Annotated in this window: 52 protein-coding genes and 1 tRNA gene (2 of these 53 only partly in view); 24 read left to right on the top strand and 29 right to left on the bottom strand. The window is 61.8% G+C overall.

Features of this window, described 5'->3' with window-relative positions:
* The 4 genes in view from asnB (X751_RS156175) to nadE are tightly spaced (at most 23 nt apart) and all read left to right on the top strand, a layout consistent with a single transcriptional unit that may run on beyond the window.
* A protein-coding gene (asnB, locus tag X751_RS156175) for an asparagine synthase (glutamine-hydrolyzing) (RefSeq protein ID WP_023744244.1) crosses the window boundary here: on the top strand, nt 1-1,799 show its 3' portion. The gene continues 139 nt to the left of window position 1, outside the view; only the last 1,799 of its 1,938 coding nucleotides appear in the window; its start codon lies beyond the left edge, outside the window; it ends in the stop codon at nt 1,797-1,799.
* Between the two features lie 22 nt (nt 1,800-1,821).
* Nucleotides 1,822-2,085, top strand: coding sequence for an acyl carrier protein (locus X751_RS156170; RefSeq protein WP_023671787.1), 264 nt, complete (start codon nt 1,822-1,824; stop codon nt 2,083-2,085).
* A gap of 23 nt (nt 2,086-2,108) precedes the next feature.
* Nucleotides 2,109-3,656: an AMP-binding protein gene (locus tag X751_RS156165; protein ID WP_023744245.1), complete on the top strand. Its 1,548-nt coding sequence runs from the start codon at nt 2,109-2,111 to the stop codon at nt 3,654-3,656.
* Nucleotides 3,653-4,657: an NAD(+) synthase gene (nadE, locus tag X751_RS156160; protein ID WP_023691696.1), complete on the top strand. Its 1,005-nt coding sequence runs from the start codon at nt 3,653-3,655 to the stop codon at nt 4,655-4,657. Before X751_RS156165 ends, nadE begins: the two co-directional genes overlap by 4 nt.
* Nucleotides 4,658-4,726: 69 nt before the next feature.
* Here nadE and X751_RS156155 read toward each other — a convergent pair whose 3' ends face one another.
* The 5 genes from X751_RS156155 to X751_RS156135 all read right to left on the bottom strand — a co-directional run bounded on the left by X751_RS156155 (nt 4,727) and on the right by X751_RS156135 (nt 10,940).
* Entirely contained in the window at nt 4,727-5,842 is a 1,116-nt protein-coding gene (locus tag X751_RS156155; protein ID WP_023683445.1) for a hypothetical protein, read from the bottom strand.
* A complete protein-coding gene (locus tag X751_RS156150) occupies nt 5,839-6,498 on the bottom strand; it encodes a HemK/PrmC family methyltransferase (RefSeq protein ID WP_081726034.1) in 660 nt (219 codons plus the stop codon). The genes X751_RS156155 and X751_RS156150 overlap by 4 nt, the downstream gene beginning before the upstream one ends.
* Nucleotides 6,499-6,736: 238 nt before the next feature.
* Nucleotides 6,737-7,843: a glycosyltransferase gene (locus X751_RS156145; RefSeq protein ID WP_023744246.1), complete on the bottom strand. Its 1,107-nt coding sequence runs from the start codon at nt 7,841-7,843 to the stop codon at nt 6,737-6,739.
* A 1-nt stretch (nt 7,844) separates the two neighbouring features.
* On the bottom strand, nt 7,845-9,224 hold the full coding sequence (locus X751_RS156140; RefSeq protein ID WP_245261702.1) for a GumC family protein: 1,380 nt from the start codon (nt 9,222-9,224) through the stop codon (nt 7,845-7,847).
* A gap of 453 nt (nt 9,225-9,677) precedes the next feature.
* On the bottom strand, nt 9,678-10,940 hold the full coding sequence (locus X751_RS156135) for a VpsF family polysaccharide biosynthesis protein (protein ID WP_023744247.1): 1,263 nt from the start codon (nt 10,938-10,940) through the stop codon (nt 9,678-9,680).
* Between the two features lie 381 nt (nt 10,941-11,321).
* Here X751_RS156135 and X751_RS21395 point away from each other — a divergent pair, with 381 nt between their 5' ends.
* Entirely contained in the window at nt 11,322-12,425 is a 1,104-nt protein-coding gene (locus X751_RS21395; RefSeq protein ID WP_196814969.1) for an acyltransferase, read from the top strand.
* A 42-nt stretch (nt 12,426-12,467) separates the two neighbouring features.
* Here X751_RS21395 and X751_RS0132890 read toward each other — a convergent pair whose 3' ends face one another.
* A complete protein-coding gene (locus X751_RS0132890) occupies nt 12,468-13,382 on the bottom strand; it encodes a hypothetical protein (protein WP_245261280.1) in 915 nt (304 codons plus the stop codon).
* 735 nt (nt 13,383-14,117) lie between these two features.
* On the opposite strand from X751_RS0132890, the gene wecB reads away from it, so the two are divergent.
* From wecB to X751_RS156120, 3 genes are all read left to right on the top strand, one after another.
* On the top strand, nt 14,118-15,272 hold the full coding sequence (gene wecB / locus X751_RS156130; RefSeq protein ID WP_023686302.1) for a UDP-N-acetylglucosamine 2-epimerase (non-hydrolyzing): 1,155 nt from the start codon (nt 14,118-14,120) through the stop codon (nt 15,270-15,272).
* Nucleotides 15,265-16,602 (top strand): UDP-N-acetyl-D-mannosamine dehydrogenase, encoded by a 1,338-nt coding sequence (gene wecC, locus X751_RS156125; protein ID WP_023686301.1) that lies wholly within the window; start codon nt 15,265-15,267, stop codon nt 16,600-16,602. Before wecB ends, wecC begins: the two co-directional genes overlap by 8 nt.
* A gap of 86 nt (nt 16,603-16,688) precedes the next feature.
* Entirely contained in the window at nt 16,689-17,402 is a 714-nt protein-coding gene (locus X751_RS156120; protein WP_245265743.1) for a WecB/TagA/CpsF family glycosyltransferase, read from the top strand.
* Between the two features lie 40 nt (nt 17,403-17,442).
* On the opposite strand, the gene X751_RS156115 is transcribed toward X751_RS156120, so the two are convergent.
* A complete protein-coding gene (locus tag X751_RS156115; RefSeq protein WP_023728345.1) occupies nt 17,443-18,882 on the bottom strand; it encodes a polysaccharide biosynthesis C-terminal domain-containing protein in 1,440 nt (479 codons plus the stop codon).
* Nucleotides 18,883-19,049: 167 nt separating this feature from the next.
* Between X751_RS156115 and X751_RS156110 the strand changes: the two genes are divergently transcribed.
* Nucleotides 19,050-20,168, top strand: coding sequence for a glycosyltransferase family 4 protein (locus X751_RS156110; protein WP_031246990.1), 1,119 nt, complete (start codon nt 19,050-19,052; stop codon nt 20,166-20,168).
* Nucleotides 20,169-20,186: 18 nt separating this feature from the next.
* Here X751_RS156110 and asnB (X751_RS156105) read toward each other — a convergent pair whose 3' ends face one another.
* Nucleotides 20,187-22,076, bottom strand: coding sequence for an asparagine synthase (glutamine-hydrolyzing) (gene asnB / locus X751_RS156105; protein WP_023744251.1), 1,890 nt, complete (start codon nt 22,074-22,076; stop codon nt 20,187-20,189).
* Nucleotides 22,077-22,298: 222 nt separating this feature from the next.
* Nucleotides 22,299-23,540: a cellulase family glycosylhydrolase gene (locus X751_RS156100; RefSeq protein ID WP_023744252.1), complete on the bottom strand. Its 1,242-nt coding sequence runs from the start codon at nt 23,538-23,540 to the stop codon at nt 22,299-22,301.
* A gap of 16 nt (nt 23,541-23,556) precedes the next feature.
* Between X751_RS156100 and X751_RS156095 the strand changes: the two genes are divergently transcribed.
* The 3 genes from X751_RS156095 to X751_RS156085 all read left to right on the top strand — a co-directional run bounded on the left by X751_RS156095 (nt 23,557) and on the right by X751_RS156085 (nt 27,910).
* A complete protein-coding gene (locus X751_RS156095; protein ID WP_023744253.1) occupies nt 23,557-25,563 on the top strand; it encodes a heparinase II/III-family protein in 2,007 nt (668 codons plus the stop codon).
* Between the two features lie 203 nt (nt 25,564-25,766).
* A complete protein-coding gene (locus X751_RS156090) occupies nt 25,767-26,759 on the top strand; it encodes a sterol desaturase family protein (protein WP_023728340.1) in 993 nt (330 codons plus the stop codon).
* Nucleotides 26,756-27,910 carry a GNAT family N-acetyltransferase gene (locus tag X751_RS156085; protein ID WP_023744254.1) on the top strand — a complete coding sequence of 385 codons (1,155 nt, stop codon included), beginning with the start codon at nt 26,756-26,758 and terminating at the stop codon, nt 27,908-27,910. The genes X751_RS156090 and X751_RS156085 overlap by 4 nt, the downstream gene beginning before the upstream one ends.
* Nucleotides 27,911-28,222: 312 nt before the next feature.
* Here the strand turns inward: X751_RS156085 and X751_RS156080 are convergent.
* A tRNA-Met gene (locus tag X751_RS156080) sits at nt 28,223-28,299 on the bottom strand.
* A gap of 235 nt (nt 28,300-28,534) precedes the next feature.
* On the opposite strand from X751_RS156080, the gene X751_RS156075 reads away from it, so the two are divergent.
* Nucleotides 28,535-29,494: a Gfo/Idh/MocA family oxidoreductase gene (locus X751_RS156075; RefSeq protein ID WP_023683623.1), complete on the top strand. Its 960-nt coding sequence runs from the start codon at nt 28,535-28,537 to the stop codon at nt 29,492-29,494.
* A 64-nt stretch (nt 29,495-29,558) separates the two neighbouring features.
* On the opposite strand, the gene mnmA is transcribed toward X751_RS156075, so the two are convergent.
* Entirely contained in the window at nt 29,559-30,749 is a 1,191-nt protein-coding gene (gene mnmA, locus X751_RS156070) for a tRNA 2-thiouridine(34) synthase MnmA (protein WP_023683624.1), read from the bottom strand.
* A gap of 257 nt (nt 30,750-31,006) precedes the next feature.
* On the opposite strand from mnmA, the gene X751_RS156065 reads away from it, so the two are divergent.
* Nucleotides 31,007-31,282 (top strand): DUF1153 domain-containing protein, encoded by a 276-nt coding sequence (locus X751_RS156065; protein ID WP_013529904.1) that lies wholly within the window; start codon nt 31,007-31,009, stop codon nt 31,280-31,282.
* A 67-nt stretch (nt 31,283-31,349) separates the two neighbouring features.
* On the opposite strand, the gene X751_RS156060 is transcribed toward X751_RS156065, so the two are convergent.
* Nucleotides 31,350-32,279 (bottom strand): NADP-dependent oxidoreductase, encoded by a 930-nt coding sequence (locus tag X751_RS156060; protein WP_023744255.1) that lies wholly within the window; start codon nt 32,277-32,279, stop codon nt 31,350-31,352.
* A gap of 92 nt (nt 32,280-32,371) precedes the next feature.
* Here X751_RS156060 and X751_RS156055 point away from each other — a divergent pair, with 92 nt between their 5' ends.
* The gene (locus X751_RS156055; protein ID WP_023725005.1) at nt 32,372-32,773 is read left to right on the top strand and encodes a helix-turn-helix domain-containing protein; all 402 of its coding nucleotides are present in this window, start codon (nt 32,372-32,374) and stop codon (nt 32,771-32,773) included.
* Between the two features lie 101 nt (nt 32,774-32,874).
* Here X751_RS156055 and X751_RS156050 read toward each other — a convergent pair whose 3' ends face one another.
* Nucleotides 32,875-33,252, bottom strand: a complete 378-nt coding sequence (locus X751_RS156050; protein ID WP_023669945.1) for a flagellar export protein FliJ — start codon at nt 33,250-33,252, stop codon at nt 32,875-32,877.
* Nucleotides 33,253-33,701: 449 nt separating this feature from the next.
* Between X751_RS156050 and ctrA the strand changes: the two genes are divergently transcribed.
* Nucleotides 33,702-34,397 (top strand): cell cycle two-component system response regulator CtrA, encoded by a 696-nt coding sequence (gene ctrA, locus X751_RS156045; RefSeq protein ID WP_006203583.1) that lies wholly within the window; start codon nt 33,702-33,704, stop codon nt 34,395-34,397.
* An 85-nt stretch (nt 34,398-34,482) separates the two neighbouring features.
* Here the strand turns inward: ctrA and X751_RS156040 are convergent, their stop codons facing one another.
* Together X751_RS156040 and X751_RS156035 are read right to left on the bottom strand one after the other, a co-directional pair.
* On the bottom strand, nt 34,483-34,851 hold the full coding sequence (locus tag X751_RS156040) for a response regulator (protein WP_023669946.1): 369 nt from the start codon (nt 34,849-34,851) through the stop codon (nt 34,483-34,485).
* Nucleotides 34,852-35,094: 243 nt separating this feature from the next.
* On the bottom strand, nt 35,095-35,724 hold the full coding sequence (locus tag X751_RS156035) for a histidine phosphotransferase family protein (RefSeq protein WP_023669947.1): 630 nt from the start codon (nt 35,722-35,724) through the stop codon (nt 35,095-35,097).
* Nucleotides 35,725-36,114: 390 nt separating this feature from the next.
* Between X751_RS156035 and X751_RS156030 the strand changes: the two genes are divergently transcribed.
* A complete protein-coding gene (locus X751_RS156030) occupies nt 36,115-36,651 on the top strand; it encodes an EipA family protein (protein WP_245259859.1) in 537 nt (178 codons plus the stop codon).
* A gap of 155 nt (nt 36,652-36,806) precedes the next feature.
* Nucleotides 36,807-37,967 carry a hypothetical protein gene (locus X751_RS156025; protein ID WP_023744256.1) on the top strand — a complete coding sequence of 387 codons (1,161 nt, stop codon included), beginning with the start codon at nt 36,807-36,809 and terminating at the stop codon, nt 37,965-37,967.
* Nucleotides 37,968-38,005: 38 nt separating this feature from the next.
* Here X751_RS156025 and X751_RS156020 read toward each other — a convergent pair whose 3' ends face one another.
* The 6 genes from X751_RS156020 to X751_RS155995 form a co-directional block, all read right to left on the bottom strand.
* Nucleotides 38,006-38,800: an RNA methyltransferase gene (locus tag X751_RS156020; RefSeq protein ID WP_023683629.1), complete on the bottom strand. Its 795-nt coding sequence runs from the start codon at nt 38,798-38,800 to the stop codon at nt 38,006-38,008.
* Nucleotides 38,801-38,871: 71 nt separating this feature from the next.
* The gene (locus X751_RS156015) at nt 38,872-39,210 is read right to left on the bottom strand and encodes a metalloregulator ArsR/SmtB family transcription factor (protein WP_023669951.1); all 339 of its coding nucleotides are present in this window, start codon (nt 39,208-39,210) and stop codon (nt 38,872-38,874) included.
* Between the two features lie 153 nt (nt 39,211-39,363).
* Complete coding sequence (locus tag X751_RS156010; protein ID WP_023744257.1) at nt 39,364-40,134, bottom strand: HugZ family protein; 771 nt, start codon at nt 40,132-40,134, stop codon at nt 39,364-39,366.
* A 35-nt stretch (nt 40,135-40,169) separates the two neighbouring features.
* Nucleotides 40,170-41,336: a CaiB/BaiF CoA-transferase family protein gene (locus tag X751_RS156005; RefSeq protein ID WP_023744258.1), complete on the bottom strand. Its 1,167-nt coding sequence runs from the start codon at nt 41,334-41,336 to the stop codon at nt 40,170-40,172.
* A gap of 6 nt (nt 41,337-41,342) precedes the next feature.
* On the bottom strand, nt 41,343-42,104 hold the full coding sequence (locus X751_RS156000) for a 3-hydroxyacyl-CoA dehydrogenase (RefSeq protein ID WP_023691639.1): 762 nt from the start codon (nt 42,102-42,104) through the stop codon (nt 41,343-41,345).
* A gap of 106 nt (nt 42,105-42,210) precedes the next feature.
* Nucleotides 42,211-42,747, bottom strand: coding sequence for an N-acetyltransferase (locus X751_RS155995; protein ID WP_023686191.1), 537 nt, complete (start codon nt 42,745-42,747; stop codon nt 42,211-42,213).
* Between the two features lie 271 nt (nt 42,748-43,018).
* Between X751_RS155995 and X751_RS155990 the strand changes: the two genes are divergently transcribed.
* Nucleotides 43,019-44,005, top strand: coding sequence for a glutathione S-transferase family protein (locus X751_RS155990; protein WP_023744259.1), 987 nt, complete (start codon nt 43,019-43,021; stop codon nt 44,003-44,005).
* Between the two features lie 16 nt (nt 44,006-44,021).
* Here X751_RS155990 and X751_RS155985 read toward each other — a convergent pair whose 3' ends face one another.
* Complete coding sequence (locus tag X751_RS155985) at nt 44,022-44,522, bottom strand: NUDIX domain-containing protein (protein ID WP_031197573.1); 501 nt, start codon at nt 44,520-44,522, stop codon at nt 44,022-44,024.
* Between the two features lie 71 nt (nt 44,523-44,593).
* Between X751_RS155985 and X751_RS155980 the strand changes: the two genes are divergently transcribed.
* Nucleotides 44,594-45,520 carry a metallophosphoesterase gene (locus tag X751_RS155980; protein WP_023744260.1) on the top strand — a complete coding sequence of 309 codons (927 nt, stop codon included), beginning with the start codon at nt 44,594-44,596 and terminating at the stop codon, nt 45,518-45,520.
* Here the strand turns inward: X751_RS155980 and X751_RS155975 are convergent, their stop codons facing one another.
* The 4 genes from X751_RS155975 to leuA form a co-directional block, all read right to left on the bottom strand.
* Nucleotides 45,521-46,138 carry a hypothetical protein gene (locus X751_RS155975; RefSeq protein ID WP_023683637.1) on the bottom strand — a complete coding sequence of 206 codons (618 nt, stop codon included), beginning with the start codon at nt 46,136-46,138 and terminating at the stop codon, nt 45,521-45,523.
* Between the two features lie 84 nt (nt 46,139-46,222).
* A complete protein-coding gene (locus tag X751_RS155970; RefSeq protein WP_023744261.1) occupies nt 46,223-47,026 on the bottom strand; it encodes an alpha/beta fold hydrolase in 804 nt (267 codons plus the stop codon).
* Nucleotides 47,027-47,129: 103 nt separating this feature from the next.
* Entirely contained in the window at nt 47,130-48,899 is a 1,770-nt protein-coding gene (locus tag X751_RS155965) for a hypothetical protein (RefSeq protein ID WP_023669961.1), read from the bottom strand.
* A gap of 193 nt (nt 48,900-49,092) precedes the next feature.
* Nucleotides 49,093-50,769 (bottom strand): 2-isopropylmalate synthase, encoded by a 1,677-nt coding sequence (gene leuA, locus X751_RS155960; RefSeq protein WP_023744262.1) that lies wholly within the window; start codon nt 50,767-50,769, stop codon nt 49,093-49,095.
* A 482-nt stretch (nt 50,770-51,251) separates the two neighbouring features.
* Here leuA and X751_RS155955 point away from each other — a divergent pair, with 482 nt between their 5' ends.
* From X751_RS155955 to X751_RS155945, 3 genes are all read left to right on the top strand, one after another.
* Nucleotides 51,252-52,418 carry an ATP-grasp domain-containing protein gene (locus tag X751_RS155955; RefSeq protein WP_023711108.1) on the top strand — a complete coding sequence of 389 codons (1,167 nt, stop codon included), beginning with the start codon at nt 51,252-51,254 and terminating at the stop codon, nt 52,416-52,418.
* A gap of 5 nt (nt 52,419-52,423) precedes the next feature.
* Complete coding sequence (locus tag X751_RS155950) at nt 52,424-53,209, top strand: esterase family protein (RefSeq protein WP_023744263.1); 786 nt, start codon at nt 52,424-52,426, stop codon at nt 53,207-53,209.
* A complete protein-coding gene (locus tag X751_RS155945) occupies nt 53,209-53,523 on the top strand; it encodes a nuclear transport factor 2 family protein (RefSeq protein ID WP_031192978.1) in 315 nt (104 codons plus the stop codon). Before X751_RS155950 ends, X751_RS155945 begins: the two co-directional genes overlap by 1 nt.
* Before the next feature lie 10 nt (nt 53,524-53,533).
* On the opposite strand, the gene X751_RS155940 is transcribed toward X751_RS155945, so the two are convergent.
* Nucleotides 53,534-55,069 carry an MFS transporter gene (locus X751_RS155940; protein WP_023744264.1) on the bottom strand — a complete coding sequence of 512 codons (1,536 nt, stop codon included), beginning with the start codon at nt 55,067-55,069 and terminating at the stop codon, nt 53,534-53,536.
* Between the two features lie 146 nt (nt 55,070-55,215).
* On the opposite strand from X751_RS155940, the gene X751_RS155935 reads away from it, so the two are divergent.
* Nucleotides 55,216-56,112, top strand: coding sequence for a LysR family transcriptional regulator (locus X751_RS155935; RefSeq protein WP_023744265.1), 897 nt, complete (start codon nt 55,216-55,218; stop codon nt 56,110-56,112).
* 56 nt (nt 56,113-56,168) lie between these two features.
* Here X751_RS155935 and X751_RS155930 read toward each other — a convergent pair whose 3' ends face one another.
* A complete protein-coding gene (locus tag X751_RS155930; protein WP_023669968.1) occupies nt 56,169-56,921 on the bottom strand; it encodes an SDR family NAD(P)-dependent oxidoreductase in 753 nt (250 codons plus the stop codon).
* A gap of 45 nt (nt 56,922-56,966) precedes the next feature.
* Nucleotides 56,967-57,671, bottom strand: partial view of an AbrB family transcriptional regulator gene (locus tag X751_RS155925; protein ID WP_023744266.1) — the 3' portion only. It continues 384 nt past the right edge of the window; the window shows 705 of its 1,089 coding nt (coding positions 385-1,089); its start codon lies off the right edge, out of view — the gene reads right to left on this strand; the stop codon is at nt 56,967-56,969.

The following is a 57,671-nucleotide window of genomic DNA, read 5'->3' on the forward strand; positions in this document are numbered from 1 at the left end:
GGCTGTCGGTGATCGGCATCGGCGATGGCCAGCAACCGATGTCCGACGAGGCCGGCAATTTGACGATTGCGTTCAACGGCGAGATTTTCAACTACATAGAACTGCGTGAAGGGCTGATCGCCAAGGGCCGGCACTTTCGGACGTCGAGCGACACAGAGGTCATCCTTCAGCTCTATGAGGAGATGGGCGAAGACTGCTTGTCTCTCCTGAACGGTGATTTCGCCTTGGCGATATGGGACAATCGGCAGCGACGAATGGTGCTTGCACGAGACCGGATGGGTGTCCGGCCGCTCTTCTACACAAGTAAGGACGGGGTGCTTTACTTTGCCTCGGAGATCAAAGCTCTGTTGAAGGTCCCGGGCGTCTCCGCTGAAATTGATCCGATTGCGCTGGATCAGATCTTTACGCTGTGGGCGCCGATCGCTCCGCGCACGGCGTTCCGCAATATCCACGAGTTGGAACCGGCAAGTGTGATGATCGCGACGCAGGGGCAGGTCACGGTCAGACGGTACTGGCACCTGGACTATCCGCATCGTGATGAGCCGTCGAAGATCACGAACGAGGACCACGCGGCAGAGGAATTGCAAGCCCTTCTGACCGATGCGGTGAGGCTTCGCATGCGGGCCGACGTGCCGGTCGGTTCCTATCTTTCCGGAGGGCTCGATTCGTCGCTCGTTTCGGCGCTTGCCGCCGGCATGACTCCTCGGAGACTGGAGACATTTTCCGTAACCTTCGACAGCGCCGAGCATGACGAAAGCGCCTTTCAGACCGAAATGGCCTCGGCGCTCGGCACGCGCCACCACGCCATAGAATGCGGCGCCCGCGATATCGCCAGCGTCTTTCCTGACGTCATCCGCTTTGCCGAGCGGCCGATCATCCGCACGGCGCCAGCGCCACTCTACAAATTGTCCGCCCTGGTTCGCCAGGCCGGCCTGAAGGTGGTGCTGACGGGTGAAGGCGCCGACGAGGTCTTCGCCGGTTACGACGTCTTCAAGGAGGCGCGTGTCCGCCGGTTCTGCGGGCGGCAGCCCACATCGCGCATAAGGCCGCAGCTGTTCCGCCGGCTTTACCCGTATCTGCCGGGCCTGCAACAGCAATCGGTGGAGTATCTGGCTGCCTTCTTCGGCACCAGCAACGCTGCCCTCGACGATCCGCTGTTCTCGCATCGGCCACGCTTCAAGACCACGGCGGCGGCGAAAATCTTCTTTTCCGGCGACCTGCGCGCGACGTTGAAGGGTTATGACGCAGCTGAAGAGCTGACCAGCCGCCTACCCGAGGCGTTTTCCCTATGGCATCCGCTGCATCAGGCGCAATATCTCGAAACCCGCTTCCTCCTGCCCGGCTACATCCTCTCCAGTCAAGGCGATCGGATGGCCATGGCGCACGGCATCGAAGGGCGGTTTCCTTTCCTGGATCATCGCGTGGTAGAGTTCGCGGCAAGACTTCCGCCGGAGATGAAACTGAAAGGCTTGATGGAGAAGCACATATTGCGCAAGGTGGCCAGGCACCACCTTCCGGCGGCGATCGGTAAACGCACCAAGCAACCTTACCGCGCCCCGGAGGCCCGCTCCTTCGTCGGGGCGGAGGAACTAGACTATGTTCGTGACTGCCTGGGCGAGGCGAGCATTACCGCCGGCGGCCTGTTCAACGCCAAGGCGGTGGCCAAGCTCCACGAGAAATGCCGCATTGAGACCGCGACCGGATTTCGCGACAACGCCGCCTTCGTCGGCATTCTGTCGACGCAGCTGTGGCAGAAGAATTTCGCCGGCCAAGCGGCCGGCGCGGCAAGAGCGGCCTGAGACGGCGAGGAAAAGGAAAGACATGATGACGGCAATCAAGGACAGGGTCAGAAGCTTTATCGTCGACAACTTCCTGTTCGGCGACACCTCCTACAAACTGTCGGATTCAGCCTCGCTGATCGAGAACGACATTATCGACTCGACTGCGGTACTTGAGCTGGTGGCCTTCATCGAGGACAATTTCGGCATCGCGATGGTGGATGCCGACATCGTTCCGGCCAACCTGGACTCGCTTGACCGCATCTCGTCCTTCATCGAGGCGAGAGCACAAACGCTGGCAGCGTAAGCGCCAACGGCGAGGAACGTCCCGTGCGGATCGAGCATTTTCTGGTGGCGAAGGCTGCTGCCCACCCGGCCAAGACGGCATTGGTCACCAAGGGCAAAAGGCTGAGCTACGAAGAACTCGACGACCTTTCGAGCCGGCTGGCCACCGCTCTCTTCATGAATGGGATCAGGCGCGACGACCGCGTTCTGATCTTCATGGACAATTGCTGGGAGGCCGCCGTATCGATCTTTGCCGCACTCAAGGCAGGTGCGACCTTCAGTCCGATCAACCCCTCCACAAAGGCCGACAAGCTCGGTTACGTCATCGCCGATTGCGACGCCAGGGCGGTCCTGACGCAGGCGAAGCTGATGCCCGTGGTCACCGAAGCCTGCGCATCGCAAGGCAAGCCCGGCATCTTCGTGGCTTCCACCCCTGGGGCCGACGGGCAATGCCCGGCAGGGGCCGCGTCCCTGACTGACTGCCTGACGTTCGATGGCGCGGAGGTAAACCATCGCGGCATCGACGTCGACCTTGCGATGCTGATCTACACGTCAGGTTCGACCGGCCGGCCCAAGGGTGTGATGATGACGCATCGCAATTGCGACGCCGCCGCGGGGTCGATCGCCACCTATCTGCGCAACGCGCCGGACGACATCATCCTGAACGTCCTCCCGCTTGCCTTCGACTATGGCCTCTACCAGTTGCTGATGGCAGTCAGGCTCGGGGCCACGCTGTTGCTCGAGAAGTCCTTCGCCTTCCCGCACGAGATCTTCGAACGCATCCGCAAAGAGGGCGTCACCGGCCTTCCGCTGGTGCCTACCATGGCGGCGATGATCCTGCAGATGCGTGATCTGGCGCCGGGTTTCCTGCCCAGCCTCCGCTATATTTCCAACACCGCGGCCGCCTTGCCGCCAGCCCACATAGAACGCCTGCGCTCGCTGCTGCCCGGCGTCCGGATCTATTCGATGTATGGGCTGACCGAATGCAAGCGCTGCACCTATTTGCCACCCGAGGAACTTGACCGCCGGCCAGGGTCGGTCGGCATAGCCATCCCCAACACGGAAGCCTTTGTCGTCGACGACCTTGGACAACGCGTGCCGGCGGGCGTGGCAGGTGAGCTAGTCATCCGCGGTCCGCACGTGATGCAGGGCTATTGGCGCAACAAGGCCGCGACGGAACGAGCGCTCCGGCCGGGGCCTAACCCTTGGGAAAAGGTGCTCTATACGGGCGACCTGTTCCAGACCGACGAGGACGGCTTTCTCTATTTTGTCGGGCGTAAGGACGACATCATCAAGACGCGTGGCGAGAAGGTCGCCCCCAAGGAAGTGGAGGCCGTGCTCCACGCCCATCCAGGTATCGCGGAAGCGGTGGTCGTCGGCGTGCCGGATCCGGTGCTGGGGCATGCGATTGGCGCGCTCGTCGTGCGGTCCGATCCGGCGCTTGGCGGAAAGGACATCATTCGTCACTGCGCGCGCCACCTGGAGGATTTCATGGTCCCCAAAATCATAGAGTTCCGGAGCGAATTACCGAAGACTGAGTCGGGCAAGGTCAGCCGCCGGCTCGCGGCTGAGATGATGGAGGCCGAGCAATGAACATCGGCTCAACCCAGGATGCGCCGGCCTTCACGCAAGCCCTGGCCATCGATCCCGCCGCCGAAACGGACAGGATCGTGGCGGCGCTGCGCGAGCAGTTGCGCGGCATTCGCAAGCGCGGCCTCGTGCTTGGTCTTTCGGGCGGTATAGATTCCAGCGTTTCGGCTGCATTGGCCGCGCGGGCCGTCGGCCACCAGAATGTGCTGTGCGTCCTCATGCCGGAAAGCGATTCCGACCCCGAAAGCCTGCGGCTCGGCCATCTGGTCGCCGACACTTTCGGCGTCGAGGCCGTTGTGGAGGATATCGGGCCGACCCTGCGGGCAATGGGCTGCTATGAACGCCGCGACGCCTTCATCCGCGAATTGGTCCCGGACTATGGCAAGGGCTGGGCCTCGAAGATCGTGATCGCGAACGTGCTCGAAGGCGAGGGCTACAACATCTCGTCGCTGGTGGTGCAGGACCCGCAAGGCAAGCAGACGAAACTGCGGATGCCGGTGGCAGTCTATCTCGGCATCGTTGCCGCCACCAACATGAAGCAGCGCACCCGCAAGCAGCTCGAATATTATCATGCCGACCGGCTGAACTTCGCCGTGCTCGGCACACCGAACCGGCTGGAATACGATCAGGGGTTCTTCGTCAAGAACGGCGACGGCGCCGCCGACGTCAAGCCGATCGCGCATCTCTACAAGACGCAGGTCTATGCGCTAGCCGCCTATCTCGGCATTCCGGAAGAGGTCCGCAACCGGCCGCCGACCACCGACACCTACTCGCTGGCGCAGACGCAGGAAGAATTCTACTTCTCCCTGCCTTACGATCGGATGGATCTGTGTCTCTACGGCCTCAACAACGGCGTGTCCGCCGAGGTGGTAGGGCAAGCGGCGGGATTGGCCGCCTCACAGATCGAACGCGTCTGGGCCGACATCGCCGCCAAGCGAAAGGCGACGCGCTATCTGCACCTGCGCCCGCAGCTCGTTGACGGCGTGGACGAAGTCGGCTCCTGACCTGATGCATTATGCCATTCCGGACGGAAACCGCGCACCCTTTCCTGGAATTGCTCTAGGCGGAACGCCTCAGGTGAAGCGGCCGCCGATCAACTGGCTCCACTGCTCGCCCGCAAGCCCGTTCAGAAAGACCTGCGCGTTCTTCATGGCATCGAGAAGCTCGGGATCGCGTGAATGCACGACGGTCGAGGCGACCGGTATGAAGGCTATGCGTCTTACAAGCATGGCGTCCAGAAGCGCGGGCTGGACGCGGCCGCGCAAGCCGGAGACACCGCGCCGGGCGGCATGCTCGACCAGGCAATCGATCACCGGCCCGGCCTGGCCGGGAAGAGCGAGGACCTGCAGCACGCGGCCGATCCCGTCCGGTCGAGCGTAGTAGGCGAAAGCGCCGACATTGGCGCCGTTCGGCGATGCCACCGACACGCAGACAAGCTCTCCGAAATCCGGCTTTTGCGCCGCATCGCCCAGAATATGGTCGAGCTGACCTTCCGCCCACTGCGGACGTAGCGGAAACTGGGCGCAAAGCGGCTCCAGCAGCCCCGCAAAGCTGCCGCTGTCGATCTCGGAGGTCCGAAATGCCCCCCGGCTCGATGCGTTGGCGACGACGCCGGTCCAGCGTCGTTGACCGCCCTCCATTTTGCGAAGGTAGAGCCGGTCGACCATCCGGGCGAGCGGGTTCAACATCCAGGCAAGCTTCATGTGACTGGCAAAAAGGCTGAGCACGAAGGTCGCCGGCCGCATCACGCGAACCCAGTCAAGGCTGTATTGCGGCAGCACAACGCCGCGAAGCCGCGTCCACAGTTTCACGGACGTATCATTGGCGGTTTCGCTGAAGGAGATGTCCTGCGGACCATCGAGGAAGGCCTTCAACAGGCGGGCACCGGCCATCGGATCGGTCTCGTGATCCTCGACCATCAGCGAGCTGCAGATGGCAGCGTAGAGCTGCCGGCCGTTGAATTTCATCGGCAGCGCATGAACGCCGACGAAGCCGGAAACCTGGCCGGCGTCATTGACATGGACAAGCGAACGGAGCCCGCTGCCCCAGTCGGGTGCGTCCAGATAAAACCGCCTCATGTAATCGACGAGGGAGGCCGGCGCTGGCCCCCGCTTCTTGCGCAGCATGCGTTGAAACATGCCCGCGACGGCCGCAAGGTCGGCCTGATCGAGGGCGCGGACGACGCTCACGCCGGGCTCCCGGTTCCGGGAACCCGGCCACCATGTTTGCGCGCCATGGCGACACGGGGCTGGCCGTCGGCCGTCACGGCAAAGGTTGGGGTTTCGTAGGATTTCGTTCTCGATAAAAGGGTTGCTATCTGCCGATCCTGACCTTCGCCGAACTCAAACAGCAGCCATCCGCCTGGCTTGAGGAAAGCTGCGGCATCCCGGACCAGCCTTTGGAGGATCGAAATACCGTAAGGGCCGCCGTCGAAAGCTTCCCGAGGTTCGTTCTCCAACAGATGCGCGCTTTCGCTATCGAGACGGGACGACGAAATATAGGGCGGGTTGCACAAAACCATGTCGGCAGCGCCGTGGAGGCCGTCACCCTCGATCGCGGCAAATAGGTCGCCTTGCCGGACCTTGATCCTGTCCTGCAGGGCGAGGCGCACAACATTGCGGCGGGCAAGCGAAACCGTGCTGTCGGTCAGGTCCGCCGCCCATGCCCGAGCCCGAGGACATTCGCTGACGATGCCCACGGCAAGATTGCCGCTGCCGCAGCACATGTCGATCAGGATCGTTTCGTGCGCCTGTTCGCCAAGAATGGCCGCGGCCGTCCGGCCAAGCAGTTCCGTTTCGGCTCGCGGCACCAGGACGTCAGGCGCGAGTTCCAGCTCAACCCGCATGAAGCGGTGCAATCGCGGCCAATTGCGATCGTTTGCACGGCCGGCAGGAAGACTGTGATGCTGCGGCAAGGAAAATCCCTATCCTGAGGATAAAACGCGGGTTCCCTGTTGTTACCAACTCCGGGTAAATTGATGTTAAAGATCATGATTGGATTGGGAGTAACCGGCCTATGTTGGCGGCGTCCTGTCCCATCAATGGCGGATTCCTGTGCCGCCGCAAGCCGATCCATGCGCTAATTCAGAGCAACGCCTCGTACCGGTCTCCGATCTTTTCAATTTCGAAATCCGCCGCCCTGCTTTTCAGGATCGCGGCGGTTGTCGGCTGGTCGAGCATTCCGGCCATCGCCACTGCCAGGGCCGCGGCATCGCCGACCGGCACCAGGGCGCCGAAGCGGCCGTCATCAAGTATTTCGCGCGGGCCGTGCGGCGCGTCCGTGGAGACCACCGGAATCCCCGCTGCCATGGCCTCGACCAGAACATTGCCGAAGCCCTCGCTGGTCGATGATAGGACGAACAAGTCAGCTACGGCGTAGCAGGCCGCCAGATCATTGACATAGCCCGCAAACAGAACGTCTGCGCCGATACCGGATTCTTCGGCATAGGCGCGCAGCTCGTCGGCCAGCGGACCCTCGCCGAAGATGACAAGCCGAGCCCGGCGGCCGGCGCGCAGCACAGCGAAGGCCCGCAGCAACGTCCAATGATCCTTAACCGGCACCAGGCGTCCGGCGGTGATGATGACGGGGCCGTCGCCCAGCGCCGCGAGCTCTGCCTGCCAGGCGTAGGAGCGTTGCTGGGATGCCGCAACCGGCGGCAGCGGGTTGTTGATGACCACGACCTTGGATTTCGGGAAGCCTCGGGCCACAAGATCGCCGCCGACGCCCTCAGAAACCGCGATGGCCCTGTCGGCGCGGGCCGCAACCAGGGCCGAAAGCCAGACCGCCATTTTCGCGCCAAGGTTGCCGGAAGGCAGTGAGGCGGCGGCGTGGAAACTCGGGAAGAACCGCGCCCTGCTTCGCGCGAGGGAAAGCGCCAGCGCCACGACCAGATTGGCGAATTCCGGGGCGCTGTAGATCGCGTCGGGAGAAACGCGGCCAAGCAGGCCCGCGCTTCGCACGATGCCTTTCAATGTCGCCCACTTGCCATAACCCTCGCCGCGAATGGGGAGGCCGAAATCGACCAGATGTACGGCAGGCGAAAGCAGGGCGGCATTGGGCCCCTGCGCGTTCCAGGTAAAAAGCGTGACGTTGTGGCCGCGCGATGCCAGTTCGTTCGCCATCAGGACGAATACACGCTCGGCGCCGCCGCCCCTGAGGCTGGCAATGTGAAAGACAATCCGCTTCGCCATTTCAGGCGCGGCTGGCAATGACGTCCGGGCGGTTCGGCGGAAGACGCATGTCGCGCACGATACCCAGGGTAATGGCGAGCAACATGCCAAGGATCATGCCGCCAATGGCCCCCAGGCCGATCATCACGACCGTGCGCGGGGGCCATGAACGGCCCTTTGGCGGCACTGCGGTGGAAATCACCTGCACATTGGTGCTGTCGATCTGTTCGCGCTCGGTTATCTGGCGTGCCCGCGACAGGAAGCTCTCATAGATAGCCGTCTTCGACGCGGCGTCACGTTCAAGCTCACGCAAGGCGACCTCGGAATCGCTATCCGAGAACACGTTGCCCTTCAAGTCATTCATCTTGGCATTGAGGGAGGCCGACGAGGTTTTGGCGGCATCGAGATTGACCTTCGCCAGGCGCAGGGTGCGCGCGTATTCGGCGCTGAGTTGCGCGCTGACCGTGTTGTACTCCGTCTTCAGCCTGACGATCGACGGATGACGGGGGCCAAAGGTCATCGACTGCGAATCGATCTGCTGGCGCAGGCCGTTGGCCGTTGCGCGCAGCGCCACAAGCGCCTCCGACGTGGCGGGACCGGAATTGGTGCCGTTTGCGCCGGCGGCAAGCAGGGCGTCGTAACTTGCCTGCGCGGCGATGACGCGCGATTGCGTCTCCACGATCTGGCCGTTGAGCTGGGTCATGGTTTGCGAGGAAACAAGCTGCCCATTGCTGGTGGCCAGATTGTGGCTGCGCCTATAGGCCTCGACCTTCTCTTCGGCCGCCTGCACATCGCTCTTGAGCTGGCCCAGCCGCCCGTCCAGCGCGGCCGCGGCACGGCTGGCGCCGGAAGCCTCGGCGCTGGCCAGCTCTTCCTGGAAAGTCTTGACGATATCCTGCGAAATCAGGATCGCCTTAGCGGGGGTTTCCGCCGATACCATCAAGGTCGTGACAAACGACTTTTCATCCGCGATGCTGCTAACCCGTTCCGCGAGGTTCTTCAGGGCGGTAAGCTTTGGATCGGGTTTGGCGCCGTCCGTCCCTGTGCGGCTTCGGTCCGCGTCGAAGAACTCAGGGTCACTGGCCAGGTCAAGATCGTCTACAACACGTGAAAGCACGCTGCCCGAGGTCAAGATGCGCTCTTTGCTGCGCGCGCTGAGCAGCTGTCCATCGACCTGGGCCGATTGCGGGTAAAGATCGTTCGGAACAACCTGAAGATTGGCGGGATTGATGAGGATGTCCGTGGTCACGGTGTAGCGCTGCTTGCTCAGCAGAGCGTAGGCACCGCCGATGATCCCGCCGGCGATTGCCAGCAGGCATACCAGAGCAAGGCCGGCGCGCAGCCAGACAAACAGACGCCCGAAATCGAGTTCGAGAAAGGTTCCGATCTTGTTGAGCGTCACCGTCGTGACGGGCTCGGCTACAGGCGGCGCCACGGGTGCAGGCGACACAGGGGCCGACGTTACAGGGGCCGACGTTACAGGGGCCGACGTTACAGCGGGTGCCGCCGCATGTGCCATGATCGGCGCGGTTTGTTGCGGCTTTGGCCTGCTGGCGCGCCGCGCATTTTCGATCCGTTCATAGGGGCTAATGCCGGCGGCGGCCGCGGTTGGAGGAGGACCGGAAGCGGCGGACATCATGCTAACCCTTTAATATTCAATACGCACAGCCTGCTTTACGGAAACATCGTTAACATTTCATTTTCCAGGCGTGTCAGGCGCGTTCCGGAACAGCGATCTATCCACCCTTCGTCGGTATTCTGCCACGCCCGTCGTAGCCTGGCAAAGCGTGCAGGCGTTTCAAATGGAAATACAAGAGGTCGTCGCGAGAGCACCCACAAGGAACGGGCTTTGGCGTCATGTCGATGTTGATGCTGGTTGGCCTTGAAGGGGCGTGCCGGTTTGGCGCCCATCCGGCTTTCGATAAGCGAGCAACAAGATGACGAGCAGCATGATATCCGGCGCCTTCGAAGAAAGGGCATTGTTTGACAATGCCGCGAGAATGGACGCGGCCGCTGCGATATGGGCGGCCCGTGGCGTATTGCGCAGGAGCTTGAAAAGGAACCGGAAGAAAGAAAAGGCGAAGAGCAGGGCGATCGGCAGGCCGAACAAAAGCGTAAGAACGACCGGCGTGCTTTCGATGAAGGGGAGGTTGAGCTTTTCGTTGACGATCTTCAACAACTCGTTGGGATTCATGCCAAGCAGGATGTCCCTCCATTCAACAAACTTGAATACATCGTAGATCTTGACGCGCGCGTCGTAATTTTGATCAAAGAGCGTGTTGCTGAAGCGGTTCAGCAGCCCCGCCGAAAAGAGTATCGCAATCATTATGGCGCCACCGGACAGCGTCAGCATCAGCACCAGGAGTTTGGCCTGGCGTTGATGTCTGGGTGACAAGTCCGGCCAAGGCAGGAACACGAGCAGGAACAGGATCTCGCCGCAAGCGAGCAGCAGGGCGGTGCGCGCGCCCGAAGCGGCCGTGCCGATGAAGAGAATGAAGATGCAAAGCGCACACACCCAGATACGCCACCGCGTCAATGCAACGAAACCTATGGCGGTGGTGCAAAGCGCGCCCAGCGCCAGCGGATGGGCCGACAGTCCGATCGGCCGAAAGTCCAGCTCAACGAGGGGATAGGGCAGGAATCGATGCTGGGTGACGGCCTCGATCGTTCCGATGATGGCGCTGAGGACGATCATGCCGACGATGACATTGCCAAGCGCCCTGCGCACATGGTCACCCAGGGCAAGCATGATCATCGCCGCGGCACAAGAGACCAGATAGGAATCGATTATGAAGCCGGCCGAGCCGGCACGGCCTATCACGAAGAGATAAGGCACCAGCCACAACAGCAGCAGCGAATATAACAATGTCGCCTTGAACAGCCTGACTTCATCGCCTTCGAGCCGAATTGGCCGGGTCGTGGCGATGACGACAAGCAGCAGAAAGATCGCATAGGTCCCGATATGCAGCTTTTCGGGAAACGACCCCCCCTCCGTCGAATAGGACATCACCATATTCATCAATTGCGGAGAGATGGTCGAGCGGAGCAGGAAAGCGAAGGCCGCGAGGAGAAAGAACAGGAGTGTGAGGGCGTCTTGGCGGCTGGCCTGCGCGGTCACGAACTGTTGCTCTGTAGGGGTGACACTCACGATTATCTGACCAGCGTTGCGGCTTGCGATTGAGATGGCAGGGGACGAACGCACCCCCGGGTACATTTTCCTGCACGAACGTAAAGGAATATGGATAACCCGATCTTAACAGTGGCGATGCCCGGCATGGGCCGCCACATGTCAGCTTTGTCGAAAAGCCGGACACCGCTCATTGAAATCTCACCAAAGTGCGCCGAGAGGGAACGAATGCACGCAATGCACTTGTTGCGCGACATGCATCGGCAGCCGGATTTACGCTATCCATGAAGTCGGTAACTCACACTTAATTGGCCGGTCGTATTGATGGCGATGCTTTGCACGGCGCCCGACGCGCTGCCTGTGGACGGCACAATGGCATCAGGCGCCGGCAAAGCGCAGGAGATCAAGGTGAAGAAATTCTATTCGATTCAGTATCTTCGCGCCTGCGCCGCCTTGCTGGTTCTGTTCGCACACGCCTTTTCCTATCAGGTTGGCGTGGACAATCTGATTATCGTGACGGCGGGCCGCCTGGGCGTCGTTCTGTTCTTTGTCATCAGCGGTTTCATAATGGTCCATATTACGGGAGATGGTCCGTTTTCCGCTGCCACCTTCCTGAAACGCCGAGCAATCCGGATCATCCCCGTTTACTGGCTTTTCACCAGCCTCGCCGCGGTTCTGGCGGCGCTCGCGCCAAGTCTCTTCCAGAAGACCGTCTTTACATGGCCCCACTATCTTCAGTCGCTCCTCTTCATTGTTCACGAAGCGCCTGGACGGGATAGCGCCAGTCCAATCCTCTCACTCGGCTGGACGCTCAATTACGAGGTATTTTTCTATATCGCTTTTGCGGTGTTCGCATTCCTGTCCGTGACCTCGCGCGTATTTGTGCTGACGGTCTTTTTCATTGCGATGTGGATAGCCGGGCTGTGGCTGGCTCCCACCAACCCTGTTATCCAGTTCTATCTCAACCCTTCTCCGGTGGCATTCGTAATCGGCATGTGGATAGGGCGGCGCTATTTGGACGGTGATTTCACTTCCGACATACGCCATGCCTGGATATTCGGCGTAATGACCGCTGCAGGCGTGGTGCTTTCATTCGTCGATGACGGTACGCCGCTCTTGGGTCAGATCAGCTTCGCGGGACAAGCAATGTGGGCGGCGGGCCTGCTTCATCTCAGCCTCATTCTGGAGCCGAAACTCAAGCACTGGAGCCTTCTCGAGCAGTTGGGCGACGCTTCCTACGCGCTTTATCTGTCGCATATCTTCGTGATCGGCGCTGTGGCGTACCTGGCCAGACGCACCGTCGGATACGAGCATCCGACAACGGTATTGTTGGTGTCGGTGGTCAGCATCGTGGCAGCCTGCCTCGTCAGTCTGGTGATTTACGAGATGATCGAGAAGCCGATTCTTCAGACCCTGAACGGCAGAAGGAAGACGAGAAACACACCGCTTCCTCATATTGCCACGGAGAACAAATAAGCAGGCCACGCAACGGGACGCTCACGGCTTTCAGCGCTTCAGTCAGCCCGCGCTGTCCACGACCTCGACATTGCCGGCGCGGTTAAGCGTATGAATGCCCGTGCGTGCCCATGCCGGACCCGCGCCGATCGGCCGGGGCGAGGCAAAACGGACATCGGACGCGTCGAGTCGCTCAAGCCGCATCAGCCCCAGACCACCGCCATAGGCCCTCGATCCGTTCTGCACCGGCAGCACCAGGGCATCGTCGTGGCGGATAAAGGCGCCGCCCGGCCGGGTGGCCGAATGATCGACGGCAATGGGATTGAGCGGATGGGCGACCCATGGCCCTCGCAGCGAGGGTGCGCAATAGACCGCCATCGTGTCCGACGCGCTGCCGTAGCCGAACCGCTCCGTTCCAACCAGCCAGAAGCGACCGTCGGATTCGAGCAGCGTCGCGTCGTTGAAATCCCTGTCCGCCATCAGCACCGTGTCGCGGACCCAGCGGTCGGGAAACTGCGCGGCGCGATAGAGCACAAGTTCGCGAGCCGAACCACTTTCGGGGATCATGAAAATCTCGCCATCGTGTGCGAACACCTGCGGATACGACAGGTGGTGCGCTTCCTCCAATACAACCCTTGGAACACCGAAAGTGCCATCGTCACCGAGCTCGGCGACGGAAATCACGCCGCGACTCGTCGCGTAGGGGAATTCCTCGACAAACAGATGATGGCGGCGGTCGGCCTCGAAGACGAACGGGTCGGCATAGAAGCGTTGGCCATCGTCCGGCAGGACTGTGAACGGTTTGCCGTCGAGTTGCCCGGTTTCGGCGATGCCTGGTCCGTCGATCACCCGATAGGCAACCTGCCAATAGAAGGGGCGTCGTCCCCGCCTGATTTTTTGCACGGCGCGATCGATCAAAGCCCTGCCAAAAAAGGGCACATAGTGTCGAACAAAACTGTCGTTCTTCAGGATCGGCACCGGGTTGTCGCTTACCGGCACAAGCTTGCCCGCAAAGAAGCGGGCGACGGTTTGCATGATCAGCGACATGGCGCCGGCGAGCAGGTCGTTGCAGCTTCGAGACAGCCAGAGCCTGTCTGCCAGCATCGGTCTAGCCTGGGCCACGACAACGCCATCGAGGCGAGCGCCAAGTTCAGGCAATTGTCCGCTCGCCAACATTGCGGCAACGCCGGCTGGAAAGCTGTTGCGACCGCAAAATTCGAGCCTCAGGACTGGCGCGTCTTGCCCCGTTGCGCTGGCAGTGAGATCTATGACGAGGTCCGGAGGGCCGCGATCGATGGGCGGCAACGGCTCGGACTGGCCCGCCAGCGAGGGACCGAAACGCCGGCTCTCGATCGCCAAGACAGTGTCCAGCCCCCGAGCGGTTGGCGCCGGCGCCGGCGCGTGGCAACTCGAGACCCCATAACCTGCCGCACCCAACCGCATGAAAAGCTCATTTTCCCAGCGCCGGGATGCGACGGCGTGGCCGATGATTAAAATATTAGTCAACCCAAGTTATTCTCGTTAAAGCAAAAAATGGCTTTGCTCTGGTATCTTTCCCCACAGTTCCTGGCAAGGGTTGCCCAAGGGGGGCTGCGGACTCTAGCGTTAATCATACGTTAATTTTTTTGAATACGAAGGCGGTTCAGGGCGCTATTGTTAGGCTGAAAGCACATGTCAGCCGGGCGCCCACGCTTTCGGTGACCAGGGTCAACCATGAACGCCGTTTCACATCCGAACTTGCCCTCAAGGCGAAAACTGCTGATCGTGTTCGGCACGAGGCCGGAGGCGCTCAAATGTTTTCCGGTGGCGCGGGCCGCGCTCGCCCATCCAGGCTTCACCACGGAAATATGTGTGACGGGCCAGCATCGCGAGATGGTCAATCAGGTCATTGAACTGACGGGCCTGCCGGTGCACTACGATCTCAACATCATGCAGCCAGGTCAGACGTTGTTCGACGTGACCTCGCGCGTGCTCCTCGGAATGGCGGGGGTGCTGGAGAAGGCGAAGCCGGACATCGTCGTCGTCCAGGGCGACACAACCACCGCGATGACCGCGGCTCTAGCTGCCTTCTACAAGCGGATTCCGGTTGCCCATATCGAGGCGGGATTGCGCAGCCACAACATCAACTCTCCCTTTCCGGAGGAACTGAACCGCAAGATTGCCGGCAACATCGCCACCTGGCATTTTGCGCCGACCACCGAGGCGCGCGACAATCTCATCGCCGAAGGAAAGGCTGCGAACACCATCTTCGTAACCGGCAATACCGTTATCGACACGCTGCTGCATTTCTCCAGCGAGATCGATGCCGACAAGCTGATGAACGCCAAGCTCGCCGCTCGTTTCCCCTTCATCGATCCGACCAAGAAAATGATACTCGTCACCGGTCATCGCCGTGAGAATTTCGATGGCGGCATCCAGAGAATCTGCACCGCGCTGAAGGCATTGTCGGCGCGCAGGGATGTGCAGATCATCTACCCGGTCCATCCCAACCCGAATGTGCGCTCCGTGGTCGAGGCCGAAATCGGGACGGTGCCGAACATCCACCTGATCGACCCGCAGGACTATTTGCCGTTCCTGTACCTGCAGAAACAGAGCTACCTGGTGTTGACCGACAGCGGCGGCGTGCAGGAAGAGGCGCCTTCACTCGGCAAGCCGGTGCTGGTGATGCGGGAAAACACGGAGCGACCCGAAGGGATCGCCGCTGGTACTGCCCGGCTGGTCGGCACCGATATCGAAAAAATTCTGGCCAATGCCAATAGCCTGCTCGATGATGAGAGCGTCTATCGCGGCATGGCGGAGAGGCACAATCCATACGGCAATGGCCAAGCTGCGAGCCGGATCGTTGAGGAATTGCTGAATCATGGCTGAAATCAAAACCGTTTCCGTTATCGGCATGGGCTATATCGGCCTGCCGACCTGTGCCATTTTTGCCAGCCGCGGACTCGATGTCATCGGTGTCGATATCAACGAGGCGGTGGTCGCGAAGGTCAACCGCGGCGAAATCCACATCATCGAACCGGACCTGGATGGTTTGATCCAGAAAGTCGTCGCCAATGGCAAGCTCAAGGCATTCAGTACGCCTCAGCCGGCCGATGCCTATATTATCGCCGTTCCAACTCCGATCACCCCGGACCGCAAGCCGGATGTCAGCTACGTGCTTGCGGCAGCGCGAAGCATCGCTCCGGTGCTAAAACGGGACGACCTGGTGGTGCTGGAATCAACATCGCCGGTCGGTACGACGCGTGTCATGACAGCGCTGCTCGCGGAACTGCGACCCGATCTCAAATTTCCCGTCGCACATGGCGAGGAAGCTGACGTCCTGGTCGCCTACTCTCCCGAGCGCGTGCTGCCGGGAAAGGTGCTGACCGAACTGATCAACAATGATCGCTCGATCGGCGGGCTGTCCCGAAAGTCTTCGGAGCGGACAGCGGCACTCTATTCAAGCTTCGTCGCCGGCGACCTGTTCATAACCCAGGCCGAAAGCGCGGAACTGGTTAAGCTGACCGAAAATGCGTTCCGCGATGTCAATATCGCCTTCGCCAATGAGCTTGCGGCGGTGTGCCAGGATCTGTCGCTCAACGTCTGGGAGGTAATCGATCTCGCCAACCGGCATCCCCGCGTGAACATCCTGCAGCCGAGCCCGGGCGTGGGCGGCCACTGCATTGCGATCGATCCGTATTTTATCATCGACGCCGCACCGAACAATACGCGGCTGATCAGTTCGGCACGGCGCATCAATTCCGAGCGACCCTTGTCGGTGGTCAGGGACATCGAGGCATTGCTCGACCCGACCCGCAAGCAGACGATCGCCTGTCTTGGCCTCAGCTTCAAACCCAATATCGACGATATGCGCGAGAGCCCGGCTGTCGAGGTTGTTAAGCTTCTGTCCAAGATTCCCAATATCAAGATCGTCGCTGCCGAGCCCAATGCGCGTCAGTTGCCACACGAGCTCGAGGGCAGCGGCGTCATGTTCACCGATGCACTTTCCGCTATTGACCAATCCGATATCGTCGTCCTGCTGGTCGACCATCGACAATTCAATCTGATCGATCCCGAAGCGCTCAAGGACAAGAAGCTCGTCGACACACGGGGCCTGTGGACCTGGCGCAAGGCGCGCAAGCCCGACGCCCGCATCGAAGGCAAGAAATCCGAAATGGAACGCTCGCAGTCTCTCGCTCGCACCGGAGAAGCGGCATGAACTCGCATGACCCGGCATGGGCGCAACACTCCCTATTGGCATCACGCCGCCGCGAGTTTCTCGGTGCGACCATCCATGCGCTGACCATGGCCGAGACGCTGGCCATCGCAGACGAGGCGATGGCGACGCGGCGGCCGCTTCATCATGTTGTCGTGAACGTCGCCAAGCTTGTGAACATGCGCAAGAATGCCGAACTGCGCGAGGATGTCGTCGGGGCGGATATGGTCAATGTCGACGGCAAAGGCGTGCTTTGGGGCGCACGGCTCTGCGGCGTCGAGTTGCCGGAGCGTGTGACGGGCGTCGACGTCATGATCAACCTGCTTGCGCTGTGCGCCAAGCGTGGCTATCGCCCCTACCTGCTGGGCGCTGAACAGCACATTCTCGACGCAGTTGAAAGCCGACTTGCCAGAGATCATCCGAGCCTGGCCATTGCCGGCCGGCGCAATGGGTATTTCAAGGCGGAGGAAGAGGCCGCGATCGTCGAGGCCATCAACGCTTCAGGTGCCGACTGCCTGTTTGTGGCGATGCCCACGCCGAGCAAGGAGCGCTTTCTCAAGCGCTATCGCGACGCACTCGCTCCGAGTTTCGTCATGGGCGTGGGCGGCAGCTTCGACGTCTATGGTGGAAAGGTCGCCCGGGCACCGAAACTGGTTCAGGCGGCGGGCCTGGAGTGGCTGTTTCGCGTGGCGCAGGAGCCGCGACGCTTGTGGCGCCGCTACTACGATACCAACACCGCCTATGCACTGCTGCTGTGGCGTGAGTTCTGGTCTCGCCGGGGACGCCGAAACGTCAATCCGTAGGCTCGCGACTTTCAGACAAGCATGCCTCATTGCGCGGGATTTATGCGATCCGGAGCCGTGCCCTTAGCTTGCCGATGAACTGCGTCACGGCCGCGGGGTGAAACAACCAGGTCAGTCCCAGGAAAGCCGCAGCGCCGGCGACACCGCCCGCCGCGAGCGGAAAGATCGCCGGCATATTGCCCAGCGCAGTGCTGGCGAGGCTGGCGGCCAATCCGGTGCAGATAGAAATGATGGCCGAGACAGCGATGTCGCGCCAGGGCACCGGCACCGGCGTGAGCCTCTCGGCGATGACGATGCAGGCTGCAAGACCTGCCAGCGATCCGCCCGCCAACGCCAACGCCGCGCCAACCTCCGCCATGGTGGGAATCAATAGAAAAGACAGTGAAATCGTTGCCACCGAGCCGAAGGAATTGGCGATGATCAGCAACCACGGCCGCTTATGTGCGTGCACCACGACGCCATAAACGAAGCTTGTGAGATTGGCACAAAGAACGCTGAAGGCGATGATCGGGAACAGCAGGCCGAAGCGACCATGATATTCCGCGGGCAGCAGGAGTCGCGTGATGTCGCCGCTGAGCGCGATAAGCATTGCTGCGACCGGCAGGCAAAGGCGTATCATCAAGGCCATGAGTTGCGACAACAACCGCCCGGACGCCTCGGATCCCTCTTCGTCGAAGCGGCTGACCACTTCTGGAAATGCGCCCATGTTGATTGCGTTGGCGACCATATCGATCGGCTGCCGAGCCAATGCGTAGGCGGCTGCGAAGACAGCCACCGCGCCGGCATCGTAGTAGAGCTTGAGGAAGACGCGTTCAGCGCTGTTGAGACCGAAACCGACCAGCGCCATGATGACGAGGGGCACGCCGAGGGCAAAAAACTCCTTGTGGGTGAAGCGCGGCGGGCCGCCAATAACGCGCCCGGATGCCACAACGCACGCCACGATGCCGGCAATCAGCACGGCGAGGCTCGAGCCGAGCGATACCGTCAGAAAAGAGCGTTGGAAGATAAGGATGGCGGCGATCGGCAAGGCGAGTTGCAGCAGGCCGCGCAGATATTCAAGCATCGAATAGAGGGAATGACGCTGCTGCATTTGCAGCACCGTCAACGCGAACCGGCTGATGGAGCCGGCAATCAGATAGCTGCAGACGGCGATTGCAAATTCGATCCAGCGCTCCGGCACGATCACCGCCGAGGCGATCACGGATATGATCAGGGCCAGCACCGTGGTGGCAAGCAATACCTGTCCGGCAAGCATCAGGCTGCCACGGCTGACGTCGCCTTTTCCACCAAGCCGCAGCAAGGCAATGCGCAGCCAGTTGGTAACGGCAACATCCGTCATTTCGCCCACGGTGACCACCAGGGTCAGCAGGCCATACTCGGTCTGGTCGATCAACCGCGTCATGACGACCAGCAGGAGCAGAGCGGAAACCCGCGTCAGCAGAATAGCTGGGCCATAGATGAGCGTGGAACGGAGCAGCAAAGGGTTGTCCCGGAAAATTTGCCGTCGATTAACCGTTGACCGACAGGAATTCCAGCATGATGACGGCAAAGGGTGAACGGATACAGTTTGAACCAAAAGATTTGTCGTAAACCTTTTTTGGAACCTTTGCTTTACGGTCACCCGGCATCCGCAATCCAAACGGTGTCATGTTGCAGCGTCTCGCCCACAATAGAAAAATACATGTCCTGGTCGCAACGCCCTCGGGCGTTTCGGGACAAGGCGGCATTGACCGGATCATGGGGGCGCTGAAGCAGGAGTTCGAACGGCAAGAGATCGCCGACATCGATCTGCGCTTTCTTTCCAGCCGTGGCCCGGGACATGTCGGGCTTTCGATCTTCTACATGCTTGGTTTTTGCGCGCGGATGGTTGCGGCCCGCCTCGACAGACGCGCCGACGTCATTCACATCAATATATCGGTCTCCGGCAGCACCTATCGCAAGATGATTATCGCCGCCTGCGCCAGGCTGTTGTCGATACCGTATGTCCTTCATCTGCATGGGGCGCAGTATCAGACATTCTGGAAAGATGATCATAGTTTCATGAGCCGCCATATCAGGGCTCTGTTCGAGCATGCCGGCCGGGTGATTGTCCTGGGCGGGCTTTGGCGCGATTTCGTCGCCAGCCGGGCACCGGCGAGCGGCGGCAATATTGTCATCGTTCCCAACGCCACGGCAGTTCCTTCCCTGGCGCATGTCGGTGGAGGCGATCAGGTGCACATCCTGTTCCTCGGCCGCATCGGCGAGCGAAAGGGCGTGCCGCAGTTGGGCGAGGCGCTGGAGCGGATGAAACATCTCAGGGGTTGGCGTGCCACGATCGCCGGCGATGGTGAGGTCGAGCCGGCACGAGCGAGGTCGGTCGCTCTAGGGATTGCCGACCGTATTGCTTTTCCGGGCTGGGTGGGACCTGACGAGGTCGCATCACTGATCGCTTCGGCCGATATTCTGGTGCTCCCCTCGTTCGCCGAAAATCTGCCAATGTCGGTGATCGAAGGCATGGCGGCCGGCCTGGCTGTCGTGGCCACCCCGGTTGGCGCGGTCGAGGACATCATCACCCACGAACAATCCGGTCTGTTGGTGCCGCCCGGCGATGTGGCGGCGTTGACCGAGGCGTTAACTCGGCTGGTCGAGGATACGGCGCTGCGCGCGCGGCTTGGCGCCGCCGCCATGGCGGTGCACCGGGAAAGGCTTGAGCTTGCACCGTTTGTCGACGCGATCTGCGATGTCTGGAGATCGGTCGCGTCCGAGGCGCGATCGGTCAAGCGCTGACGCTGTCCTTCAGTGTCGTCACTGCGGCGGGCCAAGCGCGAATTCGCGGTGGAATATCTCCAGGTTCAAAAGCGCCCATATCAGTTTTTCGTGGTCCGCGGCGCGCTCGGCGTGCTCCCTGACAATCTGGTCCAGCTTCTTGGCGCTCAAATAGCTACGGATGACCGAATGGGACGAACACAGATGGTCCCGTACATAATCGCTCATCGGCCCGCGGAACCATTCGGCGACGGGCACCTTGAAGCCGATCTTTGGGCGGTTGAGGACCTCGTCGGGAACCATGCCGGCCATGCAGTCGCGCAGGATCTGTTTGCTGTGCAGGAGGCCCAGCCTGTAACGATCGGGCAGTTGGCTGACGAAGGAAACCAGATCGCGATCAAGGAATGGCATTCGCCCCTCGATTGAACCGGCCATCATCACTCGGTCGCCCCGTTCCAAGAGGTTGTCGGGCAACCACGATGTCTGATCAAAAAACAACACACGGCGCAGATGAGATTCCGTCACACTCGAAGAGAACGGGAAATCGTTGCAGTCATGGCCGCAAGTGGCCAACCCACCGAGGAGCGAATCGCGTTCCCGCGCCGTCATGGCTCCAAACCAGGAGATCATCCGGGTGGCAAAGTCCCGTTCACCCGCGCTTCGGGCAAATGTATCGAACTTGGCCGATGCGCCGGGCAATGCGCGCATCAAAGGGGCGAGGAGATTGTTGTGAAGCGACGCTGGAATAAGTGACCGGTAGACACCCGCCAGAGACTCTGCGCGATGTTTGGGGTAGCCGCCGAGAATCTCGTCCGCACCTTCGCCCGTAAGCACCATCTTGACGTCCTGCGAGGCTCGAACCGACATCAGGTAAATTGGAATGTCCGTACTTTGTGAAACAGGTGCCCCCCGATGGCGGACCATCTTGGGCAGATGATTCATCAGGTCATCCGCCTGGATGACGATTTCGCAATGATCGGTCTTGAAATGATCGGCGACGCGCCGGGCGAATGGAAGCTCGCTGTAAGCCTGTTCGCTGAAACCGACCGAAAACGTACGAATGGGGTTGTCGCTGTGCCTGGTCATCAGGGCAACGATTGCCGACGAGTCGAGCCCCCCGGACAGAAAGGCGCCAAACGGCGCATCACTGCGCATCCTGATCTCGACAGAACGGTCGAGCAATTCCAGAAATCGTCGCTTGGCGGTTCCTGGATCGATATCCGCTGTCAGATCGGTCTGATCCGGGGGCGCATAATAGCGCGTTTCCGTTACTTCCCCTTGCGACCACACAGCGTAGCTTCCCGGGTTGAGCTTGCGGATCTGTTTGAAAAGCGTCCGCGGTCCAGGCACGTAACGCCAGGTCAGATACTCGCGCACTCCATCCAGATCGAGCTGCTGGCCATCTGGCTGCGCAGACAACAACGCGCTGATCTCCGAGGCAAACGACAGCAAATTTCTGCCTTGCATGAGGTAAAGGGGTTTTTTTCCAAAGGGGTCGCGGGCGAGGATCAATTCGCGCCGTTGAGCGTCCCACAGCGCAAAAGCGAACATCCCGCTCAACCGGTCGAACATGGCCAGGCGCCACTGGTCATAAGCCCTGAGCAGCACTTCCGTGTCGGAGCGTGTGCGAAAACGGTGACCGAGACCGATCAACTCCTCACGCAGCTCGATGTAGTTGTATATTTCGCCGTTGAAAATAATCCGGAGCCGTCCGTCCTCGGTCTGCATCGGCTGATTTGAATCGGCGTTTAAGTCAATAATCGCCAGGCGGCGATGCACCAATGCCAACTGGTCCTCGCCTGTGTTCAGGTCCAGGAGTTCGATGCCTTCGGCATCGGGACCACGATGCTGCAAGGCATTCGACATCCCGGCGGCCCGATCTTGTGGCTTCTCGACCCTGCGCCCAATCCAGCCGGCAATTCCGCACATTCTTTCCCTTGGCCCTCTTTCCCTTGTTTGCGTATGATCGAGGACACCAATCTACAGCGAATATATTAAATAGCTGCTCGGTGGAGTGATTTTAAAACTGAGCCTGATTTGGTTCGATCAGGCCCTCTCGGCTGCAACTGGAGACGACAGTCCTTGGGTTTCACGCGATTGATCGCCAGCAACCAGGCAGACCGCTCGAACCGATCCTGACCCGATGACGAGTTATGGCAGGCCCAGTGCCCGCAACATCTCCCGGTCCGGGATCGCAGGCCCCTTGGGTTGGATAACACTCATTCCGTAAGGATTGGAGAATTCCCAGGCCGACCACGGCATCGCGAAGCGTTCCGCCTCTCTGCGCACTGCCATGAGATAGCGCAGGCGATCAGCATCGAAAGCTCCCATGCGGCCATCCGCAGACATCAGGATAACGCCGAATTCGCCCACGAACAGGCGTCGGCTCGCTATGCCATGGGCTTCAGCCCAGTCGACCGCCTGACGGAAACCCGCTTCGAGCTGGCTCTGCCCCCAATTCTGCTCAAAGTATCGGGCGATCGTTTCACGCGCCGAGGCCATGTTCATCACCTCTTCGATCTGGCTCAAGCCGGCGGCGTCCATCTGCGCCTTGAGGGTTTCGGCGACCACTTCGGGCGTGCTGGCGTCGGCAGGCCAGGGAAGGCCGGAGGAGAAAGCGTTCTTGTCATCGGCCCGCTGGTGCGTGAAGCTGTGCGGATCATACATGTGGAAGCTGTAATAGACGTTGGGGTCGTCGAAGTTGGGGTCCAGGTTGACCAGTCCCGCGATGCTCCCGCCGCAGGCGCCGGTCGCGACGATGGTGAGTTCGCTGCTGACGGCGCGAATATCGCGAACCGTGCCTGCCATGATCCGCTGCCAGTCATCGCTGCCGCTTGAATCGCAAGGGTAGTAGGCGGGCTCGTTATAGGGCTCGAGGGCGACCTTGTCGGCGCCAATTTTGATCAGCATGGCAGCCACCGCCACTACCATTTTGCGATAGCGGGCAACACCCTCGCTGTCGGCCCCGCCATAGATCATTTCCATGCTGTAGGCCGGAACCTGGCTGACGCCATGCAGATCGAAAACCACCTTGAGCCCGCTTGAAACGACCCGCTGCACCGCAGCGGCAAGCATGTCCAGCGCCTGTTGTCGTTTGGCGCCCTCGCTGGCAAGCAGAGGGCCAGGGTCGACACTCAGCCGGACAAAGTCGAAGCCCATGGATCGAATGCGATCAAACTGGTCGCCGTCCGGCCAATCGGTGAGCGGCCTGCCGCCCGCAAGCCATTCCTTCTCGCTGCGATAGGGCGGCCATTTGTAGGAACCATCTTTCTCCACCGGCGACCAGTTGAGCCATTCATGGACGCCAACGCCGCGCTCAAGCGGGATCGGCGCCGCCTGGGCTGACAAAGCCATGCCAAGCGCGCACGCTATGACGTAGACAACTTTTCTCATCGCAAAACTCCGCGTCATGGCCGAAGATATTAACCGCGGGAACGGAAAAGAGGATGCCGCCACACGCTTTTTCGACGGGATGGTGTATGAGGATCAAAATCTTGGCGGAGCGCGGATGAGGGTCGGGTGGTATTTCAACCGATTGCGCAGCATGGAGTTGGCCGAGATATTGCATCGGTTGGACGAGCAGCGCCGGAAGACCGTTTCGCGCCGCCGCGACAACGGCTGGCAGCGCTATGCGTCGCCGCAGTTGCACCCGGTGCTGCACGGATTGCGGAATGCTGTGCCGGCCGCTGCGACACCAGCCCAGCGGCAAGCTATCGAGGCGGCTGCGCAAAACACTCTTCGGGGCCAGTTTTCAGCACTTGGCCAGACCTGGCCACAGCGAGACCCCTATACTCTCTTTCCATCCGAGCTCTGGCGCCTTGATCCGGTGACCGGCCGGCTTTGGCCAGGCCCCAAGACCCATACTTTCGATATCGATTTTCGCCATGCCACCGGCCGTGGCGATGTAAAATATGTCTGGGAAATCAACCGGCTGCAGCAACTGCCGCCACTGGCTGCCCATCTGCTTCTCACCGGCGATGATCAATCCCGTGCGGCCATCGAGGCGGCGATCGAGAGCTGGCATTTCGCCAACCCACCATTTCGGGGCGTTGGCTGGGCCTCGGGCATCGAGGTCGCGCTACGAGCCATCAGCCTGATTGTCACGCTCGACCTCGTCGGCGACCGGCTTGGCGCGGCGACGCGAGAAAAAGTCGGTGAAATACTGGCGGCAAGCGCCTATTGGCTGCCGCGGTTTCCCTCCCGTTTTTCGTCCGCCAACAACCATCTCGTCGCGGAATTGGCTGGCGAATATTTGATCGGTCTGGCTTTCGGGGCCGAGGTGGCTCGCGAGTCGCTCCTGGCTGAGGTGCTCAAACAAATCCTGGCCGATGGCGCCGGGGCCGAGCAGACCCCGACCTACGCCGCCTTCAGTGCCGAACTTTTCCTGCTGTGCGCTGCGGCGGCGCGCCAGGCCGGACTGCCTTTTCCCCAGCCCGTCGAAGCGCGTTTGGCCGCTTTCGCCAATTTCGCAGGCTGGCTCCCGCCGAAAGCCAGCGGCTTCGGCGACAATGATGAAGGCCGCGTGATCACGCTGGGGGGCGAAACCGATTATGTCGGATCGGTCGCGGCCGCCATCCATGGTTTTCTACGGATGCCGGGCAGGGCACCGGAGCCCGGCGATTTTCGCGCGCTTTTCTTCGGCGCGCCACCGCGGCCGGCGCCGGTGCCGGATGGATTGCATACGTTCACGCAAGGCGGGCTCTCCGTCTGGCGCGGCGAGATGAATGGTCGCAACGTCCATCTGACATACGACCACGGCCCGCTGGGCTACCTTTCGATAGCGGCGCACGGTCATGCCGACGCGCTGTCGCTCACCCTGTGCATTGACGGCGATCCGGTGCTGGTCGACCCCGGCACATGGCTCTATGGTTCGGGGGGAGGCTGGCGCGACTGGTTCCGCTCGACGCCGGCGCACAACACGCTGAACCTAGAGGGTAAAAGCCAAAGCATCATCTCCGGGGCGTTCAACTGGTCGCACAAGGCGGTTGCGACATTGGTGGAGAGCGAGCCGGGGCCGCACTGGAGGCTGTGTGCCCGACATGACGGGTACAAAGGCCGCTTCGGCGTTGTGCATCAACGCGCCGTGACACGCGATGGCGACGGCATCCTCGTGACCGACCAACTGCTCGGCGGCAGCCGCGTCGCTGAGATCGTCTTCCAACTCGCCGCCGACCTCCACGCCAACAGGGATGGAAACATTGTCACGATATTGCGCGGCGCTGAACCTTTGATGACTATCCACTTTCCAGACGCAGCGATCCACATCCGTTCCGGCGGCGACACACCGGGCCAGGGCGGCTGGGTTTCGCCGCGTTTTGGTGCAAGGCAGCCAGCCGAACGCCTCGCATGGCGTGGCCAAGTAGGCGAAAAGGGAGTAGTCATCCGGCTCGCGCCAAGTCCGCCGCAGACCCGATAACGGGCAGGTTGCAGGCGCAGCGTTCGACATTAATTACGTTCAGATATTTAGCGGTTTTGACACCGTTGATCTGCTAATTTGGCCATGATTGTTCTGCCAGTCGCATCCCGATACACAGTTGCGGGCAGCATATGATGGGCTTGGCAATATGTGCTTCGCGACGAGCCGGATCACCATTTCACCACCTAGGAGCCACTGCATCGATGTTTTCGGAATTCGCCAGAGTGATCGTGGAAAAACTCTCACACATCAATCTGCTGACACTCGGTCTCCTGTTGCTCACGGCGCTGGGGAGCGCGGTGGTCGCCTACTGGCGAACGGTCGAACAGAAATCCTTCCGGGACTTTTTCGACTTCGCCTTTCCCGCGGAAGTCATCATGCACCCATCGGCGCGAGCGGACGCATTGTTCTGGATCACGAAAAGGCTGGTGATGCCCTTCCTGCTCATTCCCGCCGGTGTCACCTTCGTTGCCGCCACGGGATATGCAACAAACCAGGCAGTCGGCTGGCTCTTCAGCATCTCGCAACCGCTGATACCCGGCCCCGCCGGCCCAGTGACGATCATCCTCTTCACCGCAACCATGCTCGCTGCTTACGATATCTCCTACTACCTATATCACGTTGCCCAGCACCGTTTTCCGTTCCTGTGGGAATTGCACAAGGTGCATCATTCGGCCGAAGTGATGGTTGGGATCACCAAGGACCGGGTTCACCCCCTGGACGATCTGATGAACCGGATCTGGGACGGCGTCATACCGGGGATCAGTTTCGGCTTGTGGAGCCTGATTGCGCTTAATCCGGTCGAGATCGCCATATTTGGCATCAACGTCTATGTCATTCGCAACATTCTCATGATGGACTTTGTTCGCCACACGCATCTGAAGATTTCCTTCGGCCGGTTGAACGGCGTCATCTTGTGTCCGCACTGGCACCAGGTGCATCACAGTGTCGACCCTCGCCACTACGACAAGAATTTCGGGCTGCTTTTTTCATTCTGGGATCGCATATTCGGAACGCAGTTCATCCCGGATCCGGACGAAGACCTCAAGTTTGGACTGATAGATCGCGACGTACGCGACTATCAGTCACTTTTCGGACTTTACGTGCTGCCGCTCAAGAAAATGGCAAACCATATCATGCGACTTTTTCAAAAGCGCATCGATGTCGCGCAGCCGCAGGACCGTCTCCAACCATGAACAAAATGGCTTCGATTGACGCTGTTGGTGCGGAGCGCCTGGAAATCGTCAGTTCGACGGATCGCCTGGCCGCCATCGAAGCCGAATGGGTAGACCTATGGCATCGTACCCATGCACTGATCTTTCAGAGCCATGCCTGGGTTTCGGCATGGTGGAGCACCGTGCGTGACCGCGACCGGCGCTCGCTGCGGATCGGCCTGGTATGGAGCGATGACAGGCTGGTCGCTGTCATTCCCCTGGCGATCGGCAGACGAAAAGGACTTCGGCTCCTCGAATGGGCCGCCAATAGCTATACGGACTATGGTGATATTCTTGTCGCGCCGGAATGCTCCCTATCGGCCCTCCAGAACCTCTGGAACCGGATCTGTTCGGCGGGTGGGTTCGATCTTGCTTTTATCAATCGTCTGTCTCCGGATGCGGCAGCCCGCAGGATTTTTACACCGGCCTCTTCCAGCGGCGTCAAGCTTCGCGCGAATCACCGGGAGGAAGTCAGTTATCGCGTCGCTGGACAGTGGGCCAGCGGAGCAGCGTGGCTGGCGGACCAGCCGAAAAAGATGCGCCAGAACTATCGGCGCGGCATCAAGATACTGGATGAAACAGGCGAAGTGAAATTCCGCCTCCTGTCGGCCGACGAGCCGCTGCAGCCATTGCTGGAGCGACTATCGGCGCTGAAGCGCAGATGGCTGGAAAAGCACACGCGTGAATCCGACCTTTTCGAAGAGGGCGAGCCGGTTCTTGCCGCCCTGGTGGACGCGCTGTCACGCGCCGGTGTGCTGCGCATTTTCGTACTTGAATGCAATGGTGCGATGGTCGCGGTTTCCATCAACATCGTCCAGCACAACGTCATGATGGCATTCGTTACCACCTACGACCCTGATTTTAGCCGAGCGTCGCCGGGTGCGGTCCTGATTACGGAGTATATACAGTGGTCGTTTGATCACGGCTTGGGATTGGTCGATTTCCTCTGTGGCGGAGAGGCCTTCAAACATAGGTTTGCAACACAGGCCGTTACCCTCCAATCCGTTCTTGGGGCACGCACTGTGCAGGGCGCGCTCGCTTCTCTCGCTGATCGTATCTGTCAGACGATCCGCGTACGCACACGCGGATTGGCGTCGGCGAATCCAGAGCGCCCGCCCGATGAGACTGCTTAATTTAGCTGGATAACTCGGGCATAAGCCGCCGAGCGTTGAGGGCTTGGCGTGCGACATGGGCGCGCCATTCGAAAATCCGCGTCTATTGCGCCTCGGAATCGGGACCGAATGTGGTCCGCAGGTGGAGGCTTCAGCCAATTCTCGCAAATCACGTCTCTCGAGGCGCAGTTTGTCGTCTGCGAAGCGTCGCAACACGTTCGTTGGCGTCACAACGGTAGCAGGCTAGGTCCTGAAAATCATTGAAGATTTTTTCGGGACAGGGCGCCTACCATAGGTCCGCGTTTTACTGTGATTTCAATAGCTTAGGTAGGCTGGTAGCGGGAGAGGGACTTGAACCCCCGACCCCAGGATTATGATTCCCGTGCTCTAACCAACTGAGCTACCCCGCCAGGGCGGCGAAAGGCCCGAAATCCGCCTTAAATCGAAAGGCATTTCGAGGCGTTCGCCAGGTCGCGCGGATATAAGGTTGGGAGGGCGAGCCTGTCAAGCATCGATGCGCGAGGGGCGCCGGCATATTGTCGCCGGTAAAAGCTTTGCCGGGCTGGCATCTCCGGTAAGCCACCGGGGTTGAGTTCGACGGGGCACGCCGCTATGTCTCGGCCAAGAAATTAGAGTTTGAAGCTGATGAAGCCGCGCATTGCAGTCCTCGGTTGCGGATACTGGGGCAGCAACCACATCCGCACCCTCAAGGCGCTCGGCGCGCTGCATGCGGTTTCCGATGCCAATCGGGCGCGGGCCGAAGGCTTTGCCAGCGAGCAGGACTGCCTGGCGATCGAGCCCGACCAGCTGTTCGTGCGTGACGATATCGACGCCATCGTCATGGCGCTGCCGCCGCAATTCCATGCCGATCTTGCCGTGCGCGCCGCTGAGGCCGGCAAGGACGTGCTGGTGGAAAAGCCGATTGCGTTGACCGTGCCCGACGCCGAGCGCGCCGTGCAGGCGGCCAAGGACAATGGCCGCGTGTTCATGGTCGGCCATGTCTTGCGCTTCCATCCCGCCTTCGAGACGCTGAAGGCGCTGATCGACAATGGCGAGCTCGGCGAGGTCCGCTACATCCACTCGCACCGGCTCGGCCTCGGCAAATTCCACACCGAGAACGACGCACTGTGGGATCTGGCGCCGCACGATTTGTCGATGATCCTGGCCATCACCGGCACCGAGCCGATCGAGGTCAGGGGCGAGGGAGCGGCACTCCTCGACAATCTCAGCGATTTCGCGCATCTGCACATGCGTTTTCCCAACGGGCTGCGCAGCCATCTCTTCACCTCGCGGCTCAATCCCTATCGCGAGCGGCGGCTGACCGTGGTCGGCACCAAGGCAATGGCGGTGTTCGACGATGTCGAGCCCTGGGAGCGCAAGCTGGCCGTCTACCGCCACGCGGTGTGGCAGGACAGCGGCCAGTGGGCCTTCACCACCAACGAGCCGTCCTATGTCGCGGTCGGCCAGGGGATGCCGCTGACGCGCGAGCTCGAGCACTTTATCCAGTGTATCGAGACGCGGGCCGAGCCGCGCACCAGCGGCGAGGAAGCCATCAGGGTGCTGCGCATCCTGACGGCGGGTACAGTCACGCACACAAAGTCCTGAGACCGTTTCGAAACTCTGCTCTTAAGGCAGATCGAAACTAAAACTGTCTCCGAGAGGGTAGTGTTTACTCTGCGGGAATCTGCGCCGGCCTGGCTGCGAGCCGGCTGAGCATGGCTTCGGCCTCGGCGCCGCGCTCGGAGCGCTCGATGAAGCCGCCGCCGAAAACGCGGGCTTCGTTGCCGTCGTCGGAATAGAGCACGCAGGCCTGTCCCGGCGCGATGCCGGACTCGCCGTCGACCAGTTCGACAAAGGTGCTGCCGGCGCGGTGATGCAGCACGGCCGGGCGCGGCGGCCGCGTCGAGCGGACCTTGGCGAACAGCTCCATGCCGGCGGCCGGAATGTCGGACAGCGCGCGATCGCCCAGCCAGTTCATGTTGCGCAGATAGATCTTGTGGGTCTCCAGCGCCTCGCGCGGGCCGACGATGACACGGGCCCGGTCGGCGTCGAGATGGACGACGTAAAGCGGCTCGCCCGAGGCGATGCCGATGCCGCGGCGCTGGCCGATCGTATAGCGCAGGATGCCGTCATGGCGACCGAGCACGCGGCCGTCGATATGGACGATGTCGCCTGGGTTGGCGGCAGCTGGCTTCAGCTTGGCGATGATGTCGGAATATTTGCCCTGCGGCACGAAGCAGATGTCCTGACTGTCCTGCTTGGCGGCAACGGTCAGCCCCATTTCTTCGGCGATGGCCCGCACCGCAGGCTTGGACAGCCCACCCAGCGGAAAGCGCAGATAGTCGATCTGCGCCTGCGTGGTGGCAAACAGGAAATAGCTCTGGTCGCGGTCGGCATCGACGGGCCGGAATAGCGCGCGGTGGGCGCCATTGGCCCCGGAGCGGATATAGTGGCCGGTGGCGAGCGCATCGGCGCCAAGGTCCTTGGCGGTGGCCAAAAGGTCGGCGAACTTCACCGTCTGATTGCAAGAGACGCACGGAATGGGCGTTTCGCCGGCGACGTAGCTTTCGGCAAACGGGTCGATGACCGCCTTACGGAAGCGCTCCTCATAGTCGAGCACGTAATGCGGAATGCCCAGTGTCTCGGAAACGCGGCGGGCATCGTCAATGTCCTGGCCGGCGCAGCACGACCCGGCCCGGTGCGTTGCGGCGCCATGGTCGTAGAGCTGCAGCGTGACGCCGACGACATCATAGCCTTCGCGCTTCAAAAGGCCGGCAACGACGGACGAATCCACACCGCCCGACATGGCGACGACGATGCGGGTGTTTTGCGGGCTGGCGGGAAGGTCGAGGCTGTTCATGGTTCTTTCGTTCTGCGCGGCGCTTCAATGGCAGTGGCGCGAATATAGGTCAACCACACCAGCGGCGCCAGCTTTGCGGCGGTGCCGATTTTGCGGGAAAATTGCGCGCCTGCCCGCCGTTGCCTCAAATGCCGACGAAAAGACTAACGCGGCGTTCATGATCCTTACCTACTCATTAGGGTTCGCTTAGGCAATTTTTAAAGCTGTGGCGGTAATGTGGTGGGGATTGGGTCTTTGAGTTTTTAGTAGAGAGTACGATGACCGATCTTGTTAGACCGCGAGTCAAATATGTTATTGGGCCTGACGGCAGCCCTCTTACGATTGCCGATCTTCCGCCGACGAATACACGTCGCTGGGTTATCCGGCGCAAGGCGGAAGTGGTTGCTGCGGTGCGCGGCGGGCTTTTGAGCCTCGACGAGGCATGCCAGCGCTACAAGCTGACCACCGAGGAATTCCTGTCCTGGCAAGCGTCGATCGACGAATACGGCCTTGCCGGGCTGCGCACGACGCGCATCCAGCAATACCGGCACTAGAGCCAGGACCACAATAGAAAAGGGCGCGGTAACCGCGCCCTTTTGCCTGTCGGTAATGCCTGCTGCTTCAGACCGTCAGCACCACCTTGCCGATCGGCCTGGTGGCGAGAAAAGCGTGCGCGGCGCTCGCCTGTTCGAGCGGAAAGCTCTTTGCCACATGGACCGCAAGCTTTCCCGCATCGACCAGTTTGCCAAGTTCGACGAGGCCTTCACGGTCGGGCACGACGGACATGCGCTCGACGCGGATCCCACGCGCAGCAGCCTTGGCTCGGGTGGTGTCGTGGACATTGAGCAGCGACACCAAGGCGCCACCGTCCTTCAGGACTGTCAGCGATTGGTCGGCATGGTCGCCGCCCATCGGCTCCAGCACCAGGTCGACGTCGCTGACCTCGGCGGTGAAATCTCCCTTGATGTAGTCGATCACTTCATCGGCGCCGAGCGAGCGGGCGAAATCGAGTTTCTTCGGGCTGGCGGTGGCGATGACATAAGCGCCGCGCGCCTTGGCGATCTGCACCGCCAGATGCCCGACGCCGCCTGCCGCGGCATGGATCAACACGCGCTGGCCGCGCTTCAGGCCGCCATGGCGGACAAGGCCTTGCCAGGCGGTCAGACCGGCCAGCGGCAGCGCGCCGGCATGATTGTGGTCAATGCCTTGCGGTTTAGGTGCGATTTCATCGGCCGGGGCGACAGCGAGTTCCGCATAGGCCGCGGCCTGCTTGGGAAAACGCGGCATGCCGAACACGGCGTCACCGACCTTGAGGCCTCCATCGACGCCTGGGCCCACCGCCTCGACCGTGCCTGAAATATCCCAGCCCAAAGTGAAGGGCGGTTCGCCCAGCAAAGGATAGTAACCGGCGCGCACCGAGCCATCGACCGGATTGATGCCGGCGGCATGCACGCGCACGAACACTTCGCCTGACTTGGGCGAGGGCGCGGGGCGATCGGCGATGACGAGGACGTCGGGTCCGCCGACTGAATTCTGGACAACGGCACGCATGGGAGGCTCCTGCTGGGGTTTTCTGAGCCACTATCATTTCGATAGTAACATTCCCTTGTCCAGTATGTACCTTTTCCATATATAGGCACCTCATGGATAGTGATAATGATTGCGGCTCCGGCTATGACGCCTTCCAGCGGACGTGTCCTTCGCACGCCGTGCTCGAGATGCTGGCCAGCAAATGGGTCTATCTGACGGTTTGTGCGCTGCGCCGTGGCCGGATGCGCAATGGGGAACTGGCGCGTAAGCTCGACGGCATCACACCCAAAATGCTGACGCAGACCCTGCGCGTCCTCGAGCGCGACGGGCTGGTGCGGCGCGAAATCTTTCCGGTGATCCCGCCGCGGGTCGAATATGAATTGACCGAACTTGGCCAGAACTTGGCGGGGCTGCTCACCCAGATACGCTCCTGGTCGGAAGAGCATGTGCCTGACATCAAGCAAGCGCGGGCGAGGGCGGCGGCGAACCAGGACGGGGATTTGGCACGGGCCTGAGGCTGCGGCCGCCTTGCGGCCAAGTCAGCAGCGCTGGAGCCTTTTGGTCCGGAGCAAGAAGATCGGCGTCAGGCGGCGCCGGTCGGGCTCAAACCCTGCCGTCAGCCGATCATGGCGCTGCGACCGCCGAGTTCCGCGTCGCGGATCTTGGTGTCGCGCGATTCCAGCATCTCGGCCTTGGAAAGCTCCGCTTCAGCTTCGCCGAGTAATGATTCGGCAGCGCTTCGCTGCTGGGCGAGGTCGCTTTGAGAGTTTCTGAGGTTATCACGGCGCAGACGCGCCGCCTTGGCGAAGGTCGGATAGGCAAAATGATTGATGTCGGTGATGCCGGCCTTCTTCTCCTCGGCGGTGATCTGAAGCTCCAGTTCAACGGCCATGCGCTCGAACTCGGCGATCATCATGTCGAGCTGCAGCAGCTGCCGCCGCTTCTCATTCACCTGAAATTGCTTCAGCCGAACGAGGTTTTCACGTGACTTCATGATTCGGTACTCCCGGAAACGCACACCTGCACATATCGTCCAATCCGCCCGCCAGGGCCTGGCGCCGCCCGTATCCACCGGCATTCCCCGAACTATGGGAAACAAATCCCTAAAGTTTTTTGCCGGCGGTAACCATTCGTTTACGCGCATTGTTAATCATAAGGGCGAGGACTTAAGGCCGGGTAAAAATTCCGGCTCCCGATACGGAAGCCGGCCAGCGAGTCCCTTGAGTCACTTAGTCCGACTTATTAATGTGTAGCATTAGCGATTTGGTTCTGTGATTCATCATTAGATTCAAGAGGGTGTAGAAAGGGGTTAAAAAATCTGGTACCGTCCTTGGTGCGGAATTAGGTTTTGTTAACCATTCGATGGCAGCCTCTGTTCAGGCAATCACTGCTCCGGTCCCGGATGGGTCGTGACATGGTCCGGCGGCAGAAAAGGGGAATGAAATGCGCGTTCTGCTGATAGAAGACGACAGTGCAACCGCTCAGAGCATCGAGCTGATGCTCAAATCTGAAAGTTTTAATGTTTACACGACCGACCTCGGCGAAGAAGGTGTCGATCTCGGTAAACTTTATGATTACGATATCATTCTTCTCGACCTCAACCTTCCCGATATGTCCGGCTACGAAGTCTTGCGGACACTTCGCCTGTCCAAGGTGAAGACGCCGATCCTGATCCTGTCCGGCATGGCCGGTATAGAGGACAAGGTGCGCGGCCTGGGCTTCGGCGCCGACGACTATATGACCAAGCCGTTCCACAAGGACGAACTGGTCGCCCGCATTCATGCCATCGTGCGCCGTTCCAAGGGCCATGCCCAGTCGGTCATCACCACCGGCGACCTGGTGGTCAATCTCGACGCCAAGACCGTCGAAGTCGGCGGCCAGCGCGTGCATCTGACCGGCAAGGAATACCAGATGCTGGAGTTGCTCTCGCTGCGCAAGGGCACCACGCTGACCAAGGAAATGTTCCTCAACCACCTTTATGGCGGCATGGACGAACCGGAACTGAAGATCATCGACGTCTTCATTTGCAAGCTGCGCAAGAAGCTCGACGCAGCATCCGGTGGGCAGAACTACATCGAGACGGTCTGGGGTCGCGGCTATGTGCTGCGCGAGCCGGAAGACATCCGCGTCAGCGCCTGAGCGAACACCATCCGATTGAATTTAATGAGAAAACCCGGCTCAGGCCGGGTTTTTTGCTGTCCTTCTTGGCCGAGGACGTGCCGAGTCAGGCGGCAACCTTCAAGGTACGAAAACGTTCGAGCAGTTGCGGCCGGTTGAACGGCTTCAACAGATAACCCTGGGCGCCGGCGCGCTTTGCCTTCATGATCGAGGCAACATCGACCTCGACCAGTGAGATCAGAATCTGCGGTTTGATCGTGCTCTCCATGGCGCGAACCTGGCGAATGACGTCGACCGCTTGCATGTCCGGCAGGGCGCCGTCGACGACAATCACATCAGGCATCTCGGCAGCGCACATCTCGACAGCATCAAGTCCAGTTGCCGCTTCGATCACCACCATGTCGGAGCCGCCAAGAATCCGTTTTGCAACCTTTCTGATGACGCTCGAATCGTCGACAAACATGCAGCGCTTCATTTCCGGGTCCTCTTTGCCATGGTGCGAACCGGCGGCATCCGGGTATCGGGATGCACACTAGGCCAATCTGGTAAAGAAGCAGAAAAGCCGTTAGGTAAAGTTTTTACAAACATGTCGTTTGCAGCCCCATTCTGCAGGGGCGTTGCCGGCGATGAAACTTGCCTGTTCTGAATTGCCGCAAATATCAGCGGGAAAAGATACTTGATTGTTCTTGATGCTCGGCGTCCTGCCGAACGGCTTCGCTCAGGCCGCGGACAGCACGATCTCTTCGGCGGTCGCGTGAATCGAGATCGTCATGTTGGCCTCACGCGCCAGCAGCAGCGTGTAGTAGGGCTGGACGGTATGGGCGTCGATAGGCTCCTCGGGCTTGTTGCCGGAATGGAGTTCGAGGAATTTCGGCGGCACGCGCAGCATCGGGCCGCTTGCGGCAAGCGCAAAGCGCGGCTCGGTGTCGAGGTTTTCCAGCGTGACCACCAATCTGCCGCCGCGCGGGATGGCAGCATTGGCGACGAGCAGCAAATTGAGCAGCAACTTGACCTTGTTCTTGGGCAGCAGGGCGCGAACCCCGTTCCAGATCAATTCCGGCTTCTCGTTCTTCAGGAAGGCGATGGCGACGGACTCGGCATCGCCGGTGTCGATCATCATGCCGGCCGAACCGGCGGCGCCGAAGGCGATGCGAGCGAATTGCAGGCGGGCCGAAGCGTTTCTGGCGCTCTGCCGGATCAGTTTCATGGCGTCTTCGTCGGCGCCGCCCTCGTCCAGGAGTTCAAGGCCGTTGTTGATGGCGCCGACCGGCGAAATGATGTCGTGGCAGACTCGGCTGCACAACAAGGCTGCGAGATCGGGTGCGGAGAGAGAGAAAAGCTCAGCCATCGGCGAAAAATCCCTGCTAAAATTCACATCCTGGTGGCCGCGCGACCGACTGCCACGCTCACCACCCGAATCACGCTCTCTCCCCAGGCATTCTGAATACACAGCGCCCGAGCGTGCAGCAACAATCCACAATTCTCGTGAGAAAAAACGGCATCTTTGCACAGGATGGGAGCCCGCGCAGACAGTCAGAAACAGCCTTCGAACCGCCATGTTCATGTGGGAGGTTAATGGTTGAAAAAGGATTACGGCATAGTTTGCCCGTAACAGTCATCCTTAACGGCCGCCTAAAGAGCCGGACGGGGTGCGAGGCGTCGGCGAAAGTGCTCCCTGACGGAGATTGGAAGCATGGTTTCCCGATTCTACGACCGGACGTTTGTCCGCGTCTTCTTCATGGCGATTGCCCTCATGGGCGCTCTCGCTTTCTCAACCTCTGCGTCGCGGGCACAGGAATACACCGCTCAGGAGATCGTCGATTCCGGTCACAAGTTCTTCGGCGCGACGTCGGGCGGTCTCGCCACCGTCGTCGAGAAGATTTTTGCCTCCTACGGCCTGCCCAATGGCTATCTGCTCGGCGAAGAGGGCTCCGGCGCGCTGATCGGCGGCCTTACCTATGGCGAAGGTACGCTCTACACCAAGAATGCCGGCGACCATAAGGTGTTCTGGCAAGGGCCTTCGCTCGGCTGGGATTTCGGCGGCGAGGGATCGCGGGTGATGATGCTCGTCTATAACCTCGACGACGTCAGCAATCTCTACAATCGGTTCGGCGGCGTTGCCGGTTCGGCCTATGTCGTGGCCGGCGTCGGCTTCAACGTGCTGCAGAACAACAGGGTGCTGCTGGTGCCGATCCGCACCGGCGTCGGCGCGCGGCTTGGCGTCAATCTCGGCTATCTGAAGCTGACGCAGAGGCCGACCTGGAATCCCTTCTGAGCGATTCCGACCACACTTCGACCCGATCAACAGATTCTGACCCGGTGCAGCTGCGGCAAACCCTTGCCGCAGCGCTGGATTTGCGTCATGCGAACATGGCAAAGTCCAGACTTGGCGGTTGCCGGATAGCGGCCCGCCCGTAACGGGTAGTCACCTTGGTTCAGTCGATCCTGTTCTTCGCCCTCGGCTTTCTGTGCGCAGGCTTTCTGGCGCTGCTGGTCGCGCCGGCCATCTGGCGGCGGGCGGTTGTGCTGACACGCAAGCGTGTCGAGGCGTCGGTGCCGCGAACGCTGGCCGAGATCCAGGCCGACAAGGACAGCTTGCGGGCCGAGTTCGCCATGACGACGCGCCGGCTCGAAATCAGCATCAAGACGCTGCGTGAGCAGGCGAATGAGCAACTCGTCGAACTCAATCGCTGCCGCGAGGCGCTGAAGGGCCTGGCGGTCGAGCGCAAGGACAAGAAGCAGGCGCTTTCGGAGCTCGGGGAAAAAAACGAATTGCTCCTGCATCGCGAGCAGCAGATACAACAGCTGTCTGACAGGCTTGCACAAACAGAGCGCACGATGGAAAAGCGCGCGCTCGAGCTGGAAAAGCTCGAGCATATGTACGACGACGCGTCCTTCTCCTCCAGCAATCGTCAGATCGAACTGGTGGCTCGCGAATCCGAGCTGGAAAAACTTGCCAACGACATTTCAGTGCTGCGCGGCCAGCGCAAGGAGGCCGACAGGCGCCATCAGGAAGTCGTCACCGAGGCCAAGGCCACGCGCGATGCCTTGAAGGCCGAAAAGAAAAGAACCGCCGACCTCGACAGAAAGCTCGAGCGCCTGCTCGCCACGCTTGCCGATCGCGAGGACAAGCTCGATCGCCGCGAAAAGGAACTGGCCCGGCTTCGCGAACGGGTGAAGGGCGAGGCTGCGGGAGGCGCCGCGGCTGCTGGCCTGGTTGGTGCGCAAGACAGTGCCCGCGCCAGGAACGAGGACATGGACAAGACGCTCGCCAAGCTCGAAGGCGACCGAGAGCGGCTCGAAGCCAGGCTGACGACGCTGGCCCGCGAAAACAAGCGGATGAAGGCGGAGCTTGGCGGTTCTGGATCCGCGAAGCCCGGGAATGGCCCCGGCAATGGCAATGATGCCGGTTCTGCCTTGCGCGAACAGATGAACAATCTGGCGGCTGAGGTCGTCCATTTGACGGCCAAGCTCGAAGGACCTGATTCACCGATCGCCAAGGCGCTGGCGGCGCCGCAGGAAACGCGGTCAGGAACCACCAGCCTCGCCGATCGCGTCCGGGCGTTGCAGAAGGCAGATTTGCCGAGCTGAGTTTCAAGCCCCGGCTTGGAATTACCTGACTACGCCTATCAGGGCGAAAAATGGTGCAGCGCAATGGCTGACGCGGCAGCAACATTCAGGCTGTCGAACCCTTCCGACATCGCGATCCGCACCGTCCGCAGGCGGGCAAGCAGGCTCTCCGGGAGGCCCTCGCCTTCGGTACCGAGATAGAGCGCCAGTCGTTTCGGTCGCGCGGCATCGCGAATGTCAGCCTCACCACGCGGCGACAAAGCGACCTGGCCGAAGCCCAACTCGCCGAGCTTCGCGATGAAAGCTTCAGTGTCGCCGAAGGACGCAAAGGGCACCTTCAACGCGGCGCCGACGGAGACGCGGATCGCCTTGCGATACAGTGGGTCGCAACAGGTGGCGTCGACGAAGACGGCATCGGCGCCGAAGGCGGCGGCATTGCGGAAGATCGATCCGATATTGTCATGGTTGGCGATGCCGATGAGAACGACGATCAACGCTTCGGCAGGCAAGGTGTCGAGCAAGGCCTCGGCGGGCTGTGGCGTGCCCTTGCTGCCGATCGCCAATATACCGCGATGCATGTGGAAGCCGGCGATCCTGTCCATGACGGCGCTTGCCGCAACGTAGACCGGCAGGTCGGCAGGGGCCTTGCGCAGGATGTCGTCGAGCCCGGCCAGCCGGTTTTCGAGGACCAGGACCGACTCCGCAGCAAAGCGTCCGGCTGACAGCAGGACGTCCAGCACCACCTTGCCTTCGGCAACGAACCGGCCATGGCGGCCGGTGAGATCGCGCTCGCGGATGTCGAGATAGGCGGCGACCCGCGGATCGCGCGCGTCGTCGATCTGGATCGGATCCATCAATACCTCGGCCGGCGAAAAATCGTCAGCGAGGTAAGAAGCGATCGGAGCCGCCAGTCAAGCCCCGCAGGTCAAGTCCCGGCGCGGCGCAGACGCGTTGCCATTTGGGACAAGTCGCCTATCCCGAAAATGCCGTCCAGCATGCGCAACAGTTCGCGCACGGCTTCGGACTTGCAGGAATAGTAGATCATCTGCCGGTCGCGGCGGGTCTCGACAAGATCGAGCGCCCTGAGCTTGGCCAGATGTTGCGACAAAGCGGACTGGCTGAGCATCACCTTTTCGGCGATGGCGCCGACCGACATTTCACCGTCGGCCAGATAGCTCATGATCAAGAGCCGCTTTTCGTTGCCCATAAGGGTCAGAAATGTCGCCGCCGATTCGGCATTGGCGATTAGTTTGGTCGAGACCATCGATGCCCCATGTTTTCCTGCTCATCCAAACGCTATGGGGGCAAATAGCGTTGGCTGCTATAATTCAGCTATGGATCACGCTGCTGATTCAGCGTCGCCTGAATCGTAGATCATTTCGCCCAAATCTCAAGACGTGCTTTTGATTCATGACGATTATCCTTGCGTAGCTGGCGCACGACCGGCTTTGGCCAGGTCGACCAGAACCGGCCGCAGGTCGCGCGCGGTCTTCAATGGCTGCGGAAAATTGACCCTGCAAACGGTGTCGCCCGATGCCAGGTCCATGCCATCGGCATCGAAGCCGGTGATGGTCCAACCATCACCTTCAACCCTGGCGAAATGATGGGCATAGACGGCGATGGCGTCGAGATGGTCGGCATTCATGTGGTCGAGAGCGGATTGTTCGCTGGCGGCCAGCTCGTCGACGATCGGCCCCTCGGTGATGAGATCGGCCCGGTCGAGCAGGTAGGCCTTGCCGAAGCCGCCATTCAGGCTGGCGCGCTCCGGCTCGAGGCGAAAGATCGAGAAATCGCCGAGCCCGGCATAGAGCTTTGCCTTGGGATTGCGGTTGAGATAGCGCCGCTCGGCGCGGGCATGCGCGCTCGACCCGCGTTCCAGCGGCTGCGCCCGGCAGACCAGCGTTATCCTGGGATGCGCCAGCGGATCGCCCTTGCCGGGTTCGCCGACAAGCAGCGAGCAGCGCGGCTCGGCAAGGATGGCGCCGGTATGGGCTGACAGCGCCGAGACAAGGATCAGAGGCGTGCCATCGATGTCGGTGGCGACTCCGACCCTGGAGGCCAGCGGTGCGCCGGTCGACGGCTCGATCACCGCGAGGGCGCCGAAACGGGCGCTGCGGATCAGCGTTGCGGCCAGCCTGATCGCCTCGGCGTCCGTCGCGCGAATGACGTCCTTCTTCGGCTGGTCCAAAATGCTCACCAGGTAAGTTGATTTTCTAAATCCAGTTACTGGCCAATCATGCCGGCTTTGACAAGCGCTTTGATCTCGGCTGTCGAAAAGCCGAAGCGCGCCAGCACAGTCTGGGTTAGCTGATCGTCATCTTCAGACATGCCGGCAAGCGCCGGCTGCGAGGCCGAGAAGCGTGGCGCGGGCGCGGGGCGCTCGAGCGCACCGGCCTTCACAAATGCGTGACGCGCCCGGCTGTGCGGATGATCCCTGGCTTCGGCCAGCGACAGAACCGGCGCCACGCAGGCATCGCTTGCGGCAAACAGCGCGTCCCAGTCGTCGCGTGTCTTCTGCCGGAACCGGTCGGCAATGGCCGCGCGCATGTCCGGCCACAACGCCTTGTCGTATTGGCCGCGGACAAAATCCTCGCCGAGCGGCAGCAGCCTTGCGAATGCGGCGAAGAAGCGCGGCTCAAGGCAGCCGACCGCAACGTGGCGTGCGTCCGCCGTCTCATAGGTGTCGTAGAAGGGGGCACCGGAATCGAGCAGGTTGGCGCCGCGCCGGTCGCTCCACAGACCTGCCGACATGAAGGCGTGTATGGGGGCCGCCAGCATCGAAGCGCCCTCGACCATCGCCGCGTCGATCACCTGGCCTTTGCCGGAGCGCGAGCGCTCGAACAGCGCTGCAAGCACCCCGGCGATCAGCATCATGGCGCCGCCGCCATTGTCGGCGATCAGATTCAGCGGCGGCACCGGCCGACCTTCCTCCCGGCCGATGGCATGCAACACACCCGAATAGGCGAGGTAGGTGATGTCGTGGCCGGCACGACCTGCGAGCGGCCCGTCCTGGCCGAAGCCGGTCATGCGGCCGTAAATCAGCGCCGGATTGCGCGCCAATGCAGCATCCGGGCCGAGACCAAGCCGCTCCATCACACCGGGGCGAAAGCCTTCGACAAACAGATCGGCCTTTGCGGCAAGGCGCAGCAGGAGTTCCGTTCCTTTGGCCTGCTTGAGGTCGACGCGCAGGATGGAGCGGCCGTGACGGTCGAGATTGTACGCATCGGAGAGGGGCAGCAGGGGTTGGTCCGAACCGGTGCGCTCGATGCGCAGCACCTCGGCGCCCATCTCCGACAGCATCAGCCCGGCCAGAGGCACCGGGCCGAGCCCAGCCATCTCGATGACTTTCAGGCCGGCCAGCGGACCGGTCTTCACTGCGCCGGCCGCCACGGCCGTCTATTTCGGCGCCATGCGGATTGCCCCATCGAGGCGTATGGTTTCGCCGTTCAGCATCTGGTTTTCGACGATATGCAGGGCGAGCGCGGCATATTCGGACGGCTCGCCGAGGCGGGACGGGAAGGGCACGGCCGCGCCGAGCGAATCCTGCACCTCCTGCGGCATGCCGGCCATCATTGGCGTCTTGAAGATGCCGGGCGCGATGGTGCAGACGCGAATGCCGGAGCGCGCCAGGTCGCGGGCAACCGGCAGCGTCATGCCGACGACGCCGCCCTTGGATGCGGCATAGGCGGCCTGGCCGATCTGGCCATCATAAGCGGCCACCGACGCGGTGTTGACGATGACGCCGCGCTCGCCGCCCTGCAGCGGTTCGAGTTTGGCGGCACGGTCGGCAACGAGGCGGATCATGTTGAAGGTGCCGATCAAATTGATCTCAATCACCTTGCGGTACTGGTCGAGCGGATGTGGACCATCCTTGCCGATGGTCTTCAAGCCGATGGCAATGCCCGCGCAATTGACCAGGATGCGCGCTGGCCCAAGTCTCTTTTCCACCTCGGCGAGCGCGGCCGCACCGCTGTCGGCGCTGCTCACATCGCACTGGATGGCGGCGCCGCCAATGTCGCCCGCCACCTTCGATGCCCGGTCGATGCCGATATCGAAAATGGCGACGCGCGCGCCCTTGTCGGCCAGCGCGCGGGCGGTTGCCTCGCCGAGGCCGGAGCCGCCGCCGGTTACGATCGCAATCTGGCCGTTCGGGTTCATGCTGCATGCTCCGTGCTGCTCCGGGTCATGCTACGGAGGTCGCCGCCATGGTGCAACCTGACCAATGGGGATCCATCGCGACCGGTGCCGCGACCGATCCTGGAGCTCAGGCCATCACTGGTGCCTGCTCCGCGATCCTGGCAAGGCTGGCATGGCCGACCTCGCCGGAGAGCCGCGCCACGGCACCGGGCACGATCTCGTGCGACAGCAGCCGGTCGAGGTCGACCGGGCGCGGCATGGAGATCTGGCCGCGGGGGATCTTTCTGAAGCCGAGCGGGCCGTAATAAGGCTCGTCGCCGACAAGGATCACCGCCGGCGCGCCGGCCTTGGCGGCCGCCTCCAGCGCGATCGCCACGAGCCGGCGGCCGATACCGAGATTCTTGAAGGCGGGCCGCACGGCGAGCGGCCCGAGCATCAGCGCGCGTCCGGCGCCGGCGGCGATGCGGGTCATGCGCACCGAAGCAACGACGATGTCGCCATCCATGGCGACAAAGGATAGCGAGCGCTCGTGGCCGCCGGTCTCGCGAATCTTGTAGGCGGCCAGCACGAAACGGCCGGGGCCAAAGGCTTCGTCGTTGATGGCTTCGATTTCGGGATCATGCGCCGGAGTTTCCGGCAGGTATTTCACGTCGGCAAGGCTCATGGTCTTCGCGGTCCGATAAAGAGGAAAGGTTGCTGCAAGCGGCAGCGTTCGCCAGTCAGCGCTTTCTAAGCGCGGGCGCCCTTTCGTCGTCGGTCAAACCGGATCAAGCCAAGATCGAACATGCGGAGTGTCCGCTAGCATCAATTTCCGGCGGCTGCAATCGGCTGTTTTCATCCGGCGTTTCATACGAGTGACGCTCTGTTCAGCAGATGACGGCTTCGACATTGCCGCCTTGCGACTACATTGGCCAAGGCACGCAAGGAGATTTCGTATGGGATTGCTGGTCGAAGGCAAATGGCAGGACCGTCCGGCCAATGTCGATAGCAGCGGCAGGTTCATCCGCGCCGAGACGCAGTGGCGTGACTGGATCACGCGCGACGGCGCGCCGGCGCAAGGTCGTACGCGCGGCTTCAAGGCCGAGCCCGGACGCTACCATCTTTATGTCTCGCTCGCCTGTCCGTGGGCGCACCGCACGCTGATCTTTCGCGCGCTGAAGAAGCTAGAAGACATCATCCCGGTTTCAGTCGTGCATCATTTCCTCGGTGCTGAGGGCTGGACGTTTTTGGCCGAGGATGGCGCCACCGGCGACACGCTCTACGGCCTCGACTTCCTGCATCAGATCTACACCAAGGCCGATCCAGCCTATTCGGGCCGGGTTTCGGTGCCGGTGCTGTGGGACAAGAAGGAAGAGACCATCGTCTCCAACGAATCCGCCGAAATCATCCGCATGCTCAATTCGGCCTTCGACGAGTGGGGCGATGCCGCTCTCGATTTCTATCCGCCAGGCCTGCGCGGTGAGATCGACAAGGTCAATGCGCTGGTCTTTCCAGCCGTCAACAACGGCGTCTACCGCGCCGGCTTTGCCACCACGCAAGCGGCCTATGAAGAGGCGTTCGGCGAGCTGTTCGCGGCGCTCGACACGCTGGAGGGCCGACTGTCAAAACGGCGCTATCTCACTGGCGAGCGTGTCACCGAGGCCGATTGGCGGCTGTTCACCACGCTGGTGCGTTTCGACCCGGTCTATGTCGGCCATTTCAAATGCAATCTGCGCCGCATCGCCGACTATCCGAACCTTTCGAACTATCTGCGCGACCTCTACCAGGTGCCCGGTATCGCCGGCACGGTGAACCTGCACCACATCAAAATGCACTATTACGGCAGCCACGAGAGCATCAACCCGACGCGCATCGTGCCGGTCGGGCCTGGGCTCGACTATGGCGCGCCGCACGACCGGGCGCGGTTCAGGCAGGCGGCGTGAGCATCGGATTGACAGCCTACCAGTACGGCGATACCGGCTGGCCTTCAAAAACCTCGGCAAGCCGCCGCAGCGTCGCCGGCGTCGTGCCATGCGGCAAGCGGTCGAGCGGAAAGAAGCCTGCTTCGGCGATCTCGTGGTCCGGCAGTTTCGGCGCGGTCTGGTTGAAGGTTTCGATGAGATAGAGGCCGACATGGTCGCGGCGGCTGGAGCGGCGGTTGAAATGCATCGACTTCAGCACCGGCGGGGCGGTGAGCGCGATATTGCCTTCCTCGGCCAGTTCCCGCGCCAGCGCTTCGCCAAGCGTTTCGCCGACCTCGACGCCGCCGCCCGGCAATTGCCAGCCGGGGACATAGGTGTGGCGGATGAGGAAGACGGTGTTCGAGGCGCGATCGTGGATCAGGCCGCGCACGCCCAGCGTCATCGGCCGCCGCAGCAGGAAATAGAGATGGAACAGCCTTGCCCTGAGGCCTGCCCAGCCGGTCTGGCGAAACGCCTGCTCCGGGTCCGATATAGCCATGACTAGCGAAACCGTGGATGGGCAGGAAACAGTGAGTGGAAAGCGGGGAGCGCGTCGCCTATGAAGGAAGGATGTTCAGGCTCGCGCATATTTCCGATGTCCATCTGGGGCCGCTTCCCGGTGTAACCTATCGCGAACTCGCGTCCAAGCGCGTCGTCGGCTACGTCAACTGGCAGCGCAACCGCCGCCGCCATATGCACGATGCCGTCATCGACACCATCGTCGCCGACATGAAGGCGAGCACACCCGACCACCTCACCGTTACCGGCGATCTGGTCAATCTGGCGCTCGACGGCGAGATCGAGATGGCCAAGCACTGGCTTGAGACGCTGGGTTCGCCGGAGGATGTCTCGGTGGTGCCGGGCAACCACGACGCCTATGTGCCGGGCGCCTTCGACAAGGTCTGCCGCTCCTGGGCGGCGTGGATGAGCGGCGACGGCGTGACTGCGCCGATCGACCGCAACGCTTTTCCCTATCTGCGCGTACGCGGCAATGTCGCGCTGATCGGCGTTTCGACGGCGCGCGCCACGGCGCCGTTCATGGCCAACGGCTTCTTCCTCGAAGGTCAGGCGCAAAGGCTGGCGACAGTGCTCGACGCAACGAACAAACGCGGCCTGTTGCGGGTGATCATGATCCATCATCCGCCGGTGCGCGGCGCCGTCGCCCAGCAAAAGCGCCTGTTCGGCATCTCCCGCTTCCACAAGACCCTTCATAGGCATGGCGCCGAACTCGTGCTGCACGGCCATTCGCATCTGCCGTCGCTGTTCTTCATCGGCGGGCGCGGCGCCAGGATTCCGGTCGTCGGCGTCGCCGCCGCCGGGCAGTCGCCAGGCAGCAAGAACCCGGCGGCACAGTACAATCTGCTCGATATTGACGGGGAGAAGGGCAATTGGCTGATTCGCCTGACGCGGCGCGGCCTGACCGGGCCGGCCTTGCCGCCATCGGACCTGCAGGTCATTGAACTCGGCGCGCAGACACCGAGGCCTCCAGATCGTTGATCAGAAGCTGATCTTCATCGCCATCAGGCGATCCCAAAACAGGGCGGCCGCCACCGCCAGGCCAACAAGCGCGCCGGCGGCGACCAAGCCGAGACCGGAAAGGAACGTCGACCAGCCCTTGCGGGGCACGGCTGCTTGCAAGGGCGGCTCAGCTTCCGGCACGGCGGCGCGTTTCAGGTCGGCGACGGCCGGCTCGACACCGCCCTCCATCATGCGCTGGCGCTCGACGATACGCTCCGCCACATAGCGCGTGACCTGATCGGCGACCGGTTTCATATCGGTCGATTCGGCGAGCACGACGCGGCCGATGCGGGTATCCCTGAGAAAGCGGTAGGTGCGGCGGTCGCGCCCCATGGCGACATGGCTGACGGCGTCGATCCACAGGCGGGGCTGCAGGCCGGAGGAGACGACGAAGTCGAAATTGTCCATGTCGGCGGGCACGTCGGCAAAGACCGGGGCGAGCTCGGCCGCGAGCAGATCAAGCCGCATCCGGTGCGCCTCGCGCATGTCGACCACGACATCGTCGCGATCGGCGAAGGCATTTTTCACATCGCGAACGGCGTCGGACAGTTTGCGGGAGGTGTCGATGGGGGTGATGTTTTCGCCAGTGTCCTTCATCGGCGTCGCCTCGCTGATATGGTTAATTGCGAGTTAACACAGGCGGCGGCAAAATGCACTGGCGAGATGCGGGGCGCAAGTAAGTTAGCTCGCCGCGGCCTCGAATGTCGGACGCAGGCGCCTGCCGCGGCGTGCCATGTTTCGGCGCACGGCCTGGGCGACCACATCAGGCACTTCCTCGACCAGCATATGGCCGGCATCGAGCACGTGATGAATATGAAAATGCGCCGGCAGACAATCAGCCTGGGTAAAGGGCAGCACCGGATCGTCCGTTCCCCAAACCACCATCACCGGCATGTCGAGGGTGTCCAGCTGTTCGCGGGGTATGACCCCCTGCCGCTCGTTCCTGGTCATGACGGCCGATATCTCAATCAGCTTGCGCAACTGGCCGGGGCGACGGCGTAGGTCCGCCAGGACGCCAACGATGCGTTCGGGCGGCGGGCTTCGCGGTCCCGACATGGCGGCAAGGCAGGCGCGGATTTCCCGTCTGTCGGCGGCCGCGGCGTAGCGGCGCAACAGCGGTCCGTTGATCTCGGGGCCAACACCGCCCGGCGCCAGAAGCGTCAGCGAGCCTATCCTTTCAGGCTCGGCAAGCGCCATCAGGGAGGCGACCGCGCCGCCCATCGAATGACCGGCGACATGCACCCTTGCTATCCCGCGTGCGGCGATATCGGCGAGAACCGCTCGCGCCGCTGTTTTGGCCGGGCCGCTGCCAGGAAATTCGAGAGACAGTCCGTGTCCCGGAATATCGTAGGCCAAGGTCCTGACATCGGGCCCTAGCGACGCGGTCACCTCGCGCCAGATATCATGGCAACCACCGAAGCCATGCAGCAGGACGACCGTGTTCGGCCCGGCGCCCCGCTCGGCAACATAGAGGGATGAGACCATGAAAATGTGGGATTATTGCAAGACTGGAGAGGAAATTCGAATCGAGGCTGGATTGCTCCCAGTCCAGACCGATGGCCAGTAAAGTTTTCGCGATCCGGAAAGACTAGCTGGCGTTGCCGAGGCCCGCGGCGCGCAGCGCCTCAACCAGCCGGTCGGTCAGATCGGCGGGATATTTGCGCTCAGCGAAGGCCGCGCGCGGATCGGCGGCGAATTTCGGGAATTTGGTGGTCAGCTCATCCAGAAGCTTGGCTGCCAGCTGTTCGCGGCCGGCAGCCTTGGCGCCGATCAGCCGCGCCGCCAGATAATGCGATTTCATCGCCGTCGTGCGCAGCGACTCGCTGGCTATCGCGGCCTTGTTCATGTCGCCCAGCATGAATTGCCCGGCGAAAAGCCCAAAATCCCACCATGTCGGATGGCCGCTGAACGTCTCGACGGCATGGGTCAGGATGGGTGTTCCCTCGGCATATTTGCCGGCAAAGATCAGGCCATAGCCGTAAGCGGCAGCCATGCCGAGGTCGTAGGGGTTGAGCTCATAGGCCTTGCGCATCCAGCGGATCGATTCCTCGGTGTTGCCGAGGCGCGAATTGAGGTAGCCATAGGCGCGGTGCGCATAGGGGCTGGTCGGTCCCATCTGGATGGCGCGATGGGCGAAGGACATTGCTTGTTCGACCGTCGCGCCAGGCGGATAGGCGTAATGATCGGTGGCGGCCTCAAGGGTCAGGGAGGCCAGTTCCGAATAGACCAACGACGATTTCGCACCCTGGCCGGCGAGGTTGTCCAGGCAGCGATAGGCGGCCTCGTGCGTCCTGGTGCTCTGGTCGAGATAGTATCTGTCGTTGAGGATCAGGCAGCTCGTCAGCCCGGTCTGAATGCCGTTCTGTTCGATGTAGCTGTAGAGCGGGCCGGAGGCGGGAACGGTCGAGCTGAGGATGGCGGCGATACGATCCTCGACGGTGCCAGGTGCGCTGTCGGCGGCCGTCAGACTGCGGGACAAAAGCACGCGGCCGGTCGCCACGCTCTGCAGTTCGAGCGTCACGTCACCTGCCATTGGTCCCGGCAGGACATCGAAAACGAAGCTGGTCGGGTCGGTGCTCGGATCGCGCTTGCTGTCGGCGTCGCGGCCGATGAAGTCGATCGTGTCGAAACCGGCAAGGCCGGCGCGCAGCGAAGCGGCGACGCGGCCGGCCTCGGGGCCGGTGGCCTTCACCGCGATGTAGACGAGGGGCAGGGCCTCCATCGACGGCGATGCGATGCTGCTCGTTACGCCCGCGGTCTCGACCACCGCGGTAGGATCGCTGCTGGCAAGCAATGCGCCGCTGCCCTGGCGCAGGATGAGCACGCCCAGCATGAGAATGACCAGCGTCATGGCGACCCAGAAGAACTGGAGATGGCGCGCCAGCGAAGGCCCAGGTTCTGTAACCCCCGAAGCTGTCGCGGCAGCGGGAACGGCGTCAAGAGCCGCCTGGTCGGGCGATCCGGGCAAGGCGGCTACCGCCGCCGCAAGCGGCTCCTGCCCAACCGGCAGGCGTATGGCGTTGAGCTCATAGGACGGCACGTAGCCGCCGCGCGGAATGGCAATGCGAACCGGTTCGGCTATGCCTTCATTGGCGAAATAATGCTGGAGAAGTTCGCGCAGCCGGCCTGCCTGCACCCGGACAACGGCGTCGGTCGACGAATCGAAATCGCCGTCCTTGCCGAAGACGTCCATGGCGATGGAGAAACCCTTGAGCCTGTCGGCTTCGCCGGCCTGCTCGCGCTCAACAAGATAGCGCAGCAACTTGCGCGCGCGCTCGGAACGTCCGAACGTTTCGCTGGCGAGCAGTCGCTCCAGTGTCTCGCGCACTGCGGGGGCGGCAGGCGTGGCATGCTGCAAGTGTCGATCCTCTCGAAGTCGGCACAGGTTGAGGCGCAATCATATAGAGCCTGCACTTCCATACAAGCATGCTTATGTTATGCGATCGCGTAACACACCGGATAGTTGCCGGTGGTTGACACAAAAGACCGGAATTTCCCTCGGCAAATGGGGGATTTCCGGGCGCCGCGGACATTCGGCGCCCGGGAAAATATCAGCCGGCCTTGCGGCCGATTATCCGGTTGGCGGCCGAAACAACGGCTTCCAGCGAGGCGGCGACGATGTTGGTGTTGATGCCGGCGCCGAACAGCTTGCCGCCGGGATATTCCATCTCGACATAGGAAATCGCCGAGGCGTTCGAGCCGCGCTGGAGCGAATGTTCGGAATAATCAAGCACCGACATGTCGACGCCAACATGACGCGACAGCGCATCGACGAAGCCGTCGATCGGGCCGGTGCCGGAGCCGGCGATGGTCGTCTCCTTGCCGTTGTCGAGGATCACCGCCTCGACCACGCGCCGGCCCTTTTTCTCGGTATCGGGATAGGTGTGATGGTCGAGGAACTTCAGTCGTGCGCCGGGCTGGTCGACATAGGTTTCGATAAAGCGGTCATGGATGCGTTTTGCCGGCACTTCCTTGCCTTCGGCGTCGGTGATCGCCTGGATCTCCTGGCTGAACTCGATCTGCAGGTTGCGCGGCAGATTGAGGCCGTAATCGGCCTGCAGTACATAGGCGATGCCGCCTTTGCCTGACTGTGAGTTGATGCGGATGATCGCCTCGTAGCTGCGCCCGACATCGGCCGGATCGATCGGCAGATAGGGCACTTCCCAGACCGGCGTGTTGGCCTTCTTCAAGGCCTTCATGCCCTTGTTGATGGCGTCCTGGTGCGAGCCGGAAAAGGCGGTGTAGACCAGTTCACCGACATAAGGATGGCGTTCGGATATCTTCAGCTGGTTGGAATATTCGTAGACGTCCTTCATCCGGTTGATGTCCGAGCAATCCAGATGGGGATCGACGCCTTGCGTGTACATGTTGAGCGCCAGCGTCACGATGTCGACATTGCCGGTGCGCTCGCCATTGCCGAACAGCGTGCCTTCGACGCGGTCCGCACCCGCCATCAGGCCGAGCTCGGTGGTGGCGATGCCGGTGCCGCGGTCATTGTGGGGATGCAGCGAGATCAACAAGTTTTCACGGTTGTCGAGGTTACGGCACATCCACTCGATACGGTCGGCGTAGATGTTGGGCGTCGACATCTCGACCGTCGAGGGCAGGTTGATGATCAGCTTGTTGTCGGGCGTCGGCCTGACGATCTCGGTGACGGCGTTGCAGATCTCCAGCGCCACGTCGAGTTCGGTGCCGGTAAAGCTCTCCGGCGAATATTCGAAGCGATAACCGCCGCCGGCCTTGGCCGCCATGTCGGTGATCATCTTGGCCGCGTCGGTGGCGATGCGCTTGATACCGCCGACATCCTTCTCGAAGACGACGCGACGCTGCAACTCGCTGGTCGAATTGTAGAAATGCACGATCGGGTTGGTGGCGCCCTTCAGAGATTCGAAGGTGCGGGTGATGAGTTCGGGACGGCACTGCACCAGCACCTGTAGCGAAACATCAGCCGGCACATTGCCTTCCTCGATGCACCAGCGGGCGAAATCGAAATCGGTCTGCGAGGCCGAGGGGAAACCGATCTCGATCTCCTTGAAGCCCATGTCGAGCAACAGGGCGAACATGCGCGCCTTGCGCTCATGACCCATCGGATCGATCAGCGCCTGGTTGCCGTCGCGCAAATCGACCGAACACCAGATCGGTGCCTTGTCGATGACCTTGTTGGGCCAGGTGCGGTCGGTGAGACCGACCGTCGGGTAGGGCTGGTATTTTCGGGCCGCGCCCGGCATGTGGCCGGCCGCGCGTTTTACGCTTTCGGCTTCGCCGGCGCGGATGTCTTCTCGTGCGTTCATCGTCTTGTTCTCCCGGCGGCTCGCGGATCGGTCTTCGGACGGATTCCAGGGCGAGCAGCGCCTTATCAGATTTTCGTTCGCTTGATGTGAATTGCCAATTTCTGAACTGGCCAAGGAGCGTGCGCGTAAGCGGCGGTTCGACCGCCGGGCGCTCCTTCAGCGAACCCGGCGATCGCCGATAAGGCCGAGAAGAAGCAGGGTCGATGCCAGCGCGCGCACGGTCTCGCCGGCAAAGCCGGTCGGACGGGAAGCGACGGAGGAGACGCGCGTGTTCATGGCGGGGTTCATACAGGAGCCGCCATGGACAGGCAAGTGGGCTGCCATTCCACCACTCGCGAGCACTCTTCCCCATGCGCGGCAAATGCGCCAGACTTGCGTGTGGCCGAGGCCGCAATGCTTCGCCGTCGGAGGGATCATCCGTGAATTTTGTTTTCTTCTCGCCGCATTTTCCCGCCAACGGCGCCGATTTCTGCGACCGGCTGAAAAAGGCCGGCGCTACGGTGCTGGGCATTGGCGATGCGCCTTATGAGGCGCTGGACGGGAAGCTGAAGGTGGCCCTGTCGGAATATTACCGCATCGCCGACATGGAGGACTACGATCCGGTGTTCCGGGCCATGGGTCATTTCATCCACAAATGGGGCCGGATCGAGCGCTTCGAGTCACTCAACGAGCATTGGCTGGAGCTGGAAGCCAACATCCGCACCGACTTCAACATCTACGGCACCAAGCTCGATTTCGTGAAGAATTTGAAGCGCAAGAGCCGCATGCGTGCATTCTTCCGCAAGAGCGGCGTCGACACCATCGCCCAGCGCAAATGCTCCGACCGGGCCGGCGCCATGACCTTCATCCGCCGCGTCGGCTATCCCGTGGTGGTGAAGCCCGATTCCGGGTCCGGCGCCTCGAACACCTTCAAGATTTCCAACGCCAGGGAGCTTGACCAGTTCTTCAGAGACAAGCCCGAGGACGTGACCTTCGTCATGGAGCAATTCATCGAGGGGCTGGTGGTGACCTTCGATGGGCTGGTCAACCGTGACGGCGAGGTGGTGCTGGCGGCCAGCCACCGCTACGACCAGAGCATCATGGAAGTGGTCAACAAGGATCGCCACATGAGCTACACCTGCTTTCCCAAGGTCCGACCGGCGATCGAAGAGGCCGGCCGCAAGATCCTCAAGGCGTTCGACGTGCGCGAGCGCTTCTTCCACATCGAGCTGTTCGAAACCAAGGACGACCGCGTCATCGCGCTTGAGGTCAACATGCGGCCGCCCGGCGCCTGGATGACCGATGCGATCAACTACACGTTCGACATCGACGTCTACGCGGCCTGGGCGGACATGGTGGTGAAGGATGCCGCCGGTGGTCCTTATGAGGGCAAGTATTTCACCGCTTATGCCAGCCGCAAGCAGCACCTCCACTATTTGCACAGCCATGAGGACGTGCTAGCCGCGCATCGCGACAAGATCGTCCATCATCAGCCGATAGAAAAGGTTTTCAGCCGCGCTATGGGAAATTACGCCTACCAGATGCGCTCGAAGGACGAAGCAGCACTGCGCGCGGCTGTCGCCTACATCCACGCGGAAAAGGCTTAGACGCGATGGACATCTCTTATCACAAGGGTTTCTCCGGCAATCTCGGCCGCGACATGGAATACAAGCGCTACGGCCATGCCGGCCGGCCGGTGGTGGTGTTCCCGACGTCGCAGGGGCGGTTCTACCAGTTCGAGGATTCCGGAGGGGTTGGAGCGCTGGCCGAATTCATCGATACCGGCCGCATCCAGCTGTTCGCGGTCGACGGCGTCGATTCGGAATCGTTCTTCAACAAGCATGCCGGCGCCGCCCACCGTATCGGTCGCCACGAGGCTTATTTCCGATATGTGCGCGAGGAGGNCGAGGAGGCGCTGCCGGAGTTTCTGGCGACCGCCGAGCAAGCCAATGGCGGGCGCAAATTAAAGCCGCTGTTCACCGGCTGTTCGATGGGCGGTTATCATTCCTCGAACTTCGTCTTTCGCTTTCCCGAACTCGCCAGCGGCGTCATCGCGCTGTCGGGCGTCTATTCGGCGGGCGACTTCTTCGGCAAGGTGCTGGAAGGCGACATTTTCTACAATTCGCCGCTCGACTATCTGCCCGGCATCGTAGACCCAAAACTGCTTGCCCGGCTGAAGTCGCTGAGGATGATCTTCTGCTGCGGGCAGGGCGCCTGGGAAGAGCGGATGCTGGTCGAGACCCGCAGGCTGGAACAGATCCTGCGCGACAAATCCATTCCCGCCTGGGTCGACTATTGGGGCGGCGATGTCAGTCATGACTGGCCATGGTGGCACAAGCAGCTGGTCTATTTCTTCGGCCGCTGGCTGGATGATGATCTGATGCACCGGCTCGATTGATGACCACACCCGAACCTATCCGCCGCTTTATCGAGGCCACCAATGCGGGTGATAGCGAAGCCGTTCTCCACACGTTCACAGCCGACGCGTCCCTGACCGACTGGGGGCGGTCCTTCCAAGGCCGCCAGCAGATCGCGCGCTGGAACCAGTCGGACAATATCGGCGTGAAGTCCAATCTTCGCATTGTCCGCATCGCCGAGGTCGAGGGCAGCTACCGCGTCCGCATTGCCGTGAAAGGCAATGGCTTCAACGGCGAGGGTGACATGACCTTCGTGCTGGACGGCCACCGCATAGCGAGCCTCGTCATCTCCTGACGCGGCTCAGCTACCCTTCCTGGCAAACCGGCAGAGCAATGGTCTCGTGTTCCACCGCCGATCCACGGCGCAAGCCGAGAAAGACGACAAGGGCGGTGACGATGGTGATTGCCGCCAGCACGATCAGCAGCCTGTCGAACGCGATCTCATAGGCCTGGACCAGGACCGTGGCTCCGGCACCCGGCAAGCGGGCTGCCGCTTCGCCGATGTTGCCGGTCACCAGCAGCTGCGCGGCGGCGGTTGCATCCAGGGAAGACGCCGTTCCCTGAGCCGCCAGTTGGGCTGCCGTGACACCCGACAGGACTGCCATGACGATCGCCAGCGCCACGCCTTCGCAAGCGACGCGGGTGGTGTTGAAGATGCCGACCGCCATGCCGGCACGCTCTTTCGGCACGACGCCGACGGCAAGTCCGTCCATCAGCCCCCAGGGCAAGGCGATGCCGACGCCGATGAGGATCAGCGGCGCCACCAGCGCTGCGACGACAGGCGGTGTCAGGCTCAGCCAGACAAGGCCGTCGGCGGCCACAAGCAGGCCGACACCGCAGATCGTTGCCGGAGCGATCCAGCGCGCTACCTGTCCGGCGAGCAGTGGCAGGATCAACAGCGGTCCCGACAGGCAGATCATCAACTGCCCCGCCTTGATCTCGCTCATCCCCTCGATGCCGATGAAGCGGATAGGCAACAGCACCAGCAGGACGACGAAGCCATAGGCGGGAGCGGCCGCCAGGAACTGGACGCCGACGAAGCGGGGAAAGCGGAACAGCGAGAGATCGAGCATCGGCCGGCGCACGCGCCGCTCGACGACGACGAAAGCGGCAAAGCAAAGGGCGGCCGCCACGAGAAGCCCGATCACCAGGGGATCGGTCCAGCCGCTCTGCGGCGCTTGCAGCACGCCGTAGGTCAGCGATGCCAGCGCGATCGTAAAGGTGCCGGCTCCCGCCCAGTCGAGGCCGGTCGAATCCGGATCGCGCGATTCCCTGATGGTGCGCAGGCCGAGCAAAGCGGCTGCAATCGCGAGCACTGCCACCAAGACGAAGATCGATCGCCAGCCGAAAGCATCTATGAGCAGGCCCGACGCGATCGGCCCAAAAGCGAGGCCGATGCCGAAACTGGTGCCGAGGAAGGAGAAGGCGCGCAGCCGCAATGGCCCATCGAATTCCTGGGCAAGAGCGGAGGCGCCGCCGGCAAAGGCGGCGGCACTGCCGAGCCCTTGCGCAGCCCTGAGCACATCGAACCAGACGATATCAGGGGCAAACATCGATCCCAGCGATGCCAGCACATAGGTGGCGAGGCCAACAAGGAAGAGCCGCTTGCGGCCATGATTGTCGGCCAGCGCGCCTGATGCCATCAAGGTGGCGGCGAAGGTCAGCATGAAGGCGTTGGTCACCCAGTTGAGCGCGATCGGGCTGCCGCCGAGGTCGGCCGCAATGCGGGAAAGCGCGACGGCCGGGCCGGTGAAGGTCAAGGGCATTGTCATGGCGGCAAGGCATACCGACAACAGGACAAGCCATGGCGCGACCGCGCCGTTTGTGGTCTTCGAGGTCATGGATTTCCTATCTGAACCAGGATCCGCCGGCCTGCCGCAAGCTTGCTGCGCCGGTCGTAACGGGAAGATAGGCTCGCGACACTTCGAGAAAAATAGTGTTAAATCTCCAGATATACCGGACTGAAACGCTCGAATCGAGAGATGCGATGGAACGCCTCAATGGGCTCCTGGCCTTTGCCCGCACGGCTGAGTTCGGCAGCTTCATCGCTGCGGGCCGCACGCTCGGCATCTCGGCATCGGCCGTCGGCAAGAGCGTCGCCAGGCTCGAGCAGGATCTCGGCGTAAGGTTGCTTCAGCGCAGCACGCGCCGCATCGGCCTGACCGAAGAGGGCAAGCTGTTCAACGAGCGGGTGCGGCGCATCCTCGACGACATCGACGATGCCGAGGCGATGCTGTCGCGGAGCCGCGAAACACCGCATGGGCGGCTGCGCGTTTCGACGCCGATCGTGACCTATCATTTGCTGTTCCCGGTGCTGTCCGAGTTCATGGCGCGCTATCCCGAAATCGAACTCGACATCGACTTTAACGACCGCATCGTCGACCTCATCGACGAAGGCGTCGACATCGCGATCCGCAGCGGCAACCTGCCGGATTCGCGCCTGGTGGCGCGGCCGCTTGCACCCTTCCGGCTGCTGTTGTGTGCGGCACCCTCCTATATCGAGCAGCACGGCAACCCGAGCCGCCCGGACGATCTCGTGAACCATTACGGCATCCGCTTCCGCTTTCCCAACAGCGGCAAGCTGCAAGGCTGGCCGTTCATCGGCGGCAGCGCCGAGCCGCAGGTCCGCTCGATGCTGACCTGCAACAACACGGAGGCGCTGAAGGGCGCCACGATGGCCGGGCTCGGCATCAGCTCGATGCCCGATTTCCTGGTCCGCGAGGCGCTGCGTGACGGCCTGCTGCGCACGGTGCTGGACGACCATGTCGACGGCCGCGGCCAGTTCCGGTTGCTGTGGCCGTCCAATCGTCATTTGTCGCCGAAGGTTCGCGCCTTCGTCGATTTCCTTCCCGACCGGCTTGCCGCGACGCTGGGCGGCTCTTGAATTAGTCCTTCGCGGCCGACGGCGATAACGAAGACAGCGAGGAATAGCTCTGCTTCTCAGTAGGTGGCGCGGCCGCCAGACAGGTCGAAGGTCGCGCCGGTGGTGAAGGAATTTTCGTCCGATAGCATGAAGGCGATCATCGCAGCCGCCTCTTCGACTTCGACGAACCGGCCTCGCGGCACCTTGCCCAGCATGTAGGCGACCTGGGCCTCAGTGAGCTGTTCGAGGATGCGGGTGCGGGCGGGCGATGGGGTCAGCGCGTTGACGGCGATGTCGTGGCCGGCCAGTTCCTTACCGAGCGATTTTGTCAGCGCGAGCACGCCGGCCTTGGCGGCGGAATAGGCGGCGGCATTCGGATTGCCTTCCTTGCCTGCGACCGAGGCGATGTTGACGATGCGGCCGTAGCTGCGCGCGATCATGCCGGGCACCAGGCGCTTGCAGCAGTAGAAGACGCCGTTGAGGTCGATGTCGATTATCTGACGCCAGGCGGCAGGATCATAATCCGCCACCGTCGCTGCCGGTCCGGCGATGCCGGCATTGTTTACCAGCAGATCGACCGGACCAAGCGAGCGCTCGGTTTCGGTCGCGGCGCTGTCGACGGCCTCCATCAGCGATTGATCGCACAGCAAACCCTCGACCCGGCCGAGCGGGGCGAGTTCGGAAACGGCCTTCGCCATGGCGGTCTCGTCCACATCCCAGATGGCGACGCTGGCGCCCGATGACAGCAGTCGCCGGGCGACAGCAAGGCCGATGCCTTGCGCGCCGCCGGTCACCACGGCGACCCGGCCTGAGAGATCGACGGCATTCACACGACGTTTCATGGGCACTTTTCCTCTTCCCTGGATATTTGAATCTCAGTCCCTGACGGCTCTCGCCACCAGCCGCGCTATGCTCGGCCCGGCGATGAGCACGACCAGGAAGCGGGTCGACTGCAAGGCCATGACGAAGGATATGTCGACGTTCTGCGCGGCGGCGGCAATGATGGCGACGCTGTCCATGCCGCCGGGGCTGGTCGCGAGATAGGCGGTCAGCGGATCGATGCCGAGGACGTGGCTGATCAGCCACGCAAGCCCGCCGCAAAAGGCGATCAGCACGACGATAGAGCCGACGATCTGCGGCAGCGCCCGTGTCGCATGGCGCAGGATCGCCCGGGTAAAGTTCAGCCCTATCGACCAGCCGACCATCGCATAGGAGAGCGCCAGCAGCCATGGCGGCAATTGCATCGCCGCGCCGAAGCCGAGATGGACTATGGTGCCAAAGATGAAAGTGCCGAGGAAGAAGGGTGACGGCAGCCGGCACAACCGGCTAAGCAGGCCGCCGACCAGCGCCACGCCGAGCGTGGCGGCAAAGGCTGCCGGTTCGATCAGCGGGAACCAGACGATGGCTGGTACCTCGATGCCCGACGTGTCGACCCACATCTTGGCGACGAGCGCCGCCGTCATCGAGACGAAGATGACGCGCAGATACTGCATGAAGGCGACGAGGCGCTGATCGGCGCCGAAGGCACCGGCCATCAGCACCATGGCAGTGGCAGCCCCCGGCGACGAGCCCCAGACCGC

The sequence above is a fragment of the Mesorhizobium sp. LNJC394B00 genome (genome assembly GCF_000502555.1).
Classification (GTDB): domain Bacteria; phylum Pseudomonadota; class Alphaproteobacteria; order Rhizobiales; family Rhizobiaceae; genus Mesorhizobium.

What these genes read in the sequence shown, in the direction of transcription:
- X751_RS156170 (WP_023671787.1), top strand. Translation starts at nt 1,822, where the DNA reads ATGATGACGGCAATCAAGGACAGGGTCAGAAGCTTTATCGTCGACAAC.
- nadE (WP_023691696.1), top strand. Translation starts at nt 3,653, where the DNA reads ATGAACATCGGCTCAACCCAGGATGCGCCGGCCTTCACGCAAGCCCTG.
- X751_RS156150 (WP_081726034.1), bottom strand. Translation starts at nt 6,498, where the DNA reads ATGCGGGTTGAGCTGGAACTCGCGCCTGACGTCCTGGTGCCGCGAGCC.
- X751_RS156145 (WP_023744246.1), bottom strand. Translation starts at nt 7,843, where the DNA reads ATGGCGAAGCGGATTGTCTTTCACATTGCCAGCCTCAGGGGCGGCGGC.
- X751_RS21395 (WP_196814969.1), top strand. Translation starts at nt 11,322, where the DNA reads ATGGCATCAGGCGCCGGCAAAGCGCAGGAGATCAAGGTGAAGAAATTC.
- wecB (WP_023686302.1), top strand. Translation starts at nt 14,118, where the DNA reads ATGAACGCCGTTTCACATCCGAACTTGCCCTCAAGGCGAAAACTGCTG.
- wecC (WP_023686301.1), top strand. Translation starts at nt 15,265, where the DNA reads ATGGCTGAAATCAAAACCGTTTCCGTTATCGGCATGGGCTATATCGGC.
- X751_RS156120 (WP_245265743.1), top strand. Translation starts at nt 16,689, where the DNA reads ATGGCCGAGACGCTGGCCATCGCAGACGAGGCGATGGCGACGCGGCGG.
- X751_RS156110 (WP_031246990.1), top strand. Translation starts at nt 19,050, where the DNA reads ATGTTGCAGCGTCTCGCCCACAATAGAAAAATACATGTCCTGGTCGCA.
- asnB (WP_023744251.1), bottom strand. Translation starts at nt 22,076, where the DNA reads ATGTGCGGAATTGCCGGCTGGATTGGGCGCAGGGTCGAGAAGCCACAA.
- X751_RS156100 (WP_023744252.1), bottom strand. Translation starts at nt 23,540, where the DNA reads ATGAGAAAAGTTGTCTACGTCATAGCGTGCGCGCTTGGCATGGCTTTG.
- X751_RS156095 (WP_023744253.1), top strand. Translation starts at nt 23,557, where the DNA reads ATGGCCGAAGATATTAACCGCGGGAACGGAAAAGAGGATGCCGCCACA.
- X751_RS156090 (WP_023728340.1), top strand. Translation starts at nt 25,767, where the DNA reads ATGTTTTCGGAATTCGCCAGAGTGATCGTGGAAAAACTCTCACACATC.
- X751_RS156085 (WP_023744254.1), top strand. Translation starts at nt 26,756, where the DNA reads ATGAACAAAATGGCTTCGATTGACGCTGTTGGTGCGGAGCGCCTGGAA.
- X751_RS156075 (WP_023683623.1), top strand. Translation starts at nt 28,535, where the DNA reads ATGAAGCCGCGCATTGCAGTCCTCGGTTGCGGATACTGGGGCAGCAAC.
- mnmA (WP_023683624.1), bottom strand. Translation starts at nt 30,749, where the DNA reads ATGAACAGCCTCGACCTTCCCGCCAGCCCGCAAAACACCCGCATCGTC.
- X751_RS156065 (WP_013529904.1), top strand. Translation starts at nt 31,007, where the DNA reads ATGACCGATCTTGTTAGACCGCGAGTCAAATATGTTATTGGGCCTGAC.
- X751_RS156060 (WP_023744255.1), bottom strand. Translation starts at nt 32,279, where the DNA reads ATGCGTGCCGTTGTCCAGAATTCAGTCGGCGGACCCGACGTCCTCGTC.
- X751_RS156055 (WP_023725005.1), top strand. Translation starts at nt 32,372, where the DNA reads ATGGATAGTGATAATGATTGCGGCTCCGGCTATGACGCCTTCCAGCGG.
- X751_RS156050 (WP_023669945.1), bottom strand. Translation starts at nt 33,252, where the DNA reads ATGAAGTCACGTGAAAACCTCGTTCGGCTGAAGCAATTTCAGGTGAAT.
- ctrA (WP_006203583.1), top strand. Translation starts at nt 33,702, where the DNA reads ATGCGCGTTCTGCTGATAGAAGACGACAGTGCAACCGCTCAGAGCATC.
- X751_RS156040 (WP_023669946.1), bottom strand. Translation starts at nt 34,851, where the DNA reads ATGAAGCGCTGCATGTTTGTCGACGATTCGAGCGTCATCAGAAAGGTT.
- X751_RS156035 (WP_023669947.1), bottom strand. Translation starts at nt 35,724, where the DNA reads ATGGCTGAGCTTTTCTCTCTCTCCGCACCCGATCTCGCAGCCTTGTTG.
- X751_RS156030 (WP_245259859.1), top strand. Translation starts at nt 36,115, where the DNA reads ATGGCGATTGCCCTCATGGGCGCTCTCGCTTTCTCAACCTCTGCGTCG.
- X751_RS156020 (WP_023683629.1), bottom strand. Translation starts at nt 38,800, where the DNA reads ATGGATCCGATCCAGATCGACGACGCGCGCGATCCGCGGGTCGCCGCC.
- X751_RS156015 (WP_023669951.1), bottom strand. Translation starts at nt 39,210, where the DNA reads ATGGTCTCGACCAAACTAATCGCCAATGCCGAATCGGCGGCGACATTT.
- X751_RS156000 (WP_023691639.1), bottom strand. Translation starts at nt 42,104, where the DNA reads ATGAACCCGAACGGCCAGATTGCGATCGTAACCGGCGGCGGCTCCGGC.
- X751_RS155995 (WP_023686191.1), bottom strand. Translation starts at nt 42,747, where the DNA reads ATGAGCCTTGCCGACGTGAAATACCTGCCGGAAACTCCGGCGCATGAT.
- X751_RS155990 (WP_023744259.1), top strand. Translation starts at nt 43,019, where the DNA reads ATGGGATTGCTGGTCGAAGGCAAATGGCAGGACCGTCCGGCCAATGTC.
- X751_RS155985 (WP_031197573.1), bottom strand. Translation starts at nt 44,522, where the DNA reads ATGGCTATATCGGACCCGGAGCAGGCGTTTCGCCAGACCGGCTGGGCA.
- X751_RS155980 (WP_023744260.1), top strand. Translation starts at nt 44,594, where the DNA reads ATGTTCAGGCTCGCGCATATTTCCGATGTCCATCTGGGGCCGCTTCCC.
- X751_RS155975 (WP_023683637.1), bottom strand. Translation starts at nt 46,138, where the DNA reads ATGAAGGACACTGGCGAAAACATCACCCCCATCGACACCTCCCGCAAA.
- X751_RS155970 (WP_023744261.1), bottom strand. Translation starts at nt 47,026, where the DNA reads ATGGTCTCATCCCTCTATGTTGCCGAGCGGGGCGCCGGGCCGAACACG.
- leuA (WP_023744262.1), bottom strand. Translation starts at nt 50,769, where the DNA reads ATGCCGGGCGCGGCCCGAAAATACCAGCCCTACCCGACGGTCGGTCTC.
- X751_RS155945 (WP_031192978.1), top strand. Translation starts at nt 53,209, where the DNA reads ATGACCACACCCGAACCTATCCGCCGCTTTATCGAGGCCACCAATGCG.
- X751_RS155940 (WP_023744264.1), bottom strand. Translation starts at nt 55,069, where the DNA reads ATGACCTCGAAGACCACAAACGGCGCGGTCGCGCCATGGCTTGTCCTG.
- X751_RS155935 (WP_023744265.1), top strand. Translation starts at nt 55,216, where the DNA reads ATGGAACGCCTCAATGGGCTCCTGGCCTTTGCCCGCACGGCTGAGTTC.